Genomic DNA, 56,067 nt, shown 5'->3' with positions numbered 1-56,067 from the left:
CGTGCGGCAGCCCGCAGGTGCCGACGATCAGCGAGAACGTCGTTGCGACCCAGAGGTAGTAGCTCGAGGACGCGAACGGCTCGGAGAACTCGCTGCCGAGCTGACTGATCAGCCCGCCGTACTCGAGCTGCGGCAACACCGTGGAGTACCCGTTGGTGAAGCCGACGACGAACAGCCCGACGGTGAACGCGAGGATGAGGATGACGTACTGAACCGCCTGATTCTTCGTGGCGCCCAGCATGCCGGACAGCGTCAGGTAGCCGACGGTGACGACCATCATGGCGACGACCATCACCTGGTACCCGTCGAGGCCGGGGATGAGACCTCCGTAATCACCGAAGATGTACAGGCCGACGAGCGCCATCCCCTTCGCCTGTCCGATTGCGTAGACGAAGCCGATGAGGAACGTCGTCACCGCCGCGATCGCGCGCGCGGTGTCGGAGTTGAATCGGTCGCCGACGAAGTCCGGCGCCGTGTACTTCCCGAACCGGCGCAGCTGCGCGGCGAGGAAGATGAGCAGGATGAAGTAGCCCGTCGTCCAGCCGACGACGTACACGAGGCCGTAGAACCCCGCGAGTGCGATCGACGCCGCCATGCCGAGGTACGAGGCGGCCGACATCCAGTTGGCCCCGATCGCCATCCCATTTTCGACGTTCCCGATGGATCGACCGGCGACCCACATGTTCTCGGTGTCGGCGACGCGGAAGACGAAGCCGATCGTGAGGAACAGCCCCAACATCGCGATCACGAGGATCGACGGTACCAGCTTGAACGAGATGTCGAGCGCCTCCGGAAGGAGGTCGCTCTGCAGGAGGACCGAACCCCCCGTCATTCGTCGGACCCTCCGTCGGTCGCCGCGACGTCAGCGGTGCCGTGATCGATACCGTACTTTTCGTCGAGCGCGTCCCGCTTGCGCGAGTACCAGAACGAGAGGATCAGCGCGCTGGTCGGGGCCCCGAACGCGACGAGGAAGTAGTGGAGCGGGAACCCGAGGATCGGCATCGTTTCCGTCATCGGACCGGGCGCGAGCCGCGTCAGAGTCACCGGTCCCCACACCGCGAGGACCCAGATGGTGAACCCCGTCCAGACGATCCGGAGGTGATCGCGCATGTACGGCGTGCTCGGGTTCAGGATGTTCACCTCCGCCCCGAGGTAGTCGATGTCGTTGTGCTTCTGTGCCGCGGTCGCGGCGACGCCGCCGTCGGTGGCCGCGTCGCCGGCTGCGCGGCCCCCGTCGGTGACCGCGTCGTCAACTGCGCGGTCCCCGTCAGTGACCGCGTCGTTCGCTGCGCGGTCCCCGTCGGTCGCCGCGTCGTCCGGATTTTGTGAGCTATTGTCTGTCATGTATTGTGGTGTGTATTATCGTGGTGAGTTTATGCGGTTTTATCGTGATATTTATTCCCGGTGTCGCGCGCGTCGTCTCTCGTTTAGTGTCTCGAAAACGGTGGTGTGGCGGTCAGTCGTTCTCCGCCTTCCGCTGGATCTCCTCGACGATCTCCGGGTTCCGGAGCGTGCTGGTGTTCCCCAGCTCCTTCCCGTCGGCGATGTTCTCGAGCAGGCGACGCATGATCTTCCCCGACCGGGTCTTCGGCAGGTCGGGGGTGAACACGACCTGCTCCGGCCGGGCGATCGGGCCGATGGCATCCTCGACGCCCGCGACGATCGCGTCGCGGAGCTCGTCGGTGCCCTCGTACCCGTCCTCGGTCGTCACGTACGCGTAGACGGCCTCGCCCTTGATGTCGTGGTCGCCGCCGACGACGGCGGCTTCCGCGACCCCCTCGACGCCGACGATGGCGGACTCGATCTCCATCGTCCCGAGCCGGTGGCCCGAGACGTTGAGCACGTCGTCGACGCGCCCGAGGACGGTGATGTAGCCGTCCTCGTCGATCTTCGCCCCGTCCTCCGGGAAGTACACCCAGTCGTCGGGGTCGTCGCTGTCGGTGTCGGAGTACTCCGCCCAGTACTCCTCGATGTAGCGCTCGTCGTTGTTGTACAGCGTCCGGAGCATGCCGGGCCACGGCTTCTGTACCGTGAGGTAGCCGGCCTTTCCGGGCTCCACCTCGTCGCCGAGCGTGTCGAGGATCTGCACGTCGAGCCCCGGGAGCGGCGGTCCGGCCGCCCCGGGCTTCATGTCATTCGCCCCGGGCAGCGTCGTCACCATCATGCCGCCGGTCTCGGTCTGCCACCACGTGTCGACGATCGGGCACTCCTCGTTCCCGATGTGCTGGTAGTACCACTTCCACGCGCGCGGGTTGATCGGCTCGCCGACCGTGCCGAGCAGCCGCAGCGAGGAGAGGTCGTGGCGGTCGGGGAACTCCCCGCCCCATTTCATGAACGCGCGGATCGCGGTGGGTGCGGTGTACAGCTGGGTCGCGTCGTACTCCTCGACGATCTCCCAGAGGCGGTCGCGCTCCGGGTGATCGGGCGTCCCCTCGTACATCATCGTCGTCGTCCCGAGCGCGAGCGGCCCGTAGACGATGTAGGAGTGCCCCGTGATCCAGCCGATGTCGGCCGAACAGAAGTACGTGTCATCCGGCTTGATGTCGAGGACCGACTGCGAGGTCCACGACACCCACGAGAGGTAGCCGCCGGTGGTGTGTTTCACCCCCTTCGGCTTCCCGGTCGTCCCCGAGGTGTACATCAGGAACAGCATGTCCTCGGCGTCGCGGGTGACCGGCTCGATTTCGGCGCCCTCGTGATCCGCGACGAGGTCGCCGTAGTCGAGCTGGTCGTCGCTGAGGTCGTGGCCGAAGTCGTCGCCGTTCGGGCCGAGCCGGTCGACGACGACCGTGGTCGTGTCGTGGTCGACGCCCGCGAGCCCCTCGTTGGCCTTGTCGAGGTGGTCGAGGGGGTCGCCGCGGCGGTAGTAGCCGTCGCAGGTGACGAGGTACTCCGAGTCCGCGGAGTTCATCCGCGTCGCGAGCGCGTCCGCCGAGAACCCGGCGAAGACGACGCTGTGGGGCGCGCCGATACGGGCGCACGCCAGCATCGCGATCGGCAGCTCCGGAATCATCGGCATGTACATCGTCACCACGTCGTCCTCCTCGACGCCCTGCTCCCGAAGGGCGGCCGCGAACTCGTTCACCTCGCGGTGCAGCTCCGCGTAGGTGTACGACCGGTCGTCCTCGTCGACGGGCTCGCCGACCCACTCGATCGCGACCTCGTCGCCGCGCTCGTCGAGGTGTCGGTCGAGGCAGTTGGCCGACGCGTTCAGCTCGCCGCCCGTGAACCACTCGTAGAAGGGAGGGTTGCTGTCGTCCAGCACCTGATCGTAGTCCGTCTCCCAGTCGAGCAGATCGGCGGCCGCCTCCCAGCACTCCGGCCAGTTCTCGTCGAACTCGTCGTAGATACCGGGATCGGAGGCGTTCGCCTGTTCGACGAACGACTCCGGCGGCTCGAACACCTCCTGCTCTGCGAGTCTCGCTTCCAGTTGACCGTCTCCCTCTGTCATGGTACGGGCGTACCCAACCGATCTCACCATATAAACGCTGGCGCTAAATACGAAAAATCGTGAAGGATTCGGGGTGGGATTCACTCCCGGATTCGGGGCGTCCCGGCCGCGCGGGGTCGACTCACTCCTGACCGGGGCGCTCCTGACCGGGGCGCCGCGCCCGCCGCCCGTCCTCGAAGAGCTCGTCGAGCAGCCTGCGCTGGGCCTTCCGGAGGTGGTTGTGAAACGTCGGCGAGGAGACGTCCATGGCGTCGGCGACCTCCTCGGCGGTGCTCCCCCGCGGCCAGTCGAAGTAGCCGCCGTGGTACGCGGCCGACAGCGCGGCCCACTGTCGGTCGGTGAACCGGTCGGCGACGCCCTCGCGCAGCGAGTCCTCGCTCCGGGGCGACCGCGGCACCGACTCCTTGCTCGCGAGCCGCGCGTCGGCGAAGGCGGCGCGGAACCCGTCGGCGACCGGACGAACGTCGGCGCCCGCGGGGAGGTCGGCGACGACGCGGACCCGCCCGTCCTCCGCGACCGCGTCGCGGACGGTCGCGCCGTGCTCGGTGAGAGTTCGGACCGCGGACCCGCCCTCAACCCGCACAGACACGGAACAGCCCTCCTCGCGGGTCTCGATCGCTCGGAGGTCCGAGACGCCGGGCGCGCCGTCGATCGCGTCGGCGACGCCCTGCGGGCGAGCCCCGTCGACGGAGAGGTAAAATCGGGACGCGTCGTCGGTGACCGCCACCGTCGAGGAGAGCTCGATCCGGCAGCCGAGCGCCGCGCTCGTCCGGGCGAGGAACGCCTCGTCGTCGACCGTGTGGAACTCCACCTCCGTCACGGCGTCGGAGTGGAGCAGGTCGCGCCAGCGTCTCGCGGTCACGGCCCACCCGAGACAGCGACCGAGCGCGGCGACCTCGCGCCGCTCGGACGGGGAGACGGGGGCGTCGTCCGCGGCCACGGCGCACAGCGCGCCGTGCGTCGCGTCCCGGTATCGGACGGGGGCCGCGACCCCGGGACGATCCCCGGTCGCCGCCGACCCGTCGAACGCGACCGCCTCGCCGTCGGCGACCGCGTCGCGCCACGGCCCGTCGGCTGGGACCGCGTCGACGAGGGCCTCCCGATCGACTCCGGCCGCGCCCGCGACCTCGGCGCGGTCGCGGTCGTCGACCCCCCGAACGACCCACGCCTCGGCCCAGCGGTCGGCCTCGATCAGTCCGTCGGGGACCGCGGCGAGCGGCGCCGTTCGGCCGTCGGGCGCGGCGAGGGCCTCGAACCCGCCGAGGGCGGTCGGCGCCGTCCCCGCCGTCGACCGGTCGCCGCCGGTCCGGTCGCCCGCCACCGCCGCGGCGATCGCCCGCCCGTCGAGCGGACCGAGGTAGCCGTCGAGCGTCCCCATCGTCTCCCACCCCCCGGCCTCGCGGACGGCGTGGGGGTCGACGCCGCGGTCGACGAGGAGCCGCCGCGCGAAGGTCCGCCGGAGGTCCCCGGGCGTCACGTCCGGGGCGACGAGCCCGTCGGTCCGCGCCGCCGCGCGCTCCGCGGTCTCGCTCACGATCATCTGCACGCGGCGGGCCGACACGTCGACGAACGGCTCCGACTCGTCGAGGCCGGCGCTCTCGGCGTACCGCCGTAGCTCCGCGGCCAGCGACGCCGGGACCGGCGTCTCGCGGTCGATCCCGCTTCGGTCTCGCGGTGCGCCCTCCGGCTCGGCCCTCCCGGCCGCCCCGCTCTCCGTCCCCGTCCCGTCGGTCGGGACCGCGAGGAGGGCGAGGTCCGCGTCACCCTCCGCCTCGCGGAGGTGTCGCGGGGCGACGCGCGTTATCTCTCCGGTCCGGAGCCCGGCCTCGCCGGCGAGGCGGACGACCAGCGCGGCGCGGTACGTCTCCGCCGCGGTCACGAGCGCATCGTACGCCTCGGCGTCCAGTCCGTCGGCCATTCGTTTCGTATTCACTCGCAAAGCGAAGTAAATCTTCCCCCGCGTACGCGCCTTCGAGCCCGCGTTACGGGGAATATTCGCTCGTACCGCGGAGATCGGAGAGACAAACGCGCCGTCTCGTCGACGATCGGTTTCGGATTCACATGAGAAACCGAAATATTACACGAGAGCCGAAACGGCTCCGGACCGACTGTCCGGGCTCGCGGGCGTCGGCCGCGGGCCTCGGTCGCGCCCGCCGCGTCAGACCGCTTCGGCGACCCCCCAGGTGACGTGGTCCCACAGCCGTTCGTAAGCGTAGTAGGTTACCGTCTTCACCACGTTGGCGACGAGCCCGATGTTCACGGCGTCCCCCACGTCGCCGACGACCGCCCAAGCCACGAGAATGGTGATAGCGACCATTATCGCCCGGTAACAGAGGGTCTTCGCGACCGTCCGCTTCCGCGCGTGGAGCGCCGAGCGCGAGACGAGACTGCTCATGGAGCGACGAACGGTCCGCAGCGCCAAGAAACTTTTAGCAGTTTCTAAAATAGTGAAAAGTAATCGATATGGGTTATCCCTCTCGGACCGCCGACTCGATCTCGCCGACGACCTCGGGGTTGCGGAGGGCGCTCACGTCGCCGAACTCGTCGCCCCGGGCGATGTCCTCCAGCAGGCGGCGCATGATCTTCCCGGACCGGGTCTTCGGCAGGTCCGGGGTGAACACGACCCGGTCGGGGCGCGCCACGTCGCCGACCGACCGCGCCAGCCGCTCGCCGATCGCGTCGCGGAGGGCCTCGTCGGGGTCGACGTCGCCCCTGGTGGTGACGTACGCGACGATCCGCCCGTCGTCGTCGCCGACGACCGCGGCCTCGGTGACGCCGTCGGCCTCGACGATGGCCGACTCCAGCTCCGCGGTGTTAAAGCGGTGCGTCCGGACGTTGATCACGTCGTCGACGCGGCCGAGGATCGTCACGTAGCCGTCCTCGTCGACGGTGGCGCCGTCGCCGGTGCGGTACCGCCACCCGTCCTCGCCCTCCAGCCAGTACTCCCGCCGGTACCGCTCGTCGCCCTCGCGGAGCCCGCGGAGCATGCCGGGCCACGGGGCGGCGATCGTGAGGTACCCCGGCTCGCCGGGGTCGACGGGCTCGCCGTCCTCGTCGACGACGCGCGCGTCGATCCCCGGCAGCGGCGGGCCGACCTTGCCGGGCTTCATCGTGGTGATCCCCGGCAGCGTCGCGAGGGAGATCGCGCCCGTCTCGGTCTGCCACCACGTGTCGACGATCGGCGCCTCCCCGCCGCCGACGTGCTCGCGGTACCAGCGCCACGCCTTCGGGGTGATCGACTCGCCGACGGTCCCCAGCAGGCGGATCGACGAGAGGTCGTGGGCGTCGGGGTACTCCGCGCCCCACTTCATGAACGACCGGATCGCGGTCGGCGAGGTGTAGAAGACGCTGACGGCGTTGCGCTCGATCAGGTCCCACACGCGGTCGCGGTCGGGGTAGTCGGGCGAGCCCTCGTAGAGCACGCTCGTGGTCCCGACGGAGAGGGGACCGTACACGCCGTAGGAGTGGCCCGTGATCCACCCGATGTCGGCCGCGCACCAGTAGGTGTCGTCCGGGCGTACGTCGAGCACGTTCCGGGTCGTCCACGCGACGTGCGCGAGGTAGCCCCCGGTCGCGTGCTCGACGCCCTTCGGGCGCCCCGTGGTCCCGGAGGTGTACATCACGAAGAGGAGGTCGGTGGCGTCGCGCGCGATGGGTTCGACCGCCTCCCCGTCGTGCGCCTCCACGATCGCCTCGTACTCGTGTTCGTCGTCGCCTAAGGTCACGTGGAGCGCGTCGCCGAGGCGGTCGACGACGACCGTCGCCGACAGGTCGGCGTCCGCCCGGAGCCGGGCGTTGTCCGCCTTCGACTTCTGGTTGAACGCGTCCTCCCGGCGGTAGTAGCCGTCGCAGGTGACGAGGTACTCCGAGTCCGCGGCGTCGATCCGCGTCGCGAGCGCCTCCGCCGACAGCCCCGCGAAGACGACGTTGTGGGGCGCGCCGAGCCGGGCACACGCCAGCATCGCGATCGGTAGCTCCGGGACCATCGGGAGGTACAGCGTCACCACGTCGTCCTCCTCGACGCCCAGGTCGCGGAGCCCGGCCGCGAGCGCGTTCACCTCGCGGTGGAGGTCGAGGTAGGTGTACGACCGGCGCTCCCCGCGCTTGCCGAACCAGCGGATCGCGAGCTGGTTCCGGCGCTCGTCGAGGTGGCGGTCGACGCAGTTGGCCGCGGCGTTGAGCTGTCCGTCCGGAAACCACTCGTAGAAGGGCGGATCGCCGTCGTCCAGCACCGTCTCGTAGGGGCGCTCCCAGTCGAGCAGGTCGGCGGCGCGGCGCCAGGCGTCCGGCCCCTCCTCGGCGAAGTCACCGTACACGCCCGCGTCGCTCGCGACGGCCCGGTCGCGGAACTCGGTCGGCGGCTCGACGGCGTCGGTCCCGTCGGGAGCCCCCGCCGCCCGCCGGCCGTCGACTCCGGCGTCGTCCATGATACCACCTCACAATCGAAGCAATGTATACTTTGTCCGAGACCCCGGCGCGCGGGAGCGGCGGTCGGGGGCCGGCGAGCGCGTCGGAGCGAGCGCGATCCCGGTCGGGTCGGAGCTACGCGGACCCCGCGGGCGCGAGCCCGGTCGCCTTCGATCGGGCGCGCGCGACGATCGAGGGTTTCGCCTCGAAGTCGACCGTGACCTGATCGTCCGCGTACGTCTCGGCCTCGACGTGGCCGTGGTCGTGAATCCACGAGACGAGGCTCATCGCGTCGTCGGAGAGGGGGAGGACGAGGCGCTCGCGCTCCCAGTCCGGCAGTTCGTCCTCGACGCGGTCGCGGAGCTCCGCGACGCCCGCGCCCGTCTTCGCCGAGACGGCGACCGGGTCCGGCGCCACGCCCGAGAGCGCGGCGCGCTTGTCCGCCAGCCCGCCCGGCGCCAGCCGGTCGACCTTGTTGAACACGGTGACGATCGGGGCCTCGTTGCGCTCGTAGAGGGTGTCGTGGCTCGTGACGAGCTTCTCGCGCATCTCCTCGACCGGTTCGCTGGCGTCGACGACGAGCAGCACGAGGTCGGCGCGGTACACGGAGTCGAGCGTCGACTCGAACGACTCCACCAGCCAGTGGGGGAGGTCCGCGATGAACCCGACCGTGTCGGTGAGGAGTACGTCGCGCTTCTCCATCTCGGCCCGGCGGGTGGTGGTGCCGAGGGTGGTAAAGAGCATGTCCTGCGACTCGGCGGTCGTGTCGAGGTCGGGGTGGCGCTCGGCGTTCTCGTCGACGTCGATCTCGGCCGCGAGCCGCCGCATCAGCGTCGATTTGCCGGCGTTCGTGTAGCCCGCGAGCGCGACCAGATCGAAGCCGGAGTCGCGGCGCTGCTCGCGGCGCGCCTCCTCCTTTTCGGCGATCGACTCCAGCTCGTCGCGGATCTCGGAGATCTGGCGTTTGATGTCGCGCTCGACGCTCTCGTCGTACTCGCCGAGTCCCATGAACCCGGGACGCTCGTCGCGCTTCGCGAGGCTCGCCTTCGCCTCCGCGCGCGGGAGCTCGTACCGCAGCTCCGCCAGCTCGACCTGCAGCTGCGCCTTCCGGGTGTTGGCGCGCTGGCCGAAGATCTCGAGGATGAGCGCGAACCGGTCGATCACCTCGACGCCCTCGGGGAGCTCGCCCCCGATGTTGAACGTCTGGTACGGCCCCACGTCGTTGTCGACGATGACGGCGTTCGCGTCGGTCCGGCGGACCAGGTCGCGAAGCTCCGCGACCTTCCCCTTCCCGAACATGAACGCGGCGTCCTCGGTGCGGGTCTGGGTGAGCTCGCCGACCACGTCGTAGCCCGCGGCGGCCGCCAGCTGGCTGATCTCCGTCAGGTCCGCCGATCCGGACTCGACGCGCTTGGCGACGACCGCGCGCCGCTCCGCGGCGGTCGATCCGGTGTCGGCCGCCGTCCCCTCGCTCCCGGTCATGCCACACCCTCGGTGCTCCCGGTCATAACAGGAGGTCGCGGGCGGCGTACGCGGCGTGGTGTGCTGCCTGCACGGTTTCGCGTTCCCCTATGCTCTCGACGTATTTAAACTCGGGTTGAAAGCTCAGCCCCACTCGATCGGCGGACGCTTCGTAGAACTCGCCGCCCTCGGCGACGATCGGTCCGTCCGGCGGCTCCGGGAGCTTCCCGACCGCCTCGGCCGCGAGCCCGACGGTCGCCTCCAGCGTCGGCCCCTCGCGCGCGGCGGCGAACCCCATCCCCTCCACCGACCGGACCCGCGTCGAGCCGATCCGGGCGTGGACCGCGGCCGCGACCATCAGGTACTCGCCGCCCTCCTCGTGGCGGCCGCTGATGTCGACGCCGACGACCTCAGGGGCGGGCGCCCGCCACCTCGGCTCGATCGGAACGCGGCCTCGTTCCCGCGGCTATCAGGTCCATGCGCTCCGGTAGACTCCCCGCCGAATTGAACGTTTCCGTGGATCGCCGGGAGGCGATCGCCTCGATCGGGCGGGGCTCGGCGAAGCGGGGCGCGAACCGTCTCGGCGATCAGACGAGTATCTGAATGTCGGCGTCGGCCATGTCCCGGAGGGCGGTGGCCGCGCCGACGCCCGTGGTGACGCCGTCGTAGAAGTCCTCCTCGTCGTAGTCCAGCAGGTCGATCGTCATCTGGCAGGCCTGGAACTCCACGCCCATCTCGAGGCTCGTCTCGATGAGTTCCTCGACGGTTGCGGTGTCGTTGTCCGCGATCTTCTTCTCCATCATCCTCGTCGTCACGCGGTCCATGCCCGGGAGCGCCGCGATGGCGTTCGGCACGGGCATGTTGGGGTTGCCGACGGAGCTCAGCTTGAGCTTCTTCGAGCGCTCCTCGTGGAGGACGTCCAGCCCCCAGAACGTGTGGAAGACGGTCACCTCGTAGCCGAACGCGGCCGCGGTGCTCGCGAGGATGAGCGGCGGGTACGCCATGTCCAGCGTCCCCTTCGTCGCGATGATGCTCATCTTCCTGCCGTCGTCGTCACCGGTGGCCTCGGCGAGCGCGTCCTCCAGCTCCTCGACTCGCGCGGCGAGCTCCGCACGCGAGGGCGCGTCGTCCTCCGCCGGCGCGTCGGCCGACGCGTCGGGTGCGTCCGTGCTCATCGTCACTCCGTCCTGCGGACGTAGTGTTTGTACACGTCGTCGCCCTCCTCCTGATCGACGAGCTCGACGCCCTCGGTTCCGGCGGCCCACCCGTCGATGTCGCTCACGCTTCCGGGGTCGGTCGCCAGCACTTCGAGGACTTCGCCCTCGGAGAGGTCGTCGATGGCCGTCTTCGTCTTCACCACTGGCATGGGACACGATGCGCCTGTCACGTCGAGCGTCTCCGTACTGTCGAATTCAGCACTCATTGGTTGTCCGCTCCGTTAGTCTGTCTTGGAGCTATCGCACAATACCCCTCTCCGACTAAAAGATTGTCGATTATTGTGAGTATAGATAACTACTGGTGAAGGTGAAGAGACGCAGATGAGAGCATTAGCCATGTATTAGACGTTATATCGAGGTATAGTGTGTAGATATCGCTAATAGTATTGTTTAGAATAGGAACTTCTATGCGAATCCTTTTGTGCGTCTATCCGGTAGGAACGACCGCACAACATGAACGCCGACGACTTCCCGACGCCGGATGTCGACGTCGACTCCGTCGACCCGGAATCGCTCAAAGACCGCATCGACGCCGGCGAGGAGGTTACGCTCCTCGACGCGCGCATGCAATCGGACTACGAGGAGTGGCGCATCGACGGCGAGAACGTCACGTCGATCAACGTCCCGTACTTCGAGTTCCTCGAGGACGACATCGACGACGACGTCCTCGATCGGATTCCCGACGACCGCGAAGTGACCGTCCTCTGCGCGAAGGGCGGCGCCAGCGAGTTCGTCGCCGGCACGCTCGCGGAGCGCGGCTACGACGTCGACCACCTCGAAGACGGGATGAACGGCTGGGCGGGCATCTACGAGGCCGTCGAGGTCGGGGGCTACGACGGCGCCGGCACGCTCCTCCAGTACCAGCGTCCGTCCTCGGGCTGTCTCGGCTACCTGCTGTACGACGACGACGAAGCTGCGATCATCGATCCGCTTCGCGCGTTCACCGATCGCTACCTCGCCGACGCCGCGGAGCTGGGCGTCGACCTGCAGTACGCGCTGGACACCCACGTCCACGCCGACCACATCTCGGGCGTCCGAGAACTCGCGGAGTTCTCGGGCTCGTCGCGAGCGGAGCGAAGCGACGATGTGCGCGACCTCGACGACGAGGGCGTCGAGGGCGTCATCCCCGAGGCCGCCGTCGACCGCGGCGTCACCTACGCGGACGAACTGACGACCGCGGCGGACGGCGACACCTTCCAGGTCGGCGACGCGACCATCGAGGCCGTCTCCACGCCCGGCCACACCACCGGGATGACCTCGTACCTCGTCGACGGGAGCCTGCTCGCGACCGGCGACGGGCTGTTCGTCGAGAGCGTCGCCCGCCCCGACCTCGAGGAGGGCGACGAGGGCGCGCCGGACGCCGCGCGCACCCTCTACGAGTCCCTGCAGGAGCGCGTGCTGACGCTGCCCGACGACACGCTCGTCGGTGGCGCGCACTTCAGCGACGTTGCCGAGCCCGCCACCGACGGCACCTACACCGCACCCATCGGCGAGCTGGTCGCGGAGATGGACGCGCTCACGATGGACGAGGACGACTTCGTCGACCTGATCCTCTCGGACACGCCGCCGCGGCCGGCCAACTACGAGGACATCATCGCGACGAACCTCGGGCGGAACGCCGTCGACGACGACGAAGCGTTCACCCTGGAGCTCGGCCCGAACAACTGCGCAGCCAGTCAGGACTCGCTCGCGGGTGACTGACGACGCCGATGGTGATTGACGCACTCCCGCTCCTGGCGGCCGCCGACCTGTTCCCCAACGGGATCGGCCGGTACGCCGTCGGCGGCCTGCTGGTCGGCCTCGGGACCGTCCTGATCTACGTCGGAACGGGAATCCCGGCCGGGGCGAGTACGTTCCTGGAGTCCACGCTGTCGTACGTCTCCGGGCAGTCGCGCTTCCAGCAGTACGTCTCGTCGCGGGACTGGCGAGTCGTGTTCACGCTCGGCATCGTCCTCGGCGGCTTCGCGTTCGCCGCGACGTTTCAGTCCGGTCTGGTCACGAGCCCGCTGTACGAGCCCGGAACGACCGGCCGGCTGTACGAGGTCGCCGGCGTGACGCTCTGGACGACCGACGTCCAGCCCTGGCGGCTGTTCCTGGGCGGCATCCTGGTCGGGGTGGGCACCCGGGTCGGGAAGGGCTGTACGTCCGGCCACGGCGTCTGCGGCGTCGGCTCCGCGTCGAAGACGTCGCTCGTCGGCGTCGCGACGTTCCTCACCGTCGCCGTCGGGACCGCACAGGTCGTCTCCGCCCTCGGGGTGAGCCCGTGATGCGCGAGACGCGAGCGGAGCGAGGCGCGAGCGGAGCGAGGGCCTCGGAGAGCGAACGGCGAACGGACGCGAGCCGTGAGCAGCGAGCGTCTCGAACTGCGCGAACGGGAGCGACCGGAGGGAGCGACACGTGAGCGACGACAGACATCCGCTGTTCGAGCCGCTGGTATTCGTCGGCGGCCTGATCTTCGGGTTCGGGCTCGGGTTCAGTCAGATGGCACGTCCGGAGGTCGTCCTGAATTTCCTCCAGTTCGAGGACTTCGGGCTGCTGTTCGTGATGTTCGGCGCGGCAGTCGTCTCCGGCATCACCTTCGCGCTGCTGCCCCGGATTCGGGACGCGGCGCCCCTTACGGGCGACCGCTACGAGCGACGCCTGAAGCCGTTCGACCGGAACGTCCTCGTCGGCGGCGCCGTCTTCGGCGTCGGCTGGGGGCTGTCCGGCATCTGTCCGGGCGCGGCGTACGCGAGCCTCGGCGTCGGAAACGTCGCCATCCTCTGGGCGCTCGCCGGGATGTTCCTCGGTGCGTACGCGCAGGGCCACTGGCGGAGCCGCAGCCAAGCGCGTGACACCGCCGCGACGGGCACAGACTAACTCACACATGGACCCCGCTCTCGTCGTCCTCTTCGTCGGCACAGCGCTCGCCAGCCTGTTCATGGCGTGGGTCATCGGCGCCGGGTCGAGTGGTGCGACGCCGTACGCCCCCGCCGTCGGCGCGAACGCGATCGGGACGATGCGGGCCGCCTTTCTCGTCGGCATTTTCGGCTTCGCCGGCGCCGTCGCGCAGGGCGGCAACGTCTCGGAAGCCGTCGGCGGCGGCCTCGTCGGCGGCATCAGTCTGCCGGTCGCCGGCGTCATCCTCGTGCTCGTGCTGGGCGCGGGGTTGATGGCGGTCGGTATCACGACCGGCTATCCGATCGCGACCGCGTTCACCGTGACCGGCGCCGTCATCGGCGTCGGGCTCGCCCTCGGCGGGACGCCGGTCTGGTCGAAGTACCGGCAGATCGCCGTCGTCTGGGCGCTGACGCCGTTCGTCGGCGGGGGCATCGCGTTCGCCATCGCCAGCGTCCTCCCGCGTCCCGGCGTCCCCGAACGGTACAGTATACCAGTCCTCGCCGGCCTCGTCGGGACCGTCCTCGTGAACGTCCAGTTCAGCTTCCTGAGAGAGGGGAGCGCGGCGGGAACCCTCCGCGGTCTCGGCCAGCGGGCGCTGGCGGTCGACGGGCTCGCGTCGGCGGTCGGTGTTACGGGCCTCGCGGCGCTGGCCGTCGCCGGCGTCGTCTGGTGGGACGTGGGTCGCGACGAACGCGGCGGCCTGCGACGCGTCCTGCTCGCGCTTGGGTCACTGGTGGCGTTCTCCGCGGGCGGGAGTCAGGTCGGACTCGCCGTCGGGCCGCTGCTGCCGTTGCTCGACGATGTGGGGATGGTCTCGACGTTCGCCGTGCTCGTCGGCGGCGGCCTCGGAATGCTCGTCGGCTCGTGGACCGGCGCGCCGCGGATGATCAAGTCGCTCGCTCAGGACTACTCGTCGCTCGGACCGCGGCGCTCAATCTCGGCGCTCGTGCCGTCGTTTTTGATCGCACAGCTGGCGGTCCTGCTGGGCGTCCCGGTGTCGTTCAACGAGATCGTCGTCAGCGCCATCATCGGGAGCGGCGCGGCTGTCGGCGGTCGGGAGGCGGTGGACGCGCGAAAAATCCTCGTGACGGTGGGAGCGTGGGCGGGGTCGTTCCTCCTCTCATTCGCGCTCGCGTACGCCGTCGCGTTCCTCCTGCCGTGAATTGCGGTCTGCGCCGCCGGCGTCCGAGCCCCGCCGAGCGCCGACAACACAGGTTTGTTCGGTTGGTACAGAGGCCGACAATCGAGCGTACACCGGCCGGTCTCTGAGGCTGCCGGTGGCGATGCGTTCTTCGTAAGTTATCGGTACTCCGGGGGAGGGTATCCGAATATAGTATTGTACAGTATTCCCAAAATAATCATAGACTCGAAGCGGATGGGTGATATCGAGCGGAAATGTTCCAACAGCGAATTACCGCGTTCGGACGTCGGAGGGTGGGTCGATGGCAGGACTAGAGATCCCCGCGTGGGACCCGGAGACGGCCTTGCTTATCGGCACGATCTACTGGAAGCATTCGTGTTGTACGTGGGCTACGGCGGCCTCGAACGGCTCTTCGGGCTCCATCTCATGAGTTAGACTACCCCGCCCCGTCGCGGTCGGAAGCGGGATGGCGTTCGTCTTCGGGACGGTCGTCATCGCGACGCCGAAACAGCACGACCTCGGGCAGGTCGACGACAAGCCCGGCGCGATCATGATCACCGGGACGACGATCGGTATCGAGGCCGGGCGTGCCAGCGTCTACTACCTCGAGTCGCTGGGACTCGCCGGCGGTATCATCAGCGTCGCCTACGTCGTCCTCCTCGGCGGCGTCGGGGCGATGGTTACCCGTAACGCCTTGAACAGTGGCGGTGGCGGTGGGATCGACCACGGGGCGGCCGATCAGGACCTCAGCGAGTACGAGATTCCCGACATCGCCAAGACGATTCAGCAGACCGTTCTGATTCCGCCGATGGTGACGCTCCGCGGCGACGTCCGCGTCTCCGCGTGGGTCATCACGGCCGTCGCGTCGCGACCGGTCTCCTGTCGGGCTTTCTCGGCGTCGGCGGCGGCTTCATCCGGATGCCGGCGATGATCTACGCGATCGGCGTCCCGGTTCCCGTCGCCGTCGGGACGGACCTGTTCGAGATCGTCTTCTCCGGTGGCCTCGGGAGTTACCTCTACGGACAGGGCGGCGGCGGCGTCGACCTCGGTATCGTCGTCCCGCTGCTGTTCGGGAGCGCACTCGGGGCGCGTATCGGCTCCGCCGCGACCGCCGTCGTCGACGCCGACGGCATCAAGATCTACTTCGGCGGGATGCTACTAATCGGCGCCACCGCGGTGGGTATCGGCGAGATCGGTTCCTCCCTCGGCAACCCGACTCTCGAACTGCTCGGGCTGGTGCTCGTCGTCGGCGCGGCGGTCGTCGTCGCGCTCGCGCTCCTCTACACGGCGATCTCGTCGCTCCGTGAGACGCGTCGCCAGGGGATCGCGGCTGCGGACTGACCCGCTTTGAGCGCCGAGCCCGTCCCACCCGCCTCGGCTCATCACGAAATTGTGCGATCTGTGCAAAGTCTTTTACTACCTCAGTGCCTACGCAGCACCGATAACAATGCCAGATTCGATGTCTGAGCAGCTCCGTCGGGACATGGAGTGCGAGGGGTTACTGGAGTGTTTCCACGGTCTCAAGGAGCTCGACAAGCAGTGTTTCCGGGCGCTCGTCGAGGCCGAGGAGCCGCTGACCGTCGACGATATCGCCGACGCGGTCGACCGCGAACGCTCGACCGCCTACCGCGCCGTCCAGCGGCTGCTCCAGACGGGCTTCATCGAGAAGGACCAGATCAACTACGATCAGGGCGGCTACTACCACGTCTACTCGCCGACCGACCCCTCGCAGATCGCCGACGACATGCAGCGGATGCTCAACGACTGGTACGCGAAGATGGGCCAGCTCATCCAGGAGTTCGAGACCAAGTACGACCGGTCCGAAGCGGCTTCCACCGCCGCCGAGAGCTGATCGGGGGCCAGCGCGTACACCGTCATCTCTCTGCCTTTCTCGGAGTACCGCGTCCCGGCCTGCGTGACCAGTTCCGCCTCACAGAGGCGGTCGAGGTGGTACGAGACGTTCTGTACCGACTGGCCGACCGAGTCCGGGATCTCCGACGCCGCCCTCGGGTCCGGATCGAGCGCGCTCAGGATCTCCTGTGCCGTCTCGGAGGAGAGAACCTGCAGCACGTCCGTCGGTCCATTCGCTCGGTGCCACCGTCGAGTATGTCGACGCGACAGACACGGATGCCGTCGAAGTCGCGGTACCTAACACCTCACCCTCCGGGGACTCCGGACATTCCCGCTCCGGATGGATCGGCATGGGACTAATGCGGCTAAGATTGCGACGTATCTTGACGATCATCCGGCGGTGGTACAGGTCAACTACCCCGGACTACCGGACCACCCACAACACGAGCTGGCACAGAACCAGATGGACGGGTTCGGTGGTATCGTCTCGTTCGAAGTTGACGCGACGGAAGCCGAGACGCGGGCAGTCCTCGAAGAACTCGAGGTGTTCACGCTGGCCGTTAGTCTGGGCGGGACGGAGTCGCTCATCGATCACCCGACAACGATGTCCGCGTCGTATCTCTCCGACGAAGAGCGCGAAGCCGCTGGAATCCCGGACTCCCTGATTCGGATCCCCGTCGGTATCGAGCGCGTCGACGATCTGATCGCGGATCTCGATCGGGCCCTCGCGAACCGTTAGAGACCGGCCGGATGCGGGGAGGGAGTCGCGCTGGCTCGGGGGTCGTAGCCGGCCGGTGGGTGGACTCAGGCGTCGTCTGTGTCGGGATCGAACTCGATCGGATTCCGGGGGAGATCATCGACGAACTCTCGAATTATCGTCCGTTCAACACGGTGGAGAACCTCGCTGCAAGTGGATTTCGCGATCCCGACCTCGTCAGCGAGTTCGGTTAGCGTACAGGTGCGTGGCACGTCGTAGTAGCCGCGGTCGACCGCCTCGAACAACACTTCTCGCTGCCGCTCAGTGAGCGACTCACCGGGATTCAACCGCTGTTGAACGTACTCGACGTCGAACTCCGCGCCGACACCACGGAGCATTTTCCCAAAGTCGGCGACGCGCTCGTGGGTACCCGTGATGTCGATCCGAGCCACACCGTTCTCTATCTCCACAGGCATCTCGATCGGGATACCGGCCTGCCGTGCGGCCGCCATCAACAGCGGTGCGTGCGCCTCGACGTGAACGGTGGCGACTCCGTCGCTCAACGCCATTACCGAGACTTCTTCGATCGTGTCGTGGGCCTCTATCGCGTCCAGAATTTCATCGATATCCTCAGCGGTGATCTTCACGAGCGCGAACCCCGCACCGTCTCCGGGGGTCGCACTAAGTACCTGTATCCGCGCCTCTGGGAACTCCCGAGAGACCTCACCGACCCACGGTCCGTCTGGGAGATCAACGTTGAGCCGAGCCTGTGCCATATCGACCATTCGCTGTCACCGGGGAAATGGATTCGTCTTCATGTCCCGACCACATTATGAACAGATTCGTCAAATTGGAGGCGAGCAGAGATCCTCACGTCGGTTTGGATATGGGTGCCGCTTCGTATCTCACGGCGAGAGAGTCGCCCTATCCCTTTTCAGCCTTCTGCGAAAATATTAGAATACATACAGGAATTCCGATTAGCATGACAAACACAAAACCGGAGATAGCGTTGGGACGAACATGTTCATGTCAGATCGGCTCTGTCGATCAACTAATCACTTCCACCTTCGTCGTCGGGCGACAGAACCCTGAACGGTCGCATCATGTCGTGGTCCTCGTGTTCGATCATGTGACAGTGCCACATGTAGTCCCCCGTCTGATCGGAGAATAGCCCCTCGAACTCCCCGAAGTGCACGATTACGTGCACCACGTCGCCCGGGTCGACGGTGACCACGTCGTTCCACCCGAGTTCGTACGACTCGGGGCCGTCAAGCGCGTCCAGATCGATGTCGTCTTCGGCCGGATCGTAATCAGCGGCCGACTGTCGTCCCAACACCTGGAAGTGAACGAGATGGAGATGCATCGGGTGGGACATCCCCGTGAAGTTGGCGAGACTCCAGATCTCGGTGTCGCCGAGCGTCGGCGTCTCGGTGACCGGATCCGTGAGTTCGAACCCGGTCTTCTCGTTGCGCGTGCCGAGTGCGTAGAGCGGTCGATCGTACTCGTCCGTTTGCCGCGCGAGCGTGAGGTACCGTTCGGTGTCGACGGACTCCATCGAGATCTCGGGGACTTGCGTCAATTTGTCCGGGAGTTGCATGGGCTCCGGTTCGCTTTCCGCGGCTGCTACGTCGATCAGCATGACCTCCGGGAGGGGTTCAGCGCCGTCCGCCTCGATCCCACTCGTGCCGCGATACTTCGCCGGGGCATCGTTATGCAGGAGCAGGGTCTCGCCCGCGTACTCGCTGAAGTCGACGACGACGTCCGCACGCTGGCTCGATCCGAGTTCGAGGCGGTCGGCGGTCTCGACCGGCTCCGAGAGGAGCCCGCCGTCGTTCCCGATCTGGACGAACGGCGGCCCCGAATCGCCCATGTCACCTGATTCCTCGTCGTATTCGAGCAGCTTGAGGTCGTAGTATCGGCTGTTAGCCCCGTTGAGCAGACGGAACCGATACTGTTCGGGATCGACGGACAACCGGGGCCACGCCTTCCCGTTGACCGTCGACGTGTCGCCGTAGAACTGCGGGACGATGCTCGGATCGGGTCGCGAGCCGTCTTCATCTTCCTGTGTCCCCGGGACGTCCGTGGGGTAGTACAACGAGCCGTCCTCGTTGAAACTCCGATCCTGTAACACGAGCGGGATTTCGTTGTCACCCGTCGGAAGGTCGAGCTCTCGCTCGTGATCGCTCCGGAGCAGATAGAACCCTGCGAGGCCAGCATAGACGTTCAGCCGCGTGATGCCGAGCGAGTGGTCGTGGTACCAGAGGGTCGCCGGCGGCTGGTCGTTCGCGTAGTAGTAGTCCTTCTTCTCGAAGTCAGGACCCGTCTGCTCGAAGTCGCGGGTGAACCACGCCTGCGGTTTCCCGTCGCTCTCGTGTTCGACGTTACCACCGTGGAGGTGAGGGACGACGCGGGCGCCCGGCTCGTCGTACGGGATGATGTCGCCGTGGATCGTCGGATCTTCCGGGAGCAGGTGTTCGTCCGGGAGGTGATTCTGCCACCGAACGTAGATCGGTTCGCCCTGCTCGGCTTCGATCGTCGGCCCGGGAAACTGGCCGCCGTAGCCCCACAGGGTCGTCGGCGGGAGGTCACGGTGGAGATTTTGTTCAATCTCGGCCATCTCCACCTCGTAGTGGGGCTGACCATCTTTCGTTCCACCCGGTTCGATGACGCCCGGGCGGGGTACCTCATCGACCCACCGATCGAGATCCGGTGACGTATGGGTCGCGTTGGATACTCCGTCGGGTTCTTCCGCCTCTTCTGCAGCTACCGGGGCGCCGATACTCTTCCCGGCACAGCCCGCGAGTGCCGCGGTACCGGTGATACCCACGGCTGCGAGAAATCGCCGCCGTGCAACATCACTTCGGGATCTTTCAGCCTTGTCGTCCATCACGTACACGCTAGCCAGTTCATGCAAATAGGGGATCGGGAAAACCCCATTTAATGAGGATTAGTCCGAACATGTTCGCCGACAAAAACGGGGTCTCAGGATCGAAAGTCCTCCCTCGACAACTGAGCCGACGAATATCCTCTCCGTTCAACCCTCCCAGACCAAGACGCCGGACAAGCTACCTGAATCGAAAGCGGGACAGCGTTCTAGCGTATTCGGTCTATCGATGTTTGTTTCACCCATGTTGTGACCAGATAAAACAAAACGGGAGGTAAAGAGTGCACGGGACCGGATTTGAACCGTGGCGAGAAATGCTCGCTCACTCCGTTCGCTGCGCCTTTCTCGCGGGGCTCAAATCCGCTCCTGCTCCCTCGCTCAGTCACTACGCTCCTTCGCTCAGTGCGCGGGACCGGATTTGAACCGGCGGACCCCTACGGGATAGCGTCCTAAGCGCTACGCCTTTGGCCTGGCTCGGCAACCCGCGCGCGACCGAGCGTAGGCGGAACCGACTCAAGAACCTGACGGACGCCGCGGGAGGGCGACCGATCGCGTCTCACATTCCCATGTCGGCGGCGGCCTCGGGGACCGGGAGGTCTGGGACGGCGACGCCGAGCAGCTCGGCGGCGTGATCGAGCGCCATGTCGAGCCCGTAGTACCGTTCCAGCTCGTCGCCGGTCGGTCCCGGTCGGACCTTCAGCATCGCGTAGCCGTCGACGTTCTGGGCGACGGTCGCCTCCCGCCCGTCGATCGAGAAGGTGAGGAGCCGCTCGCCGCCGGTCTCCTCGTAGCGCGCCGCGATTCCGTCCCCTTCGCCTCCCGTCGTGTCGCTCATGCGCACGGTACGCTCCGGTCCCTGTCGTATCTGTCGGTCGGCGGGGTCGCTGTCGATCGATCGGCTCTCCGCCCCCGACCTACCGTGGGTCCCACCCGTGGAACGCCGTCCCCGGCTCCAGTTCGAGGTCGAACGCGTCGATGAGCCCGCCGAGGGCCTCGTACCCGCTCGCGGCCGCGGCGATACCGACGACCGCCTCGTCGTCGTACCGGGCGGCAACCTCGTCGTGGACGACCGCGTCGACCTCGCCGCGGACGACCGCGAGCGCGTACTCGACGAGCGCCGTCTCGTCGCCGTCGAGGGGACCGCGGTCGCCCGCTCCGACCGCGGCGATGACCTCGTCGTCGATCCCGACCCCGCGGGCGATGTTGACGTGCTGGTGCCACTCGTAGCGGTTCGTCGTCTCGCGGGCGACCGCGAGGATCACCAGCTCTCGCTCGCGGTCCGAGAGCCCGCTGTCGGTCCACAGCGAGCCGAGAAACGACCGCAGCCCCGCGAGCACCGCAGGGTTGTTGCCGATCGACTGGTAGACGTGCAGGGGCTTCCCCTGTAGCGACGACTCCAGCAACTCCTCGTACTCGTCCGGCACGTCCGACGCGTCGACGTAGGGTACGCGGGCCATGGCTGCGTCTCGCCGCCCGCGGTGATAGGCTTGTGCGACTCGGTAGCGTTCGCCGCGATCGGCGCGGCCGGCACGGTCAGCGGAACGCGGTGCCGCCGCTCGCCCGGATGGTAAGCTTAAGGGACGGCACGGCCCTACCGGTGACAATGAGTACCGAAGTGTCGTGGCGGCGAGCGTGGGTGATCGCCGCGCGGCCGCAGACGCTCCCCGCGGCGGCGGCGCCGGTGATCGTCGGCGTCGGGCTCGCGGTTCACGACGGGGCGTTCGCCCCGCTGCCCGCGGTCGCGGCGCTCGTCGGCGCGGCGCTGATTCAGGTCGGGACCAACTTCGCGAACGACTACTACGACGCGATTCAGGGCGCGGACACCGACGCCCGCGAGGGGTTCACCCGCGTCGTCGCCAGCGGCCTCATCGAGCCCGCGGAGGTGAAGCGGGCGATGTGGCTCACGTTCGCGGCCGCGATCCTCGTGGGGACTTCCCTCGTGTACGTCGGGGGCGTCCCGATCCTCGCGATCGGGCTCGCCTCGGTCGCCGCCGGGATCGCGTACACCGGTGGACCCTACCCGCTCGGCTACCACGGGCTCGGGGACCTGTTCGTGTTCGTCTTCTTCGGCGTGATCGCCGTCACGGGCACCTACTACGTGCAAGCCGCGGCGCTCGCGGGCGAGGCGTTCCCCCTGTTGCCCCCGGAGGGAACGGTCACCCTCGCGGCCGTCGTCGCGAGTCTCCCGGTCGCCGCGCTCTCGACGAACATCCTCGTCGTCAACAACGTCCGCGACTTGGAGGAGGACGCGGAGACGGGCAAGCGCACCCTCGCGGTTCGGTTCGGCTACCGGTTCTCGCGGGGGCAGTTCCTCGCGCTGCTCGCGCTCGCGTACCTCACCCCCCTCTGGTTCCTCGCCGAGGGGTACGGGCTCGCCGCGCTCCTCCCGCTGGCGACGCTCCCGCTCGCGGCCGGCGTCGCCCGCACCGTGCTGACCGAGACCGCCGGCGACGCACTCAATCCGGCCCTCGAATCGACCGGGAAGCTCCTCGCGGCGTACGCGGTCGCGTTCGCCGTCGGGCTCGCGGTCTGACTCCATGCGGCTCCGCCCCTTCTCGCTCGGACTGACGAGCCCCCTCGAAACGGCACGCGGACCCATCGAGCGGCGCGAGGGATTCCTCGTCGCCGTCGATCCCGAATCCAACCCCGAATCCGACCGCGTATCGGTTCCCGCGCCCGGAATCGGCGAGGCGACGCCGCTCCCCGGCTGGACCGAGTCGCGGTCGGCGTGCGAGGCGGCGCTTCGCGAGGTGCGAGTCGGAACCGACGACAGCGACGCCGCGGCGCTCGCGCCCGACGCGCTCGATCGACTCGACCCCACCGAGACGCCGGCCGCGCGCCACGGTCTCTCCCTCGCGCTCGCAGATGCAACCGCCCGCGACGCCGGGCGCTCACTCGCCGAGCATCTCGCGGAGACCGAGGACCGTCCCGAGCCCGCCGAGACGGTCCCGGTCAACGCGACGATCGGCGACGGCGACACGGACGCCACCGTCGACGCGGCCGAGAACGCGGTCGAGCGGGGGTTCGACTGCCTGAAGGTGAAAGCGGGCGCCCGGAGCCTCGACGCCGACATCGACCGCCTCCGGGCCGTTCGGCGGGCGGTCGGCGACGACATTTCCCTCCGAGCCGACGCCAACGGCGCGTGGGACCGGGAGACCGCCGAAAAAGCGGTCGAGCGGCTCGCCCCGCTCGACCTCGCGTACCTCGAACAGCCGCTGCCGGCCGACGACCTCGACGGGGCGGCCGCGCTCCGAGAACGTCAGATCGAAGTGCCGATCGCCCTCGACGAGTCGCTCGCGAGCCGCGGGCTCGACGCGGTCATCGACGCCGGCGCGGCCGACGCCGTCGTCCTGAAACCGATGGCGCTCGGCGGGCCGGACCGAGCGCTGGCGGCGGCGAAGCGCGCACGCGAGGCCGGCGCCAAGCCGGTCGTCACCACCACGGTCGACGCGGTCGTCGCGCGCACCGCGGCGGTCCACGTCGCCGCCGCGATTCCGGAGGTGGCCCCCTGCGGGCTCGCCACCGGCTCGCTGCTCGACGCGGACCTCGCACCTGACCCCTGTCCGGTCTCGGACGGCGCGGTGACGGTGCCGAGCGCGCCCGGGCTCGCCGGCGACGCCTTCGACGACCTGCCGTAGCTCGGCGTCGACGACGAGAGTCGCAGGCGCGAAGGCGAACTCGGCGGAGTCCGCTCGCGGCGGAGGGAAGGGGCTTTTACCGCCACCGCCGAAGAGACGGGTATGAGCGAGTGGACAGACGCGATCGTCGGTGAGCGCATGACCGTCGACAACCAGTTTACCGACCGAGTGTCGGGCTCGCGGTTCTCCAGTCAGGAGTGGGGGCTGATCATGACCGCGACCGAGTTCGAGATCGAGGACGCCGACGACCCCGAGGACGCCCGGATCGTCGCCGACACCTCCAGCCTCCCGGCGATCATGCCGGAGCTGGAGAACGTCCGGTCGCAGGTCGCGGCGATGGGCGGCGCCCCCGGCGGCTCCGGCGGCGGGGGGTCCGGCGGCTCCGGCGGCGGCCTCGTCGACTCGATCAAGGGCGCGCTCGGACTCGGCGGCGGAGGCGGAACCAACGGCCCCTCCGACGAGGAGCTCGACGCGGCCGAGCGGCTCGTCCAGGAGTACGCCGACCAGCTACAGGCGCACCTCGAAGAGGTCGGGAGGTGGGAACAGGTGCGGGTCGCGTATCAGGAGTAAGAGCGGGTAGGGCCGGGTGAGGCCGGCGACGCGGGCGGCGGAGCTTTGCGGTCACGCTCCCGAGACCGCTATTCGAGGTCGCTCCCGCGGAACAGCGTCAGCTCCTCGGCCTCGTAGATGTTGATGAGCTCGCTGACGATCTCGTCGTACTCCTCGTCGTCCATCCGGAGCGCGTCCAGCCGCTCGACCGTCGCCTCGTCGAGGTGGATCTGAGGCATGCGTGGGGGTTCGTCGGCAGCGAAAATAAAAGTTCTCGGTCGTGGCGAACCGCCCCCCACGATTCTGGCTACCTCGCTCGGAGCGTCGTTCTCACGCGCGATCCGTCGGTTCGCTGTCTCCAGAGAGGTGTCGTCGAGCCAACTCCTCGATGTCGGCCTCGGTCCCGACATCTTCCGGCAACAGGAGACGCCCGTTGAGACGGACGATCGAGTCGTCCTGATCGAGGAGCGTGAGCAGCTCGGAGGAGTCGAGTGTCGGTCCGTCGATCCACCCTCTTCCCGACAACTCGCTCGTCGAGTCAAATCTGTCGAAGATCTGTCGCTGTTCGACGCCGAGCCGCGCAAAGAGTGAGAGTACGGACATCCGCTCGATCCGGTGTGCGTTAGAGGAGTCAGACAAGATACGGTTCACCTGCAGCGTCAAAGTGGCGTTGGAAGCGATCACGGCGCCGGGATCACCGACGATCCGTGTCGGGGCCGTGTCTCCGATGGCAGCCAGAGAAACGCTCGTGCCAGTGGGTGCTCCTCCTGCCAGTAACGCAACGAGCGAACGAAACGAGCCGATATCGATCGATTCATCGACGATGATAGACGACAGGCCGCCGTTCTCGACCGTCGAAATCCCGATCGCAGGGTTTCTGGTTTCCTCGAACACGGTTAGTGCCGGGGCTTCGTCGAGGTCGTTGAGGTTGACATCCCCGGCTGCGGTAATGACCCGATGCTGTTTGGTTGGGAGTCCGCACTGTACGATATCGACATCGACGTCGGAGAAGACAGAAGAGACTGCTTCTGCGTCCGGCGATTCGAGGACTTCCCACGATCCAACGTCCTCCGGAATACCCCGATCGGCGATCACGTGGCGGACCGCGCTTCCCCGCTCCGGCGAGCCGACCAGCACGACGACGCTGATCTCTCCTGGTGCGGTTATGGATCTGTCGAGATGGTTCTCGTAGCTTTCACGCGTCAACACCGCGGTTTCGGTGGGAATTGGATCGGTGTCCGGATTTGGAACGAATTCGGCATTGGGGGTGGAATATCCGATGTCGGACCACGGCGATGTCGCGAGCGCGACCGGGTCGTCCGCCGTCGGCTCCGACGATCCCCGAACACGGACCGGAGCGAGAACATGTGCGAGATGGGGAAGCAGCTCCGCGGCTTCGGGAACCGGCCGGAGCACCGCCTCGGTGGGCCACGCCGGCGTGTACGGAATGACGGTCTCCGGGTCGATCTCGAGATACTCCATCAGCCGCTCGCTCATCGACAGCTCAGCGAGATTCGGCGGGTAAAACGGGAGTTCCGCGCCTACCAGGTCGTACTCGTGGCGGTCGGACTCGAAGTACCCATCCGTCCGCGCGAGCGTGTCGAGGAAGAGCCACGTCCGGAGCAGCTCCTCGACGCGCTCTTCGAGCGCGACGCCCTCGGTCGGCAGCGACTCGACGTAGCCGGTGTCGAGCCGGATCGCCGGCGCGTCGCCGACGACGACCCGAGCGCCGAGGTAGTACGCCAGCGTGGAGAGTCGGAAGACGTCGGCGTACGTGGGCCGAACGACGACCTCGACGCCGGTGTCGGGGGTGACGAGCGGGCTCGGGATGTCGAGCTCGTCGCCGACGCGGAGCCGCGGCGGGTACCCGCGGAGCGTCGGCCACGAGCGCTCGGGGGTGAACTCCTTGATCGACGAGCCGAGCACCGACACCGCCTCGGCGAGCGCGGTCGGGTCCTCGGGAACGGTGATCGTCGCCTCCGGCCGAGTGTGCAGCGATCGCGCGCCGACGGTGACGGTGGTCGGGCGGTCGAACGTCAGCTCGACGGCCTCCGAGTCGACCATTCCCGTCGCGGAGACCTCCATATCCGGAATCCGAACGAACGCCTTCGTCACCCCGCTGACGTCGAGGAAGTACGTCGCTCGCGGGAAGTCCATCGACTCGTCGAGCCGCGCGACGAGCTCCCCGTGGGCGTTGCGGAGCATGACGGACGCGTAGGAGGGGATCGAGACCGATTCGGCCTCGAAGCTGACGGCCCGATCGACGGGAACCGGGAACAGGTCGGGCAGCGCCGGCCGCGGTTGCGGCTCCCGATCGAAGCGGAGCGGGAACTCCTCGCCCTCTAAGGCGTCCCGGATACGCAGCGTCCGCCCGTCCGTCTCGAATCCGATCCGACCGTCGATCGAATCGTCGGTCACGACCTTCCGATACTCCGACAACAAATATGAGACTGTCGGTCATCCCCGATATCCGCCGACTTCGGCGCGCTGTAACCAGATTTCACTGCCGCGTGGTAACAAGCGTGACAGCAGCCTTAACATCCGGTGCGCGTGACACGCGAGTATGGACGAGAGGGTCGCGACCGCTCTCCGCGAGGCGTTTCCGGACCGAACCGTCGACCGGACGTTCGGGGTCGGGCCGTCGTGGAACGGCGCCAACGAGACGGTCGGCGTCGCCTTCGCCGACGGGGATCGCGCGTTCTGTAAGGTCGCGGTCGACGACGACGGAACCCGGATCGCCCGCGAGCTGGCCGTGCTCCGGTACCTCGACGCGGAGCGGTCGGTTGCGGGTCCCGGAGTGCTGGCCGGCGACCCGAACGCGTCGGTGCCGTACCTCGCCACCGCGCCGGCGGGCTCCCGCCGGGGTTCGCCGAGCGGCGCCCGGTGTACGAGGTCGTCCGGATGCTCGGGCGCTCGGGCTTCATCGACCAGTGGGCGACGTATCTCGACGAGCCGCTGGAGTCGCTCGTCGACCGGGCGGACGCGGAGCTTCGGGCGCGGCTGGACGCGGTCTGAGCGGTCTCCTTTCGCTCACCGGTTCCACGCCGCGTCGTCGGGGTCTATCCGGCGCTCGCCGCGCTCCAGCGCGTCGATCGCGTCGAGGGCGCTCTCGGGGACCGCGGCGTCGGCCGCGCGCAGGTTCTCGGTCACGTGGTTGCCGGTCGCCTTCGGGATCGGGGTCACGCCGCGAGCGACCGCCCAGCCGAGGGCGAGGATCGACGGGGAGAGGCCGTGGCGGTCGGCGATCGCGAGGAGCTCGTCGTCGTCGAACAGGTCTCCGCGGGCCAGCGGGGAGTAGCCGACGAGCCGGTGGTCGCGCTCGGCCGCGAGCTCGCGGAGCGCCGGCTGTTGGAACTGCGGGTGACACTCCACCTGATGGGCGGCGATCGGCGCGTCGAGGATCTGATCGGCCTCCCGAAACAGCTCCGGCGTGAAGTTCGAGACGCCGACGTGGTCGGTGAGCCCCTCCTCGCAGAGTGCGTCGAACGCCGGGAGCGTCGCCGCCGGGTCGTACGCCCCGGTCGGCCAGTGGGCGTACAGGAGGTCGACGCGGTCGAGCCCCAGCCGGTCGAGGCTCTCGCGGGCGGTCTCGCGGACGTCCTCGGGGGCGAGGTTGTCGGGGTGGACCTTCGTGGCAACGATCACATCGTCGCGGTCGACGTCGGCCGCGGTGATTCCCTCGCCGACGGCCGCCTCGTTGCCGTACATCTGGGCGGTGTCGACGTGGCGGTACCCCGCCTCCAGGGCGGCGGTCACGGTGGCGGCACACTCCGCGGGGTCGTCAAGGCCGGACGTGCCGAGGCCGAGCGGGAGTTCGAGGGGCGGCATGGCTCTCGGTACCGCCCGAGACGGGAAAAGGGCGCGCTCACCGGAACGGATCGCGGGGAGCCGGCCTCGAGGGCGGTGTCGGCCCCCTCGAAGCGTTTTCATCGGGCTGGAAACCTCTCGTCGTTATATGGCCCATAGCGCCCCTACGTACAGACATGACCAACGGGATTCACGTCGAACTCGCGGTCTCGGCCTGCGAGGGCTGTCCCGTGGCCGCGCTCTCGTCGATCACTGCGGTCGAGGAGTTCCGAGTCGACGCCGACGACGCCCGCGTCGAGTTCGTCGCCCCCGACCCGCCCGAGGACCCGCCGAGCGGCCTCGATCTCGTCGAGTTCGCCGGTGAAGCGCACGGCCGCTACGAGATCACCTGTGAGCGTCCCGCGACCGACGGCGGGGTCGCGATCGACGCGCCGGAGGCCGAGACGGGAGCCGACGCCGCCGCCGGTCCGTCCGCGCCGCCGGCCGCGGAACCGTCCTCGGGGGCAGTCGCCGAGGGGTCCTCGGGGGCGACGCCCGAGTCGTCTTCGCCCCCCGCGGGGGAGATCGCCTGCGAGGGCTGCTCGTGCGGCGGGCTCCCGTCGGCGTTCGCGAACTTCCCGGTGTCGCCGCGCCGGAGCGAGATGGAGGACGGCGAGCTGCTCGTCTCGTTCGTGCTGACGGGCCACGAGGAGCTACAGGCGATCGTCGACGAGTGCGAGGCCGCCGGGCTCGGGGTGGAGCTCCGCCGCCTGTGCGTCGATCGCGGAGACCGGAGCGCCGAGGGCGACGCGTGCAGAGATGTCGTCCCGGTCGATCTCGCGGGCGTGACGGATCGACAGGCGGAGGTCGCCGCCGTCGCGGCCGAGAAGGGGTACTTCAACGGCGACGGCGCCTCCGCGGAGGAGATCGCCGCCGATCTCGACCTCGCGAAGTCCACGGTCTCGGAGCACCTCCGGACCGTGACGGACACGCTCTTCTCGCAGGCGTTCGGAGACGGTACTTAAACCTCCGAACAGTTCGCCGCCAGCTATCCGGGGGGTTCGACCGTAGTGATCAGTTGCGGGGTCGAACCCATCGGTTCGGCTCCGGTCACCAATGACTCAGTGGACACAGCTCGGACCGCGGGAACGCGAGCTCCTCGCCGTCCTGCGGCGCGCCGACGACCCCCTCACGGCACGCGACCTGCTCGACGCGGTCGAGGGCCGCGGCGACGACGTCGCGTACACGACGGTCAAGCGGACCGTCGACCGACTCGTCGAGAAGGGGTTCGTCGACCGAGAGTCGGAGCGGTACCGCGGCGGAACGCGGCACCGCTACCGGTTCGACGTCGAGGCCGCCCGCGAGCGACTGGTCCCGGAGTTCGCCGACGAGATCCGGACGGTGCTCGGCGAGCCGGCGATCGAGCGGCTCGCTCGAACGGTCCGAACGGAACGCGACGGCGACGAAGCCGACGCCACCACCCAACAATGACTATAGATCCGAACGCGAGCGACGAGCGGACGGCACGAACCGACGAACACGCCGACGAGCAGTCGGTGGACGCGACCGCGAACGACGCGGAGACGGCGAACGCGACCGCGAACGACGCGGAGACGGCGAACGCGACCGAGACGGGCTCGGAATCGGCGACCGACGAGCCGGAGATCGTCGACGGACGGACGATCGAGCACCTGCTGACCGACCACGAGCGCGACATCGCCTCGACCGCGAAGGGGACCGACGCGACCGCGGCGAAGCGCCCGACCCTCGATCTCCCGCGCCTCGAACTCGGGCGGCGCGACTTCATGAAGGCCGGCGCCGCGGTCGGGGCCATGAGCGGCCTCGCCGGCTGTACGAGCATCCTCGCGGACGAGGAGGGAGGCGACTCGGGCGGCGCGGCCGCCAGCGGCGAGCATAAGGTCGCACCGGGCGAGCACGACGAGTACTACGGGTTCCTCTCCGGCGGTCACACCGGCGAGATCCGTGTCGTCGGACTCCCGTCGATGCGGGAGCTGATGCGGATTCCGGTGTTCCAGGCGGAGAGCGCCCGTGGCTACGGCCACGACGCGAAGTCGAGCCAGATGCTGGAAGAGGAGGGCGACGGCCACGTGTGGGGCGACACCCACCACCCGCGCGTCTCCCAGACCGACAACGACTACGACGGGCGCTGGCTGTTCGTCAACGACAAGGCGAACGGGCGGATGGCCCGCGTCGACCTGGAGTACTTCGAGACGGACGCGATCACGAACGTCCCGAACTGTCAGGGCGTTCACGGCGCGTGTATGCAGCTGCCCGACACGCAGCTCGTCTTCGGCGTCGGCGAGTTCCGCGTGCCGATGCCGAACGACGGACGCGACGTGCAGAGCCCCGACGAGTACGGCTCCGTCCTCACCGCCATCAACCCCGAGACGATGGACGTCGAGTGGCAGGTCGAGGTCGACGGGAACATGGACAACGGGGACGGCGGCAAGGAGGGCCGCTGGTTCTTCGCGACCGGCTACAACAGCGAGGAGGGCGTCACGGAGTCCGAGATGGCCCGATCGGACCGCGACTACGTGAAGGCGTTCGACATCCCCGCGATCTGGGATGCCGTCGAGAACGGCGAGTACGAGGAGATAAGCGGCGTGCCCGTCGTCGACGGGACGATGGACAGCTCGCTGAACGGGGGCGACCGGCCGATCGTCCGGTACGTGGCGACGCCGAAGAGCCCGCACGGCGTCAGCGTGACGCCCGACGGGAACTACGCCATCGCCTCCGGCAAACTCGACCCGACCTGTACGGTCATCGACATCGAAGCGATCGCCGAGGTCGACGATCCGCAGGAGTCCATCGTCGGCCGGCCCCGCGTCGGGATGGGGCCGCTCCACACGGCGTACGACGACCGGGGACACGCGTACACGACCCTGTTCATCGACTCGCAGGTCGTCAAGTGGGACTACGAGGCCGCCGTCGAGGCCGAGGCCGGCTCCGAGGAGCCGATCGTCGAGAAGCACGACGTGCACTACAACCCCGGCCACCTCATCGCCGCGGAGTCGTACACGGCGTCGCCGCAGGGCGACTACCTCGTCTCGCTGAACAAGCTCTCGAAGGACCGGTTCCTTCCGGTCGGGCCGATCCACCCGGAGAACGACCAGCTGTTCCACATCGGCGACGACGAGGCCGGGATGCAGCTGATCAAGGACAAGCCCTCGTACCCCGAACCGCACGACGCCAGCATCGTCCACAAGGACAAGATCGAGCCGGCGAAGACGTGGGACACCGACGACTACGAGATCGACTACGTCGCCGAGGGCGAGGAGTCCTTCGAGCGGGTCGACGACGGTACCGTGGAGATCGAGATGTGGGCGCGCCGCAACGAGTACGCCTTCCCCGAGGTCACGCTGCAGGAGGGCGACGAGGTCCACCTCAAGATATCGAACGTCGAGACCACGAGCGACGTGATCCACTCGATCGCGATTCCGGAGTACGACATCAACCTCGCGCTGGCGCCGCAGGACACCCGTGAGGTGACGTTCACGGCCGACCAGCCCGGCGTGTTCTGGGCGTACTGCGCGTACTTCTGTAGCGCGCTCCACCTGGAGATGCGCTCGCGAATCCTCGTCGAACCGAACGAGTAACGACGCACCGCCGCGCGACCGCAACCCCCCAACCCACCCCCACGCCATGACAGCCTCACTCGACCGACTGACGGAACTCAGACGGGCGCTCCCGGTGACGGCGGCGGCGATGTTCGTCGTCGCCCTGCTGGTGCCCGTCTGGAAGATCGCCTTCGAAGCGCCCCAGTACCCCGACGGGCTGCTCGTCGAGCTGTACGCGTACCCGCGGCTCGGCGGCGACTACGCCGAGGTGCAGGCGCTGAACCACTACGTCGGGTTCTACTACCCGGACCCGGTGTTCGTCGATCCGAACTACGCGGTCCACGCGGACGCGATCGCCGCGCCGGAGTGGATTCTCGGCCCGGTCGTGTTCCTCGCGGTGGCGGCCGCGGGCGTGTTCGTCGCGGTCGCACCGACCGACCGGAAGCTCCGTCTGGGGCTGCTCGGCCAGTTGGCCGGGGCGACGGTGGCGTTCGTGGGGACGTTCGCGATCGTGCAGTACCGGCTGTACCAGGCGGGCCACGCGCTCGGCGAGGACGCCCCGGTCGTCGGAGTCAGGGAGTTCACTCCCCCGCTTCTGGGCGGCTACGAGATCGCCAACATCAGCGGGGTGGCGTGGTTCGGCCCCGGCGGCTACCTCGCCGGGCTCGGCTTCCTGCTCCTGATCGCCGCGTACCTGCTCCGCGACTCGCGGGTCACGATCGGCGAGGCCCCCGGAGCGGTCCATGACCGACTCTCTGACGACCGGGGCGGCGGGAGCGACGGAGACGGCGACCCCGAGACGGTCGGCCCGGCCGCCGAACCGGCCGGCGCGGAGGCCGACGAACCCCTCACAGACGGACAGACGCGGACCGCCGACGGGACGCGGACGGGGGTGAACTGATGTCCCGGCTCCCGTCGATCGGCGGGCTCGTCTCGGCGCGCGCGGCCTTCGTCGCCGCCGCGGTCGTACTCGCGGTCGTCCTCGGCGGCGTCGTCGCGGCGGCCGGCGGGGGGGTCGCCGGGAGCGACGCGGCCGACGCCGGAAACGACAGCGAGCCGGTCGTCGACCCGCCGACGTACGACCCGGACCGCCCGACCGACGCGGGGACCGCGACCCTCGTGCGCGACGGGAGCGACGGCGAAGCCGCCGACACCGAGGCCTACGACGACCTGTCCGCCGCGGTCGACGCCGCGGGTCCGGGCGACACGATCGAACTCGCGGGGGTCTTCGAGCCCGCGGAGACGGTCGTCGTCGACGAGCCGGGGGTGACGATCCGCGCGGAGTCGACCCACGGCGCCCTGATCGACGGGGGCGGCGAGGACACGACGATCGAGGTGCGCGCGGCGAACGCCACGGTCGCGGGCGTCTGGATCGACGACACCGGCGAGGACCTCGAATCGCAGGACGCCGCGGTGTACGTCGCGGAGAACGCCTCGCGGACGACCCTCACGGAGCTGTACCTCACCGACGCCGCGTTCGGCGTCTGGGTCAACGGCGCCGATCGGGTGACGATCGAAGACTCGCGGATCGAGGGGACGCAGGCCCCGCGGTTCGCGAACCGCGGCAACGGGATCAACCTCTGGGAGACGAACGGCACCGAGGTCCGTGACACCGAGATCACCGACGTGCGCGACGGGATCTACTACTCGTGGGCCTCGAACGTCGAGGCGACGGGGAACACGATGTGGGACCTGCGGTACGGCGTCCACTACATGTACTCCGATAACAACCGCCTCGCGGACAACGTCGCCTTCGAGAACGACGTGGGGTACGCGCTGATGGTCAGCGAGGACATCGAGCTGGTCAACAACACCGCGGTCGCGAACCGCGGCAAGAGCGGTCACGGGATTCTGCTCAAGGAAATCGACCGCTCCGTGATCCGCGACAACGACCTCGTCGCCAACGACAAGGGGGTGTTCCTCTACAACGCGCAGGACAACGAGGTGCGCGGGAACCTCCTGTACGCGAACGGCGTGGGGGTCCACCACTCCGCGGGCACGGAGGGAACGGCGGTCGCCGGCAACGGCTTCGTGAACAACGACGAGCAGGTGTTGACGACGACCCGCGAGCTGGTGGCATGGAACGGCACCGACCGCGGGAACTACTGGTCGGACGCGCGCGTCGCCGACACCGACGGCGACGGACTGAGTGACGCGCGACACCGCCCGGCCGGCGCGGCCGAGCGACTGGTGCAGGAGCACCCGGCCGCCGCCGTGTTCGCCGACAGCCCGGCGTTCGACGCGATCCGGCTGGTCGAGAGCCGGTTCCCGGCGGTCGAGAGCGCGGGGGTCATCGACCACCGCCCGCTCGCGAGCCCCACCCACGACATCGAGCCGTATCGCCCGTACGCCGCGGCCGTCGACGCGGCCGCCGAGTACGACGACGAGCCCGGAGACGAACACCACCAGTAACCATGCGCATCGACATCACCGACGTTCACAGACGGTACGGCGACGTGCCGGCGCTCGACGGGGTCGACTTCACGGTCGAGTCCGGCGAGGCGTACGGCCTCGTGGGAACCAACGGCGCCGGCAAGTCCACCCTGTTCGGGCTGATCGCCGGCCACGACCGCCCCGACGAGGGGGGGATCACGGTCGGCGACCGCGACGTGCGGGAGCTGGGGTGGCGCATCCGCGAGGCGATCGGCGTCCTCCCCGAGGACCCCGGCTTCCCGCCGGGCGAGACGGGCCGCGAGACGCTGGCGTTCCACGCAGACGTTCGCGGGATCGGCGCGAGCCCCGAGGACGCGGCCGAGCGGATCGCGGGCGCCGCGGCGACGGTCGGGCTCGCCGACGCGATCGACCGCCCCATCGACGGCTACTCGAAGGGGATGCGCCGCCGGCTCGGGCTCGCGGCCGCGCTGCTCGCGAACCCGTCCGTGCTCCTGCTCGACGAGCCGACCGCCGGGCTCGACCCGAACGGGGTCGCCGCGCTCCGGGACGTGCTGACCCGCGTCCGCGAAGAGACCGGCGTGACGATCCTGCTGGCGACCCACGCGCTCCGGGAGGCCGAGCGCGTCTGCGACCGCGTCGGCGTCCTCGACGACGGCCGGCTGGTCGCCGAGGGGACGCCCGACGAACTGGCCGCGGACCACGGGGACGGGCTCGAAGGCGCGTTCGTCTCGCTCACCGGGGGTGGTCGCGATGCCTGAAGAGAGCCCTGCCGAGCGCGGCGAACGCGCCGCCGACGCGACGCCTCCCGAGCCGACCACGGACGGCGGGGTCGCCCTCGACGGGGCGGCCGCGGCGAGCGGAGCGAGTGGGGCGGCGACAGACGAGCCCGCGGCGGCCGATCCGGCCGACGAGTCCGAGACCGCGCACGAGACCGACGCCGACACGATCTCGATCCCGCTCCCGCGCCCCCGGATCGTCGCGCGGATCGCGCGGCGGGAGACGCGGTTGACGACTCGCCGCGGCTGGACGGTCGGCCTGACCGTCGTCTTCGCGGCGTTCGCGCTCCTGCTGGCGACGTTCAGCGGCTCCGGGGTCGCGCCGACCGGCTACGAGCCGGTGGTCGCGAGCTACGTCGAGCTGGCGACGTTCCTCGTCCCGCTGGCGGCGCTGGCGTTCGGCCACGGCGCGGTGATCGGCGCGGCCGAGCGCGGGCGACTCGGCGTCGTCCTGACCCTGCCGGTCTCGCGCGCCGAGACCGCGATCGGGGTGTTCGCCGGTCGCGCGGCCGTCCTCGGCTCCACGGTCGTGCTCGGCTTCGGCGTCCCCGGACTACTGTTGCTCCGCGAGTACGGGCTCGCCGGCTGGCCGACGTTCGCGTGGTTCCTGTTCGCGACCGCCGCCGTCGCCGTCGCCCTGCTCGGGATCGGGGTCGCGATCTCCGCGCTCGCGCCGGCCTCGACGATTGCGCTCGCGGGCGCGCTCCTCGTGTGGGCGTGGGTCGCCTTGGTCCACGACCTGCTCGCGATGGGCGTGCTCGCCGCGCTCGACGGCGCGGGCGGGTTCGTCGCCGCCGCGGTCGCGGCCAACCCGGTCTCGACCTATCGGCTGCTCGCGCTCGCCCCGACCGACGCGGGCGGCGCCGGGCTCGCGGCCGCGCTCGACAGCGGGCTCTCCGTCGGCGTGCTGGTCGGCGTCCTGCTCGGGTGGGTCGCGCTCGGCGTCGTCGTCGCCGCCGTCGCGATGCGCGCGAAGCGGATTTGAAGGGGTGTGGCGTGGGAGATCGGTGGTGTGGCGTGGGGTACCGTTCCGATTCAGGTGTCATCGCGCGACTCAGGGGGTGACCTCCGGGAACGGCCTCCGAGTTCCGTCCCCTCGGTCACAATCCGAGCTCGCGGCCCAACACGACGTGTTGGATCTCGCTCGTCCCCTCGCCGATCTCCATCAGCTTCGCGTCGCGGTAGAAGCGCTGCGGCGCGAAGTCGGTGGTGTAGCCGTAGCCGCCGAGCGTCTGAACCGCCTCCTCGGCCACCTCGCGGGCGGCCTCGCTGGCGTCGAGCTTCGCCAGCGCCGACTCGCGAGTGACCGACTCGCCGGCGTCGTACGTCGTGGCCGCCTTGTGCGTGAGCAGGCGGGCGCGCTCGGTCTGGCGGTGCATGTGGACCACCTTGTCGCGGATCGCGTCGAACTTCGCGATCGGCTTGCCGAACTGCTCGCGCTCGCCGGCGTACTCCTTGGCGGCCTCGTAGGCGCCCTGCGCGAGCCCCACCGAGAGCGCGGCGATGGAGATCCGCCCGCCGTCGAGCGTCTTCATCGTCTGCGTCCACCCCTCGCCCTCCTCGCCGAGCAGCCGGTCCTCCGGAATCCGCACGTCGTCCAGCGAGATCTCACAGGTGGGCGAGCAGTTGAGTCCCATCTTGTCCCAGACGGTCGTGATCTCGAACCCGTCGTCCGCGTCCGGGTCGACGATGAACGTGGAGATGCCGTCGTAGCCCGCGTCGGGGTCGGTGACGGCCTTCACCAGCACGCTGTTGGCGACGTTGGCGTTCGTGATGAACTGCTTCGTCCCGTTCAACACGTACTCGCCGGCGTCGGCGTCGTGCTCGGCGGTCGTGTCCATGTCCGAGGCGTCGGAGCCGCTTCCCGGCTCCGTGAGCGCCCACGCGCCGAGCTCGCCGCCCTCGGCGAGCGGCCGGAGCCACTCCTCTTTCTGCTCCGGCGTCCCGAACAGCTCGATCGGCTTCGCTCCGAGGGAGGTGTGGGCGGCGTACGAGAGCCCGATCCCGCCGGAGACGCGGCCGAGCTCCTCCGTGACGAGCGCGTACATGAGCTGGTCGCCGCCGAGCCCGCCGTACTCCTCGGCGACCGGCACGCCCATCATATCGAGGTCGTTCAGATCGGCGAACACCTCCGCGGGGAACCGGTGGTCGTCCTCGATCTCCTGGGCGATCGGCCGGATCTCCTCCTCGCAAAACTCCCGGACGGTGTCGCGGATCATCCGGTGTTCCGCGGGCAGCTCGAAGTCCATGGGCAAGAATTGCGACGCGGTGGCATAAAAGATACGAACGACCGTGATCGTTTTTCGCGGACGACGTGCCGCTCCCTTCGTCCCGATTTCTTCGTCCCCGACGTGACCATTTATCAGTCACCGCCGCCTCGGACCGTCCATGGAGCTTCGCCGGCTCGTGCGCGGTCGCGTGGACTGGCCCGACATCGAGCGGGTCGTCCGCGAGCTGGCGGACCGGTACGACCGCGACGAGATGCGGGTGCGCTTCCTCGACGCCGACAACTGGCTGTCGACCCCGATGGTGGTCGACGACGACCTGTTCGTCAAGGTGATCACCCGTCAGAACACGCTCGTCCACGCGCTGTTCACCACCGGGCGGAACCTCGGCGCCTTCTCCGCGGGCACCGAGGGCTTTTTCGAGCGCTACGAGACCCCCTACGAGATGGCGCGCCACGAGCTGGAGGCGACCCGGAAGGTCCGCGATATCGGCGTCAACGCCCCGGAGCCGATCGAGGCGCTGGAGGTCGGCGACCTCGGCGTCGTCGTGCTGGAGTACCTCCCCGAGTTCCGCACGCTCGACGAGCTCGACGCCGAGGACGTGGCCGCGCTCGCCCCGGCGCTGTTCGCCACGCTCCGGACGATCCACGACGCCGGCCTCGCTCACGGCGACCTCCGCGCCGAGAACGTTCTCGTGCGTGACGGCGACCTCTACGTCATCGACGCGACGAGCGTGAGCGAGGAGGGTCGCGCGTCCGCGCGCTCGTACGACCTCGCGAGCGCCCTCGCCGCGCTGGAACCGCTGATCGGCGCCGCCGACGCGGTCGACGCCGCACTCGACAGCTACTCGACCGACGAGATACTGGCCGCCCGGCGGTTCCTCGACTTCGTCGCGATCCGGCCGGACCACGAGTTCGACGCCGCCGAACTCAACGGCGAGCTGGAGAAGCGAGCGACGTAGCAGTAGTTGTTGACCCAAACCGTTATAGTTATTCCCACTCTATGTGGGAACATGACCACGGTGGATTCAAAGGGGCGAATCGTTCTCCCACAGGAGGTACGAGAACGTCTTCATATTACACCGGGTACAGAAGTTGAGGTCCGCGAAGAAGACGGAAAAGCGGTTGTTATGCCCGAGGATAGCCCCGACGAAATTCTCGAACGGATGGAACAGCTCGTCGAGGAAGCATCGTCGAACCGAGAGGAGACGACGCCGCTTCCTGAAGGGGCCGATCCGATCGCTCAAAAGCATAGAGATGCCGTTCGACGGGGATCAGAGAACCACAGTGATGAGTGACTCCGGTGGCCCGTATCTGTTCGATGTCGGAGTAATTGCCCTCGCACACTCGACGGCTCCGGTTCGCGATGCTGCACTCTCTCACGTTCGGGAGGGTATCGCCGGAGACATCGATGCCGTCGTCCCGTATCCCGCGCTGTTCGGAGCCCACACTGTCCTCACGACGTACTACGGGTATTCGAACGCAGACGCTTCGCGCCTGCTCCAGAATTTCATGGATGCCACTCGGATCCATTGGTACGACCAGATGCCCCCAGATGTAGTTCGGGGTGGATTTTCACGGGCAAGCGAGGCAAACGTCGATGGATGGGACGGGTATTACGCTCAGGTTGCGATTGACGAAGGAGTGAATACGGTGTTGACGATCGACGATGACTTTGAACGGTTTGATGCGTTCGAGACCGAGGTTATTCTTTCACCCGACGAGTTCGTCGAACTGAACGGGTTCCTTGAGAACTGATTTCAGCCCTGTTTTTAAATAAAGAAACCGTATTCTCAACTACTGGTGGGGGAAAGCGGGATCCGACGAGGCGGTCTCAGTCCGCGGCCGCGTCCGGCGTCTCGTCGGTCGCTCCCGTGCGCTCCCGGCTGACGGTCCAGATCCCGGCGGTCATCAGCGCGCCGCCGACGAGGTACCCCGGCCCGAGCGCCTCGCCGAGCAGCGCCGCGCCGAGCGCCGCCCCGACCGCGGGCTGTGCGAAGAAGAAGACGGCGACCGTCCCCGCGGGTACGAACTCCAGGCCCTTGTACCAGAGGTACCACGCGGCCGCCGTCGACCCCAGTCCGAGGTACAACACGGCGGCGACCGACTCGATCGTCACCGGAATGTCGGCCGGCGAGACGCCGAGGTACCACAGTTCGCCGGCGGCGAGGGCGCCGAGCATCGGCACGCTCGCCAGCGAGGAGTACGTCGCCGCGCGCAGCGCGCCGTGGCGCCTGACCGCGGGCAGCCCCCAGACGGTGTAGCCGGCCCACGCCGCGCTGCCGATCAGCAGCAGCGCCACGCCGACGGCGTTGCCGGCGGCCATCGATCCGAGCTCGTACTGGCCGGCGATGACGACGGCGGTCCCGACGCCGGCGACGGTCATCCCGCCCGCCTTCGCGGCCGTGACGCGCTCGCCGAGCACCGCCGCGCCGAGCAGAACCGTGAACACGGGCGTGAGCACCGTCAGCAGCGACCCTTGGCTGGCGTTGGTCAGCTCCGTGCCGACGAACTGCGTCGCGATCGTCAGCGTCACCCAGCCGCCCAGCGCGACGAACGCCGGCCACTCGTCGCGGGACGGCGTGGAACCGCCGCGACCGGCGACGACCAACCAGAGCGCGCCGCCGCCGACCGCGACCCGGAGAAAGCCGAGCGTCACCGGCGGGATCAGCGCGAACCCCCACTTGCTGACGACGTACATCCCGCCCCACAGCGCCGCGGCTACGAGGGGAGCGAGGGCGAACGCGTATCGGCCGGGACTCGGTGACATGCGAATTCGATCGGTGTTCGGAGGGCGTGAGAGACGACCGAGACTCAGCCGCCGAGGTACAGCTGCGAGACCTCCTCGTCGTTGAGCAGTTCCTCGGGCGTGCCCTCGAACCGGACCGTCCCCTGATCGAGGACGTATCCCCGGTCGGAGATGCCGAGCCCCTTCGTCACGTTCTGTTCGACCATCAGGATCGCGGTGTCCATGTCGTTGACCTCCCGTACGTCCTCGAACACGTCGTCGGCCGTGTTGGGCGCGAGCCCCGCGGACGGCTCGTCGATGAGCAGCACGTCGGGCTCCATCACCAAGGCTCGGGCGAACGCCAGCACCTGCCGCTGGCCGCCCGAGAGCGTCTTCGCCTTGGCGGTCCGCTTCCGGTCGATGATCGGGAACCGGTCGTACAGCGTCTCGATCACGTCTTCGAGGCCGTCGTCGCGGGCGACGCCGCCCATTCGGAGGTTCTCGTCGATCGTCAGCGAGCCGAACACGTTGTCGGTCTGGGGGACGTAGCCGATCCCCTCGCGGACGATCTCCTCGGGCGCCATCCCGCCGATTTCGCGGCCGTGGTACTCCACCGTCCCCGTCCACGGCGTCAACATCCCGAACGCCGTCTTGAGGACGGTCGATTTTCCGGCCCCGTTCGGGCCGACGAGACAGACGATCTCGCCCGGGTCGAGCCGGATCGAGCAGTCGTCGAGCACCTGCACCTCGCCGTACCCGCCGTCGACGTTCGACAGCGAGAGCACGGGATCGGCTCCGTCGGTGGCCCCTGCGGGCCGGGTGGTGTCGTCGCTCATGTGCCGCCTCCGAGGTACGCGTCGATGACGCGATCGTCGCCGCGGACCTGTTCCGGGGAGCCCTCCGTCAGGACGCTCCCCTGGTCCAAGACGACGATCGGGTCGGCCAGGTCCATCACGAACTCCATGTCGTGTTCGATCAGCAGGAACGTCGTCCCCTGCTCGTTGAGTCGCCGGATCTGGTCTTTGAGCTTCTTCGCCAGCGTCGGGTTCACTCCCGCCACCGGCTCGTCGAGCAGCAGCACCTCCGGCTCGGCGAGCATCGCCCGCGCGAGTTCGACGAGCTTCATCTGCCCGCCGGAGATGTCGGTCGCGGGCTGGGCCGCGAGGTGGTCGATCTCGAACTCCTCCAAGATCCGCTCCGCCTCGGCGAGGTTCGTCGACTCGCTCTCGCCGACCGCCCCCGGCGCGGCGAACAGTTTGAGGAAGGACTCGCCGGGCTGGTTCCGCGGCCCGACCAGCATCGCCTCGCGGACGGTCATCCCCTCCAGCTTGCGGGGCGTCTGGAACGTCCGGATGAGCCCGTGGTCCGCGACCTGATACGGCTCCAACCCGGTCACGTCGGTCCCGTTCACCTCGACGGTCCCGTCGTCCGGCTCGTAGAAGCCGGAGATGAGGTTGAACAGCGTCGATTTCCCGGCGCCGTTCGGGCCGATGAGCCCGGTGATCGTGCCGCGCTCGACCGCGAACGAGGCGTGGTCGGTCGCCGCGAGCCCGCCGAACGACTTCTGGAGGTCGTCGACGCGGAGGACGGCGTCCTCCTTCGGGAGCGCGCCCTCACTCATCGCCACCACCTCCCTTCTGTTCTCTGACGCCGCTGTCCGGCGTCTCGGGCGTTCCGCCCCCGTCGACCGCGCTCGGCCAGATCAGCTCCCGCTGCGGCGGGAGAATCCCCTGCGGCCGGTAGCGCATCACCGCGACGATCACGACCCCGATCAACAGCAGCCGCAGGGGCGCGGGGTCGATCGGCAGCGCCACGTCGTTGAGAAAGCGCGTCCCCTCGCGGATGGTGACGATGACGATGCCGCCGAACAGCGCCCCGCGGTTGGAGCCGCTGCCGCCGAGAATCACGGCGACCCACGCGTAGAACGTCGTGATCGGGTCGAGATCGCCCGGCCCGACGTAGAGGTTCAGGTGGGTGTAGAACACGCCCGCCAGCGCCATGATCAGGCTGCCGAGCACGAACGACTGCATCTTGAAGGAGTAGGTGTTCTTGCCGAGCGCCCGCGCGAGGTCCTCGTCCGAGCGGATCGTCCGTAACACCCGCCCCCACGGCGACCGGTGCGCGCGGCGCAAGACGAGGAACGCCGCGCCCGCGAACGCGAGCACGAGCAGGACGTTCAGCGACGCCCGCCAGAACGACGTTTCGAGGAGTATCGGCGTTCCGGGGATCACCACGAGCCGGAGCCCCGGCATCGCCTCCGGGAACGTCGAGAGCACCGGCCACCCCTGGAAGAAGCTCGGAATGCCGCGCAGTCCCGCGCTCCCGTTGGTCAGCCAGCGCTCGTTGAGGACGATCAGCCGAACGACCTCCGCCAGTCCGAGCGAGGCGATCGCGAGGTAGTCGGCCCGGAGCCGGAGCGTCGGGATGCCGATGAGCAGCGCCAGCACGAACGCCGCGACGAGCGCGACGACGAGCCCGACGAGCGGGTTGAACCCGCCCGCGATCGGCGAGCTGTCGGCGGTCATCAGCGCGGAGCCGTACGCGCCGATCCCGAAGAACGCGGCGACGCTGAAGTTGATCAGCCCGGTGAATCCCCACTGGGCATTCAGCCCGAAGGACAGCAGCGCGTACATCCCTGCGAGTCCGACGAGGAACAGGAAGTACGTCGGGCCGAGCGCGCCGGTGAGCAGCGCGGCGAGCAGAAACAGCGCGAACGCGGCGCTGACGCCGAGCACCCACGATTCGGGGCGGCTCAGGCCCGAAAGCGCTCTCCTCGGGTCGTCGAGGAGGCTCACGTCGCACCCTCCCCGGCGATCCCGTTCGGCCGGACTAACAGCACCGCGACCATGATCACGAACGCGATCGCGTTCGCGTATTCGATGCTAATCAGGTTCTCGAGCAGGGTCGCGAGCCACCCCGGCCAGATCGGTAGCGCCTCGACCACGCCGGAGAAGAACGGCGTTAGCTGGTTTATCATGCCGATGAGGAAGCCGCCCGCCATCGCGCCGTAGACGGAGCCGATCCCGCCGAGGATCACCGCTGCGAAGATCACGAGCAGGAGGTTAAATCCCATCCGCGGCGAGAGCTGGTTGAACAGCCCGAGGAACACGCCACCCGCGCCGGCGAGGCCGGCGCCGATGACCCACGTCCACAGCTTGACTCGCTTCGTTCGGATACCGCTGACCCGGGCCAGATCCGGGTTGTCGGCCATCGCCCGCATCTTCCGGCCGAGGTCGGTGTACTGGAGCAGAACGTGAAGCCCGGCGACGAGGACGACCGCCGAGCCGACGATCGCCACGTCGTGTAGCGTCACCCGGACGCCGTACGGCACGAGCGACTCGATCGGGCGAAGCGGCTGGATTCCGAACCGAGTGAAGTCGGAGCCGAACCGGATCTGGATCACCGCGCGGTAGATGAAGGCGATCCCGATCGACGTGATCAACAGGCCGATCGAGTCGACGTCGAGCGGCTCGTAGACGAGCTTCTCGGTGCCGACCGCGACGACCGCCGCGACCGCGATGCCGACGACCAGCGCGAGGAAGAAGCCGTACGGCAGCCCCAACACCGCGCCGCCGAGCCCGCCGACGGCGCCGAAGGTTACGAGCGCCGCGTACGCGCCGACGGTCATCGTGTCGCCGTGCGCGAAGTTCGCGAAGTCGGCGATGCTGTACACCAGCGACAGCCCGATGCTGCCGAGGACGATGATGCTGCTGAAGACCAGCCCGTTAGCTAGGTATCCGAGGACGGTCATCGGTCGGGATCAGCCTTCGACGAAGTCGATCCCTTCGTACGCGTGGTCCTGGACCTCGAGGACCTGAAGGAACCCGACGGGGTCGCCGTTCTCGTCGAAGTCGATCGGACCGCTGACGCCTTGGTAGTCGACATCGTCCGGGCCGCCGCCGTCGGCGAGGATCTGACTGGCGGCCTCGAAGGAGGTCGCCTCCTCGCCCTCGGGGCCGGAGACGCGCCTGACGGTGTCCTGTAGCGCCGAGCCGGTGAACTCGTCGGCGGCCTGGATCGCGAGCGCGGCGTTCATCACGCAGTCGTAGGCGTACGCCGCCCACGACGTCGGCTGTTGGTCGTACTCCGACTCGAACTCCTCCGTGAACGTCTGGTAGTTCTCCTCCTCGACCGGCGCGGAGGGAACGACGATCTTCATCCCGTCCATGCTCCCCTCCGGCGTGTTCTCGATCACGTTGTCGCCGGAGACGGAGTCGGCGCCGTAGAACTGCGCCTCGTACCCGGACGAGTACACCTCGTTGACCATCGTCGCGAACTCCGCTTGGTAGGTGATGAACAGCCACGCGTCCGCGCCGGAGTCGTTCATCTCGGAGATGACCCCCGAGTAGGACTGCTGTTCCTGGTCGTGCGGGTTGTTGTACGCGATGTCGCCCTCCCACGCGTTCACGAACGCGTCGGTGAGGCTCTGTCCGTAGTCGTTGTTGACGTAGGTGATCGCCACCTCGTCGTAGCCGTCGTCGGCGATGATGTCCGCGAGCGCGATCGACTGGGTGCGCCCGGACGGCGACATCCGGAGCAGCCCGGGGAAGTCCGTGAGGTTGAGCCCCGTGGAGTTCTGGCTCAACTGGACCACGTCGGTGTCCTGCACGACGCTCTCGTAGATCGCGAGCGAGACCCCGGAACCGACCGCGCCGATGAGGAACGGGACCCCGTCCTGATTGACGAGCTTCTGGGCGGCCGCGATGCCGCCCTGGTTCTCGCTCTCGGAGTCCTCGACGATCAGGTCGAGCTCGCGCCCGTCGATCCCGACCTCGTTGACCCGCTGTAAGGCGAGTTCGACGCCGCGCTGGTTCCGCTCGCCGAACGCCGACAGCGACCCGGTCAGCGAGTCGACCATTCCGATCTCGTACGGGTCGGCGTCGCCGCCGTCGCTTCCGTCCCCACCGTCGCTCCCGTCCTCGCCGTCGCTTCCGTCCCCGCCATCGCCGCCGTCGCTCCCGTCGTCGCCGTCGCTTCCGTCTGACCCGTCCTCACCGTCGTCGGTCGTGCTGAGACAGCCCGCGAGCGCGGCGACCCCCGCCCCGCCAGTCAGTTTCAGCAGCGTTCTCCGGTCGGTCAGGTCCATGCTATTGCGTGACATATGTTGTCTGTAGTTCCCGTGGACGTACGGGCATCTGAAACCCTACCCGTCCATGGTCGGTTGAGACGTATATCCCCCTCACGCGCCGCAATATTTGCTTCGAGGGATTTCGTTCTGACATACGATGTGAAATAATTGGTCGGGTGGCGTTATATCCCCGTCGGCCGCCCTCGTGATCGTATGATTCCGCCCATCGCGAGCAACTTCGTCGCCGGCGAGACGCCGGCGGCGGCGCTCGCGCACGTCGAATCCCTCAACGACCGGGGCGTGGCCGGCATCCTCAACCTCCTCGGCGAACACTACGAGGAGCGACCCCCCGCCGACGCCGACGCCGACGCGTACGTCGACCTCGTCGAGGCGATCGCCGACCGAAACCTCGACGCCTGCGTCTCCGTCAAGCCGAGCCAGATCGGGCTCGACGTCGGCGACGACGCCTTTCGGGAGAACCTCGCGCGGATCGTGGAGGCGGCCAGCGACTCCGCGTCGGGTGATTCCGAGGGCACGGGAACCTTCGTCTGGATCGACATGGAGGACCACGAGACCACGGACGTGACGCTCGACGCGTTCGAGCGCCACGCGGTCGAGACCGACGGCAACGTCGGCGTCTGCGTGCAGGCGAATCTGAAGCGCACGCGCGAGGACCTCGAACGGCTCGCCGACCTTCCCGGCAAGGTCCGGCTCGTGAAGGGAGCGTACGACGAGCCGGCGGCGATATCGTACAAGGAGAAGTCCCGCGTCGACGAGTCGTACCGCGACTGCCTCGCGTACATGTTCGAGGCGTTCGACGACGGGGTCGCGGTCGGGAGCCACGACCCCGCGATGATCGAGCACGCGACCGAGCTCCACGCGGAACACGGGACGCCCTACGAGGTGCAGATGCTGATGGGCGTCCGCGAGGCGGAGCAGTTCGACCTCGCGGCCGACCCCGACGTCGACGCCGCGGTGTACCAGTACATCCCGTACGGCACCAAGTGGTTCTCCTACTTCTACCGGCGGGTGCGCGAGCGCAAGTCGAACGCGCTGTTCGCGCTGCGGGCGGTCGTCGGGCGCTGAGCGCCCTCGATCAGGGATCGGCAATCGGGTCCCGTCGAAAATCCGATTGGTCAGATGCATTTACCGTGTATCCCGAACACGTTCGCCTGAGAGACCATCCCTCTTCGCGGCCGTGATCGATCCGAGAGATGGTTACTGAGATCGACCTGCGAGATTCCCCGCCCCGTGAGTTTCAAGACCGGATCTACGACACCCTCGACGAGACCGAGACGGATGCCGACGTGCTCGTCATCGCCGATCGAGACATCGACACGCATCTGATCCGGTACCAGATCGGACGAGACTTGACTCTCGATTGGGACCACGAGGACCCTGACGCGGAACCACGCGAGGTTCGGGTGTCCAAACAGGAACCGCTCGGTGACGGGGTGCTGGGGACGTTCGACGTGCGTGACCTGATCCCGCAGCGGCGACACGAGGTGTTGCTCGATACGTTCGATCGCTTGGGTCCCGGCGAGGGGTTCGTGCTGGTCAACGACCACGACCCGAAGCCGCTCTACTACGAGCTCCGATCGATGCACGGCGACGTCGTCGAGTGGGAGTACGCGAGCCGCGGGTCGGGTGAGTGGCGCGTCGAGATCGTGAAGACCGGCGCCTCAACGGCCGACGACGAGGACGTGATCACGCGATACGACGTCCGGGAGATCCCCAAACCGGACCGTCACGAGACGATCCACCACCGATACGGCATGATACCCGACGGGGAGACGATGGAGCTCATCGCCCCACACGAGCCCCGGCCGCTCCGTCGCGAGTTCCGGGAGCAGTACGGTGACGCGTTCGACTGGGAGATAGTCGAAAAAGAGCCCGGTCGCTGTCGGGTACAGATCACAAAGGCTGAACGAGGCGAATCCACATCCGACGGTGAGGATTCCACGTCCGCGACGTCTGACAATGATGGGGTATCCGCGGGAGCGTCCGACGAGGTTCCAGAGAGTACGGCGGAGCTCGACGTCCGCGACCTCCCACCCGCTCAGCGCCACGAGAGGATATTCGAGGCGTACGCGGACCTCGACGACGGAGAGGGATTCGTTCTGGTGAACGACCACGACCCGAAGCCGCTGTACCACCAGTTCGACGCCGAGGCTGGACCGGAGTTCCACTGGGAGTACCGCAAGCGTGACCCCGGCGAGTTCAGGGTGCTGATCGGGAAAGCCGAGTCGCACGGCGGCGACCCGACTGCCTCGGAGGACCCGAACGCACCGTTCTGACCAGGCGGTTTCGAAGACAGCCGTATTCGGAGGGAGACCGCGGATCGCAGTCCCGACGACGCGTGGCCGTCGCCTCAGGGGACCAGCCCCTTTCAGAACGGAGCGTCGGTCGATCCGCGACTCGGCCCCTCGTTCTCCATCGATCGTTCCATCGGATTCGACCCGATCTCGGTACCGCCCTCTGGGTCGGCGGTCACGTCCCCCGTCTCGAGATACGTCTCCTCGAGTTCGGCGAGCTGCCCGTTGATCGCCTCGCTCTGGTGATGCATGGGCGCCGCACGGACGCGAACGAGGTCGTACTCGTGCCGGTCCGAGAGCCCGTTCCACGCCCGGAACGATCCGATCGTCAGCGTGTGGGTCTGCGGACAGAACGGGGTCGTCGGCGTGAACTCCGCGCGGAGCACGCGGCCGATGTCTTCCGACTCGACGGCGTCGTCGGCGTCGTCGCGTTCGACGGCGTAGCGGTAGCCGGCGCTCGTGTGACGCGTGTCGAGGTTCAGCCGGGCGAGGTTGTAGTTGAACGTCATATCGTACACCTTCCGGTCCTCGAAGCAGTCGCGAGTGAGGCGGTGAAACGCGACGTGATCCGCTCCGGTGAGCAGGTCGTGAGGCTCGAGGAACTCGCCCGGTCTCGGGACGTGGTCCGAAACGAACTCGTCGTACCCGTCGAACAGGGCGTCGTCATCGGACCCGAACGGAGACGGAAAGCTGGGCATACGCGTCTATTCGAGATCGGGAGGGGTACTCCTACTCCCGTACATGTTCGGTGTGAACGGCTCGTCGCTCCGGAGGCGTCCGTCCCGTCGGCCGTTCTGTCCGCGAGTCGGGGTACAATCGACCTCACTCCTCGGCCCCCTCGTCGGGGCCGCGTGCCCGGCGCGGCGAGAACGAGCCCAACACGATCCGGTCGATCGAGTGAGGGCTGTGACGGACCAACACGAGGACCATGTTGAACACGAACGCGACGACGCCGACGCCCACCAGCACCCCGCCGAGGAGCGCCGGTGTTCCCGCGACCTCCAGCAGGTTCGCGCCGACGATCAGTGCGCTTCCGCCTCCGATGAGTACCCCGTCGATCGCGGCGAGCCGGTCGTCGTAGAGGTCGTCGATCATCGGTACGTCCTCTAACCCTAGCAGATCGCTGTACCGGTTGACCCAGATAACGAAGGGAATGACGTGGTAGAGCGTTCCCACGACGACGAACCCGATCGCTCCCAACAGCAGCAGGTGGCCGGCGTTCGCCGCGCCGAGCAGATGCTCGCGCGTCAACGGGTCAGATATCCACGCGGGCGCCGAGACGGCGATCCACAGCGCGAGTGCGCCCACCGCCACGATGTACCGCGTGTGCATCGGGGTCCGTTCGACCCGCATCTCGTACAGCTTGCGCGCTAGGATGAGACAGAAGGCCGACGCGGCGAACAGGATCAACAGACCGCCGACCCGGGCAGCGGGGGCGTTGGCCACCAGTCGGCCAGCGGCGAGCACGACCACGCCGGCGGGGTGCGCGACCTCCTCGACGGATCGGAGGCGGTGGTCGATCCCGTGTAGCTCCGTCTGCGTGAACATCGTACCGAGCTGGTACAGCGCTCCGTACACCGTCGTGAGAACGGCGCCGAAGACCGCGAGGGTCGCGTGGGCGCCCACCACTCCGGACCGGCTGACGCCGACCCGCGAGAACGTCGGAACCGTGAAATCGACCGCGAGGAGGACGCCGAGAACGGTCAACACGAGGAAGAAGCCGAGCGCACCGAGGAAGTGCCGTTCGGTGACGTCGTACTCGTCGACGGTGCCGAGCGTTCGGACGATGTTGTACGCGAAGGCCCAGAAGCCGACGAGCATGAGCGCCGCGAACGGGATCAGCCACGGCGTCTCGACCAGGAGAAACGCGACGACGAACCCGGAGAGACCGACGACGACGAGCCCCAACTGCAGGTTCGCGAGACGGCGCGAGTGGAGGGTCGCTCCCGACCAGACGGGGACGAACTGCGTCATCGCCCCCATGATCGTGATACAGATCCACCCGGCTAACAGGAGATGGACGTGAGCGAGCCGCCCCAGCCCCGGGACGGCGTTCAGGTGTAAGCCGATCCCCGCCCCGATTCCCGCGACGAGGAAAACGAGCCCGACGACGAAGTGTCGCAACGGGACCGTCATCGGGGGCTGTTGGTCCGTCTCGATGTTACCCGGGATGGCGCCCATGAGATCGGGTACGGTCTCCGCACACCTGACAGTACCACCGAAGATGTTCCCCCTCCGCCGGCTGTGGGCCACCGCTCACCGAGACGGAAGTCGACGGGTCTACAGATCGGCGAGACGGTTCACTAGCTGATCGGTACGCGCATCCCCCCGTACTGACCGCCTCGGACTCGAAACCTCTCTTCTGGTGGATTGCAGAGCCGCCGATCAGGAACCGGCGATCAGCGATCGGCGATCACGGGTCCAGCAGCTTCGACTCCGCCTTCCGGAGGTGTTCGAGCAGCGTCGTCTTCGACACGTCGAGGTCGTCGGCCAACTCGCGCGTGGACGCCTCTCGCGGCCACTCGTAGTACCCTGCCTCGCGGGCGTGCTCGTACACCTCGCGCTGGGTCGTGGTGAGCGTGTCGAGCCGCCGTTCGCGAGGGGACCGCCCCGGCTGTCCCGACGACGACATCGACTGCACGGTCACCTCGGCGCCCGCGCTCTCCTGGACCGCGTCGAGCGACTCCCGGATCTCCGTGCGCTCGCCGACGAAGCACACCTGCCACTCCTCGCGGCCGTCCTCGATCCGGACCGGGGCGCTGTGGACGAAGCCGTGTTCGAGCAGAGTCGGACACATCATGTCGGCGGGGTCGTACTCTAAGAAGAACTCGCGCACGACGTTGCCGGGGGCGTCCCGAGCGCGGCCGAACCGCTCCTGCAGTTCGAGCAGATCCCCCGCGCGGTCGGACGCGCGGATCGCGTCGAGCAGCTCCTCGACCTCCTCGTTCGTGTCCGCGAAGGCGGTGAACAGCCCGTTCACCGAGTTGGGCGCGTCGCCGTCCGCCTTCGGCGAGTTGTAGATCGCGTGGGCGAGGACGCCGCCGTCGGTCCGGTCCGTCGCCTCGATCGCCCAGCAGTTCGGGTGCCACAGGTCGAGCGTGAGCCGGGTGCCGGACCACTCCTCGCCCCCACTCGGGTCGGTGATTGCCATTGCTACCTCTTTCATGGGACCACATCACAAAGACTCTGACGACCATGGTCGGGTGGGATATTTGGGCGTGGCGGCGGAAACGACCGTCCATGTCGGACCCGTATCAACACTACATCGACGGCGAGTGGGTCTCGGGCACGGGCTCGGAGACCTTCGAGAGCGAGAACCCGGCGACCGGCGAGACGCTCGGGACGTTCGAGCGCGGGACGCCGGGGGACGTCGAGGCGGCGGTCGACGCCGCCGACGCGGCGTTCGAGGAGTGGCGCGAGCTCTCCCGGATTCAGCGCGCGGAGTACCTCTGGGACGTGTACCACGAGCTGCGCGAGCGGACAGACGAGCTCGGGCGAGTGGTCACGAAGGAGTGCGGGAAAGAGATCTCGGAGGGGAAGGCCGACGTGGTCGAGGCCGCGCACATGGTCGAGTGGGCCGCGGGCGACGCGCGCCACCCGAAGGGCGACATCGTCCCCTCGGAGATCCCCGCGAAGGACGCGTACATGCGCCGGAAGCCCCGCGGCGTCACCGGCTGTATCACACCCTGGAACTTCCCGGTCGCGATCCCCTACTGGCACATGGCCATCGCGCTGGTCGAGGGCAACACCGTCGTGTTCAAGCCCGCCGAACAGACCCCGTGGTGCGCGCAGATCATCGCGGAGATGTTCGACGACGCCGGGATCCCCGACGGCGTGTTCAACATGGTGCAAGGGTTCGGCGACGCCGGCAACGCGATCGTCGAGCACGACGACGTGGAGACGGTCCTCTTCACCGGCTCCGCCGAGGTCGGTCACCACATCCAGGACACGCTCGGCGGGGTCGCCGGCAAGCGCGCCGCCTGCGAGATGGGCGGGAAAAACGCCATCGTCGTCACCGAGGAGGCGGACCTCGACACCGCGGTCCACTCCGCCGTGATGTCCTCGTTCAAGACGACCGGCCAGCGCTGCGTCTCCTCCGAGCGCCTGATCGTCCACACCGACGTGTACGACGAGTTCAAAGAGCGGTTCGTCGAGGTGGCCGAGGACGTCGCCGTCGGCGACCCCCTCCAGGAGGACACGTTCATGGGGCCGCTCATCGAGAGCGAGCACTTCGAGAAGGTGTCCGAGTACAACCGGCTCGCGCGCGAGGAGGACGTGAACGTGCTCGTCGACCGGACCGAACTCGACACCGACGAGATCCCCGACGGCCACGAGGAGGGGCACTGGATCGGCCCGTTCGTCTACGAGGCAGACCCCGACGCCGACCTCCGGTGTACCCACGAGGAGGTGTTCGGGCCGCACGTCGCGCTCCTCGAATACGACGGCGACATCGAGCGCGCGGTCGAGATCCAGAACGACACCGACTACGGGCTCGCCGGCGCAATCGTCTCCGAGGACTACCGGCAGATCAACTACTACCGCGACCACGCCGAGCTCGGGTTGGCGTACGGCAACCTCCCCTGTATCGGCGCGGAGGTCCAGCTTCCCTTCGGCGGCGTCAAGAAGTCCGGGAACGGCTACCCCTCGGCCCGCGAGGCGATCGAGGCGGTCACCGACCGCACCGCGTGGACCCTGAACAACTCGAAGGAGATCGAGATGGCGCAGGGGCTCTCCGCGGACATCAAGACGAAGGACGACTAGGCGCTCCCGTCGACTCCGAGTCCCGTTTCCCGAAGCGCTTCGAGGGCCGCGGTCGGCGACGACGCGTCCGCCAGCGACCCGCGCGCGACGAGCCGCTTTCGAGGGCGCCCCACCGGCTGCGAGACCGACTCCGTCCCGAGGAGTCCCGCCTCGACGAGTTCCTTTTTTATCCGCGTGAACGTCGCCGAACTCCCGAGCCCGGCGTCCTCGCAGGCGCGTCGCAGATCGCGGTCGAGCGCGCTGCGGCGCGCGCCGGCGGCGTACGTTCGGACCCGAGCCCCGCCGCGGTCGAGGGGATCGGCGCCGGTCGCGTCCTCGTCGAGCAGTCGCAGGGCATCGTCCGCGACCCCGTCCCCGCACCGCTCTCGGAGCGCCCCGTACAGCCGGTGACGGCTCGGCGTCCGAAGTCGCACCGCCTCCGCGTCCGCGAGGAGGGCGTCGTAGCGGTCGCGGAGCGTCGCGTCGACGCCGATGCGACACCACGGCCCGCGATCGGCTGCGGCCGCGGAGTCGTCGCCGCGCTCACCCGCCGCCGCGACGAGCACGCAGCCGTCAGACTGCCCCGCGAGGACGGCGTTCGGCTGTGGCTCCGCGAGCGTTTGCAGGTCCCAGACCCCCGCCTCCGCGAGCGCCGCGAGCCGGCTGGCCGGGTGAAACCGGTCGGCGAGCGCGTCGACCGCCCGATCCCTCGCCAGCACCGTGAGCGTCGGGAGGTCGGCGGCCGGCGAGAGCGGATCGTCGTCGGCCTGCGCGGCCTTCGCGGTCGCACGCAACGCGTCGAGGTCCGGATCGACCGCCGCGGGCGCGGCGTCTCGGTAGGCCGCGACGAGGGCCGCGAGAAGCGGCGGATCGGGGTCGACGGCGACCGGGTCCGCGAACGACCCGATCGACACCGGCCCCTCCGCGAGCGGGAGGGTCGGAGACGAGGCGGAGGTCACTGCTCCGACTCTCCGTCGCGGTCGAAATAAGCGTGGTGGCGAAGCGGTCGACTCCCGGTCAGATCTCCTGCGGTCGGCCGGTCAGGCCACCTGTACGCGGGTGACGTGGCCGCCGCAGCCGCACTGCTCGACGTACTCGGGGTCGAGGCCGTACTCCCGTTCGATCGCGTCGTAGAGGAACCCCTCGGGGTGACCCAGATCTCCGTGGGTGACTAGGTTGACGTGGTTGCCCGCCGTCGTGTGGTCGATGGCGGCCAACGCGTCGCGGACCGCCAGCTCGGCGTCGTCCGCGTACTTCGGCTTCTCGAGGTTCGCCGACCAGGAGTTGTCGTGGACCTCGTCGGTGATCGGTTCGGCGGTCTCGTCGTGGTCGTGGCTGTCAGTTTTGCTCATCTTTCACCAAGCAGGAAACCCCGCCGCTTGCGGCGGGGAGGAATGCGACACTTGGCCGTCTGTCCAACTACTACGTTTCGTCGGTGTCGAGGCACTTCGCACCTTCCAACAGCAATCCTTTCCACGTGTATCCTCTCTTGTCTTTCAGTTCGGTTAGCCATTCGTGCTGTTCTTCGCTTACTTGCAACCGCACATCTTTGGTCATGCATCTTTGTTATTAATCGTGCGCTTTATGTGCTTCGATGTTGTAGGAGTATGTGTGACCGCCACCGCCACGAAAACGCTCGAAGCCACGCTCGCGCCACCCACGGCGCACAAAGAGCAACGGCTTCAGCGTACCGTGGCGACGTACCGGCGTGCGCTCTCGGAGTCCTTCGAGAGTGGCGCGGACACGCAGACCGCGGTCAACGATGTCGTCACCGGCTACAGTCTCACGTCCTACGCCAAAGACGCGCTCAAGAACTACGTCCCGCAACTCCGTCGGACGTACGACGCCGAGGAAGTGGACGACGACCACCCCGTCCGGTTCACGAACCGAGGCTGGAACATCGACCACTCCGAGGACAGAACGCACGAGTTCTGTTGGCGGGTCCCGCAGGCCGGGCGTGGCAACGCGTTCTGGATTCCGCTCCGCATCAACCCCGCACAACGTGAGTTGTGGGACGACTTGCTCGACGGCGACGTATCGGTCGGCGAGTTCCGACTGCAAGAACATCGCACCAACTGGGTGCTTCACGTCACCGTCGAATACGACGTAGCGGAACCAGACGAACCGGACGACCCGACGCCGGTCGGGTTCGACATCGGCGAATCCAAGCTCCTGACGGGCTGTGCCCTGACGGAAAACGATACTCCGACCCAACCGTACATCTACGACGGCGGACGTGCCCGGTACCTCCGCAAAGAGATGCACACTACGCTCCAACGGCTCCAAGAGCGTGACGCCGCCGAGTGGCGCGTGGACGAGCGATTCGACCACTACCAGAATGCCCTGACGGATATTGTCGAGAAGGCGTCTCGGCAAGCCGTCGAGTACGCCCGACAGTTCGAGAATCCGGTTATGGTTCTGGAAGACCTGTCGTACATCCGCGAACATCTCGACTACGGGAAGTGGATGAACCGCCGGCTCCACAACTGGGCGTTCGCACGTCTCACCGGACGTATCGAGGACAAGGCCCTCGAAGCAGGCATCCCGGTACGGGCGGTGAATCCGGCGTACACCTCGCAGACGTGTCACGCCTGCGGCCACCTCGGTTCTCGCAGTTCGCAGGCGGCGTTTCGATGCACGAACGCCGAGTGTTGGGTGACGGAGTATCAGGCTGACATCAACGCGGCGGCCAACATCGCTGGTCGCCTTAACCCGTGGAGAGAGAGCCTGCCTTGGAAATCGGCAGGCGATGACTCGCCTCGGGATGGGAGTGGCTGTGACACCACCACGGGACACCGGGAGGCGAGTCGGGAATCCCGACAGACGACCCTCTCGGCGTACAGTTCCGAAACCCCCTCGCGTAGCGAGCCTTCCCTTGGAGGAAGCCCCGCCGTTCACGGCGGGTGAGGATGTCACGAGTGGTAGGTGGGACGGCTCGGGGCCGGCTCCGCGTCGGTCTCGGCGTCGGCACCGCCGTCGGTGTTCGCGTCGGTCTCGGCGTCGGCGCCGCCGTCGGTGTTCGCGTCGGTCTCGGCGTTCGCGTCGACCTCATCGGTCGCCTCGGGGACGGCGTCGGCGGCGCCGACCGCCTCATCATCGTCGAGCGGTCGGTTCGGGAGGTCGTCGACGAACTCGCGCACCACGGTCCGCTCGACCCGCTGGAGCGTCTCGCTGCACGTCGACTTCGCGATCCCGACGTGGTCTGCGACCTCGGTCAGCGTGGACTGACGCGGCACGTCGTAGTACCCCAGCTCGACGGCCGCGAGCAGGAGCTCCTGCTGCCGGTCCGTCAGCAGCCGCACCGGGTCGACGCGCTGGCGGACGCGCTCGACCTCGTAGTCGAGCCCCATCTCGTCGAACCGCTTGCCGAGCGCCGCGACGCGCTCGTGTTCGCCGGTGACGTCGACCTCCGCCACGCCGTCCTCGATGTCGAGCGGCATCTCGATCGGGAGCCCCGAGCGCTTCGCGGCGACCAGAAGCAGCGGGGCGGTCGTCTCGATCCGGACGGTCGCGACCCCGTCGCCCCGAGCCATCACCGACACCTTCGAGAGCGCCCCGTGGTCCCGCATCTCCGCGATCACGGCGTCGACGTCGCGGGCCGTCAGTCGGATGAGCGCGAAGCCGGCGCTCTCGTCCGGCACCGCGGTGAGCACGCGGACCCCGGCGTCCGGGAAGTCGCGCGATACGTCGGCTATCCACGGTCCGTCGGGCAGATCGACCAGTAAGCGCGCCTGTGGCATGGGTGATCAGTGGGTGGGGTCGGGGGTCGTCATCTTCCGGTCTGTGCGCGTTGGCGTGCGGTCGCCTCTCGCGTGCGGCCCGTCACTCCACGTAGACGGCGCCCTTCATGCCGACCGCCTCGTGGGGCGTACAGACGTAGGTGTACGTTCCGGACTCCTCGAAGGTGTACTCGAAGGTGTGACCCTCCTCGCCGACGGTGTCGCTCTCGAACGAGCCGTCGGAGCCCGACACGTTGTGATCGCCGCCCTGTCCGACCCACTCCCAGACGACGGTCGTGCCGGAGGAGACCGCCACCGCGGCCGGCCCGAAGGTGAGCCCGTCGTTGGCGCCGACGTCGACGGTGACCTCGTCGGCGTCCCGCATGTCGACGGTGCCGTCGTAGTTGCTCACGTCGTCGAGGAACCCGTCGTAGTTCGGCTCCTCGGAGAGGTACTCCTGTCCGCCGCTACCCCCGTCGGACCCGTCGCTCCCGTCGCTTCCGCCATCGCCCCCGTCGCTGCCGTCGGAGCCGTCGCTGCCGCCGCCGCCGCCGCTGCCGCCG

General features: G+C 68.3%; 53 protein-coding genes, 1 tRNA gene and 5 pseudogenes (1 of these 59 only partly in view). 26 read left to right on the top strand and 33 right to left on the bottom strand.

Going from position 1 to position 56,067, the window contains the following annotated elements; all coding sequences use genetic code 11:
* From ESO89_RS11300 to ESO89_RS11255, 10 genes are all read right to left on the bottom strand, one after another.
* Positions 1-832 carry the 5' end (the start) of a VC_2705 family sodium/solute symporter gene (locus ESO89_RS11300; protein ID WP_128905611.1) on the bottom strand. Its footprint begins 965 nt before the window's first position, so only the first 832 of its 1,797 coding nucleotides appear in the window; it begins with the start codon at positions 830-832; the stop codon falls past the left edge of the window.
* Positions 829-1,344, bottom strand: a complete 516-nt coding sequence (locus ESO89_RS11295; RefSeq protein WP_128905610.1) for a DUF4212 domain-containing protein — start codon at positions 1,342-1,344, stop codon at positions 829-831. Before ESO89_RS11295 ends, ESO89_RS11300 begins: the two co-directional genes overlap by 4 nt.
* Positions 1,345-1,456: 112 nt before the next feature.
* On the bottom strand, positions 1,457-3,451 hold the full coding sequence (gene acs / locus ESO89_RS11290) for an acetate--CoA ligase (RefSeq protein ID WP_128905609.1): 1,995 nt from the start codon (positions 3,449-3,451) through the stop codon (positions 1,457-1,459).
* Positions 3,452-3,572: 121 nt separating this feature from the next.
* Complete coding sequence (locus ESO89_RS11285; protein ID WP_128905608.1) at positions 3,573-5,369, bottom strand: bacterio-opsin activator domain-containing protein; 1,797 nt, start codon at positions 5,367-5,369, stop codon at positions 3,573-3,575.
* Between the two features lie 240 nt (positions 5,370-5,609).
* A complete protein-coding gene (locus ESO89_RS11280) occupies positions 5,610-5,846 on the bottom strand; it encodes a DUF2061 domain-containing protein (protein WP_128905607.1) in 237 nt (78 codons plus the stop codon).
* Positions 5,847-5,919: 73 nt separating this feature from the next.
* Complete coding sequence (gene acs, locus ESO89_RS11275; protein ID WP_128905606.1) at positions 5,920-7,878, bottom strand: acetate--CoA ligase; 1,959 nt, start codon at positions 7,876-7,878, stop codon at positions 5,920-5,922.
* A 115-nt stretch (positions 7,879-7,993) separates the two neighbouring features.
* The gene (gene hflX / locus ESO89_RS11270; RefSeq protein ID WP_128905605.1) at positions 7,994-9,340 is read right to left on the bottom strand and encodes a GTPase HflX; all 1,347 of its coding nucleotides are present in this window, start codon (positions 9,338-9,340) and stop codon (positions 7,994-7,996) included.
* Between the two features lie 22 nt (positions 9,341-9,362).
* Positions 9,363-9,713 carry a DUF2209 family protein gene (locus tag ESO89_RS11265; protein WP_277750266.1) on the bottom strand — a complete coding sequence of 117 codons (351 nt, stop codon included), beginning with the start codon at positions 9,711-9,713 and terminating at the stop codon, positions 9,363-9,365.
* A gap of 193 nt (positions 9,714-9,906) precedes the next feature.
* On the bottom strand, positions 9,907-10,494 hold the full coding sequence (locus ESO89_RS11260; RefSeq protein WP_128905603.1) for a DsrE/DsrF/DrsH-like family protein: 588 nt from the start codon (positions 10,492-10,494) through the stop codon (positions 9,907-9,909).
* 2 nt (positions 10,495-10,496) lie between these two features.
* Positions 10,497-10,742, bottom strand: coding sequence for a sulfurtransferase TusA family protein (locus ESO89_RS11255; RefSeq protein WP_128905602.1), 246 nt, complete (start codon positions 10,740-10,742; stop codon positions 10,497-10,499).
* A 247-nt stretch (positions 10,743-10,989) separates the two neighbouring features.
* Between ESO89_RS11255 and ESO89_RS11250 the strand changes: the two genes are divergently transcribed.
* The 7 genes and pseudogenes from ESO89_RS11250 (at position 10,990) to ESO89_RS11225 (ending at position 16,409) form a co-directional block, all read left to right on the top strand.
* Positions 10,990-12,237 (top strand): MBL fold metallo-hydrolase, encoded by a 1,248-nt coding sequence (locus tag ESO89_RS11250; protein ID WP_128905601.1) that lies wholly within the window; start codon positions 10,990-10,992, stop codon positions 12,235-12,237.
* An 8-nt stretch (positions 12,238-12,245) separates the two neighbouring features.
* A complete protein-coding gene (locus tag ESO89_RS11245; RefSeq protein ID WP_128905600.1) occupies positions 12,246-12,803 on the top strand; it encodes a YeeE/YedE family protein in 558 nt (185 codons plus the stop codon).
* A 130-nt stretch (positions 12,804-12,933) separates the two neighbouring features.
* Positions 12,934-13,395 carry a YeeE/YedE family protein gene (locus ESO89_RS11240; protein WP_128905599.1) on the top strand — a complete coding sequence of 154 codons (462 nt, stop codon included), beginning with the start codon at positions 12,934-12,936 and terminating at the stop codon, positions 13,393-13,395.
* A 7-nt stretch (positions 13,396-13,402) separates the two neighbouring features.
* Positions 13,403-14,578 (top strand): inorganic phosphate transporter, encoded by a 1,176-nt coding sequence (locus ESO89_RS11235; protein WP_128905598.1) that lies wholly within the window; start codon positions 13,403-13,405, stop codon positions 14,576-14,578.
* 280 nt (positions 14,579-14,858) lie between these two features.
* Positions 14,859-14,992, top strand: a pseudogene (locus ESO89_RS19500) (DUF7512 family protein).
* Positions 14,993-14,996: 4 nt separating this feature from the next.
* Positions 14,997-15,898: pseudogene (locus ESO89_RS11230) on the top strand (sulfite exporter TauE/SafE family protein); the annotation flags it as partial.
* Positions 15,899-16,004: 106 nt separating this feature from the next.
* Positions 16,005-16,409, top strand: a complete 405-nt coding sequence (locus ESO89_RS11225) for a helix-turn-helix domain-containing protein (protein WP_128905597.1) — start codon at positions 16,005-16,007, stop codon at positions 16,407-16,409.
* A 71-nt stretch (positions 16,410-16,480) separates the two neighbouring features.
* Here ESO89_RS11225 and ESO89_RS19010 read toward each other — a convergent pair.
* Positions 16,481-16,627, bottom strand: a pseudogene (locus ESO89_RS19010) (helix-turn-helix domain-containing protein); the annotation flags it as partial.
* A 97-nt stretch (positions 16,628-16,724) separates the two neighbouring features.
* Here ESO89_RS19010 and ESO89_RS11215 point away from each other — a divergent pair.
* A pseudogene (locus ESO89_RS11215) lies at positions 16,725-17,147 on the top strand (PLP-dependent transferase); the annotation flags it as partial.
* Between the two features lie 65 nt (positions 17,148-17,212).
* Here ESO89_RS11215 and ESO89_RS11210 read toward each other — a convergent pair.
* The 5 genes from ESO89_RS11210 to ESO89_RS11190 form a co-directional block, all read right to left on the bottom strand.
* A complete protein-coding gene (locus ESO89_RS11210) occupies positions 17,213-17,881 on the bottom strand; it encodes a helix-turn-helix domain-containing protein (protein ID WP_128905595.1) in 669 nt (222 codons plus the stop codon).
* 275 nt (positions 17,882-18,156) lie between these two features.
* Positions 18,157-19,992: a multicopper oxidase family protein gene (locus ESO89_RS11205; RefSeq protein WP_128905594.1), complete on the bottom strand. Its 1,836-nt coding sequence runs from the start codon at positions 19,990-19,992 to the stop codon at positions 18,157-18,159.
* A 400-nt stretch (positions 19,993-20,392) separates the two neighbouring features.
* Positions 20,393-20,477, bottom strand: a tRNA-Leu gene (locus ESO89_RS11200).
* Between the two features lie 68 nt (positions 20,478-20,545).
* Positions 20,546-20,824 carry a DUF7111 family protein gene (locus ESO89_RS11195; protein ID WP_128905593.1) on the bottom strand — a complete coding sequence of 93 codons (279 nt, stop codon included), beginning with the start codon at positions 20,822-20,824 and terminating at the stop codon, positions 20,546-20,548.
* A 79-nt stretch (positions 20,825-20,903) separates the two neighbouring features.
* Positions 20,904-21,446 carry a carboxymuconolactone decarboxylase family protein gene (locus ESO89_RS11190; protein WP_128905592.1) on the bottom strand — a complete coding sequence of 181 codons (543 nt, stop codon included), beginning with the start codon at positions 21,444-21,446 and terminating at the stop codon, positions 20,904-20,906.
* 146 nt (positions 21,447-21,592) lie between these two features.
* On the opposite strand from ESO89_RS11190, the gene ESO89_RS11185 reads away from it, so the two are divergent.
* From ESO89_RS11185 to ESO89_RS11175, 3 genes are all read left to right on the top strand, one after another.
* Entirely contained in the window at positions 21,593-22,522 is a 930-nt protein-coding gene (locus tag ESO89_RS11185; protein ID WP_128905591.1) for a 1,4-dihydroxy-2-naphthoate polyprenyltransferase, read from the top strand.
* A gap of 4 nt (positions 22,523-22,526) precedes the next feature.
* On the top strand, positions 22,527-23,627 hold the full coding sequence (locus tag ESO89_RS11180) for a mandelate racemase/muconate lactonizing enzyme family protein (protein ID WP_128905590.1): 1,101 nt from the start codon (positions 22,527-22,529) through the stop codon (positions 23,625-23,627).
* 102 nt (positions 23,628-23,729) lie between these two features.
* A complete protein-coding gene (locus ESO89_RS11175) occupies positions 23,730-24,197 on the top strand; it encodes a DUF5799 family protein (RefSeq protein ID WP_128905589.1) in 468 nt (155 codons plus the stop codon).
* Positions 24,198-24,265: 68 nt separating this feature from the next.
* On the opposite strand, the gene ESO89_RS18555 is transcribed toward ESO89_RS11175, so the two are convergent.
* Positions 24,266-24,415 carry a DUF7557 family protein gene (locus ESO89_RS18555; RefSeq protein ID WP_164932781.1) on the bottom strand — a complete coding sequence of 50 codons (150 nt, stop codon included), beginning with the start codon at positions 24,413-24,415 and terminating at the stop codon, positions 24,266-24,268.
* Between the two features lie 91 nt (positions 24,416-24,506).
* Positions 24,507-26,594: a hypothetical protein gene (locus ESO89_RS11170; RefSeq protein WP_128905588.1), complete on the bottom strand. Its 2,088-nt coding sequence runs from the start codon at positions 26,592-26,594 to the stop codon at positions 24,507-24,509.
* A 145-nt stretch (positions 26,595-26,739) separates the two neighbouring features.
* On the opposite strand from ESO89_RS11170, the pseudogene ESO89_RS11165 reads away from it, so the two are divergent.
* Positions 26,740-27,191: pseudogene (locus tag ESO89_RS11165) on the top strand (hypothetical protein).
* A gap of 15 nt (positions 27,192-27,206) precedes the next feature.
* On the opposite strand, the gene ESO89_RS11160 reads toward ESO89_RS11165, so the two are convergent.
* A complete protein-coding gene (locus tag ESO89_RS11160; RefSeq protein ID WP_128905587.1) occupies positions 27,207-28,004 on the bottom strand; it encodes an aldo/keto reductase in 798 nt (265 codons plus the stop codon).
* A 155-nt stretch (positions 28,005-28,159) separates the two neighbouring features.
* On the opposite strand from ESO89_RS11160, the gene ESO89_RS11155 reads away from it, so the two are divergent.
* The 7 genes from ESO89_RS11155 (at position 28,160) to ESO89_RS11125 (ending at position 35,695) form a co-directional block, all read left to right on the top strand.
* Positions 28,160-28,987, top strand: coding sequence for a helix-turn-helix domain-containing protein (locus tag ESO89_RS11155; RefSeq protein WP_128905586.1), 828 nt, complete (start codon positions 28,160-28,162; stop codon positions 28,985-28,987).
* Positions 28,988-29,078: 91 nt separating this feature from the next.
* Positions 29,079-29,453: a BlaI/MecI/CopY family transcriptional regulator gene (locus ESO89_RS11150; protein ID WP_128905585.1), complete on the top strand. Its 375-nt coding sequence runs from the start codon at positions 29,079-29,081 to the stop codon at positions 29,451-29,453.
* Entirely contained in the window at positions 29,450-31,579 is a 2,130-nt protein-coding gene (nosZ, locus tag ESO89_RS11145) for a TAT-dependent nitrous-oxide reductase (RefSeq protein WP_128905584.1), read from the top strand. Before ESO89_RS11150 ends, nosZ begins: the two co-directional genes overlap by 4 nt.
* Before the next feature lie 46 nt (positions 31,580-31,625).
* Positions 31,626-32,441: a hypothetical protein gene (locus ESO89_RS11140; protein ID WP_128905583.1), complete on the top strand. Its 816-nt coding sequence runs from the start codon at positions 31,626-31,628 to the stop codon at positions 32,439-32,441.
* On the top strand, positions 32,441-33,952 hold the full coding sequence (nosD, locus tag ESO89_RS11135; protein WP_128905582.1) for a nitrous oxide reductase family maturation protein NosD: 1,512 nt from the start codon (positions 32,441-32,443) through the stop codon (positions 33,950-33,952). Before ESO89_RS11140 ends, nosD begins: the two co-directional genes overlap by 1 nt.
* Positions 33,953-33,954: 2 nt before the next feature.
* The gene (locus ESO89_RS11130) at positions 33,955-34,692 is read left to right on the top strand and encodes an ABC transporter ATP-binding protein (protein WP_128905581.1); all 738 of its coding nucleotides are present in this window, start codon (positions 33,955-33,957) and stop codon (positions 34,690-34,692) included.
* Complete coding sequence (locus tag ESO89_RS11125) at positions 34,685-35,695, top strand: ABC transporter permease (RefSeq protein WP_128905580.1); 1,011 nt, start codon at positions 34,685-34,687, stop codon at positions 35,693-35,695. Before ESO89_RS11130 ends, ESO89_RS11125 begins: the two co-directional genes overlap by 8 nt.
* A gap of 115 nt (positions 35,696-35,810) precedes the next feature.
* Here ESO89_RS11125 and ESO89_RS11120 read toward each other — a convergent pair whose 3' ends face one another.
* Entirely contained in the window at positions 35,811-36,959 is a 1,149-nt protein-coding gene (locus ESO89_RS11120) for an acyl-CoA dehydrogenase family protein (protein WP_128905579.1), read from the bottom strand.
* A 139-nt stretch (positions 36,960-37,098) separates the two neighbouring features.
* Between ESO89_RS11120 and ESO89_RS11115 the strand changes: the two genes are divergently transcribed.
* Genes ESO89_RS11115 through ESO89_RS11105 form a run of 3 tightly spaced genes read left to right on the top strand, consistent with a single transcriptional unit; the run spans position 37,099 to position 38,692 of the window.
* Positions 37,099-37,896: an RIO1 family regulatory kinase/ATPase domain-containing protein gene (locus tag ESO89_RS11115; RefSeq protein ID WP_128905578.1), complete on the top strand. Its 798-nt coding sequence runs from the start codon at positions 37,099-37,101 to the stop codon at positions 37,894-37,896.
* A gap of 51 nt (positions 37,897-37,947) precedes the next feature.
* Entirely contained in the window at positions 37,948-38,232 is a 285-nt protein-coding gene (locus ESO89_RS11110) for an AbrB/MazE/SpoVT family DNA-binding domain-containing protein (protein WP_128905577.1), read from the top strand.
* A complete protein-coding gene (locus ESO89_RS11105) occupies positions 38,225-38,692 on the top strand; it encodes a type II toxin-antitoxin system VapC family toxin (RefSeq protein ID WP_128905576.1) in 468 nt (155 codons plus the stop codon). The genes ESO89_RS11110 and ESO89_RS11105 overlap by 8 nt, the downstream gene beginning before the upstream one ends.
* A gap of 76 nt (positions 38,693-38,768) precedes the next feature.
* On the opposite strand, the gene ESO89_RS11100 is transcribed toward ESO89_RS11105, so the two are convergent.
* Genes ESO89_RS11100 through ESO89_RS11075 form a run of 6 tightly spaced genes read right to left on the bottom strand, consistent with a single transcriptional unit; the run spans position 38,769 to position 44,763 of the window.
* Positions 38,769-39,704 (bottom strand): DMT family transporter, encoded by a 936-nt coding sequence (locus ESO89_RS11100; protein WP_128905575.1) that lies wholly within the window; start codon positions 39,702-39,704, stop codon positions 38,769-38,771.
* Positions 39,705-39,748: 44 nt separating this feature from the next.
* On the bottom strand, positions 39,749-40,498 hold the full coding sequence (locus ESO89_RS11095) for an ABC transporter ATP-binding protein (protein WP_128905574.1): 750 nt from the start codon (positions 40,496-40,498) through the stop codon (positions 39,749-39,751).
* Positions 40,495-41,283 (bottom strand): ABC transporter ATP-binding protein, encoded by a 789-nt coding sequence (locus ESO89_RS11090; RefSeq protein WP_128905573.1) that lies wholly within the window; start codon positions 41,281-41,283, stop codon positions 40,495-40,497. The genes ESO89_RS11095 and ESO89_RS11090 overlap by 4 nt, the downstream gene beginning before the upstream one ends.
* Entirely contained in the window at positions 41,276-42,457 is a 1,182-nt protein-coding gene (locus ESO89_RS11085) for a branched-chain amino acid ABC transporter permease (RefSeq protein WP_128905572.1), read from the bottom strand. The genes ESO89_RS11090 and ESO89_RS11085 overlap by 8 nt, the downstream gene beginning before the upstream one ends.
* Positions 42,454-43,413 (bottom strand): branched-chain amino acid ABC transporter permease, encoded by a 960-nt coding sequence (locus tag ESO89_RS11080; protein ID WP_128905571.1) that lies wholly within the window; start codon positions 43,411-43,413, stop codon positions 42,454-42,456. Before ESO89_RS11080 ends, ESO89_RS11085 begins: the two co-directional genes overlap by 4 nt.
* Before the next feature lie 9 nt (positions 43,414-43,422).
* Entirely contained in the window at positions 43,423-44,763 is a 1,341-nt protein-coding gene (locus ESO89_RS11075) for an ABC transporter substrate-binding protein (RefSeq protein ID WP_128905570.1), read from the bottom strand.
* A gap of 180 nt (positions 44,764-44,943) precedes the next feature.
* Between ESO89_RS11075 and ESO89_RS11070 the strand changes: the two genes are divergently transcribed.
* Positions 44,944-45,816 (top strand): proline dehydrogenase family protein, encoded by an 873-nt coding sequence (locus tag ESO89_RS11070; protein ID WP_128905569.1) that lies wholly within the window; start codon positions 44,944-44,946, stop codon positions 45,814-45,816.
* Between the two features lie 128 nt (positions 45,817-45,944).
* Complete coding sequence (locus ESO89_RS11065; protein WP_128905568.1) at positions 45,945-47,027, top strand: DUF2249 domain-containing protein; 1,083 nt, start codon at positions 45,945-45,947, stop codon at positions 47,025-47,027.
* A gap of 92 nt (positions 47,028-47,119) precedes the next feature.
* On the opposite strand, the gene ESO89_RS11060 is transcribed toward ESO89_RS11065, so the two are convergent.
* From ESO89_RS11060 to ESO89_RS11050, 3 genes are all read right to left on the bottom strand, one after another.
* Positions 47,120-47,743 carry a hypothetical protein gene (locus ESO89_RS11060; RefSeq protein WP_128905567.1) on the bottom strand — a complete coding sequence of 208 codons (624 nt, stop codon included), beginning with the start codon at positions 47,741-47,743 and terminating at the stop codon, positions 47,120-47,122.
* Positions 47,744-47,867: 124 nt separating this feature from the next.
* Positions 47,868-49,226, bottom strand: a complete 1,359-nt coding sequence (locus ESO89_RS11055) for a heme-copper oxidase family protein (RefSeq protein WP_128905566.1) — start codon at positions 49,224-49,226, stop codon at positions 47,868-47,870.
* A gap of 232 nt (positions 49,227-49,458) precedes the next feature.
* On the bottom strand, positions 49,459-50,196 hold the full coding sequence (locus ESO89_RS11050) for a helix-turn-helix domain-containing protein (RefSeq protein ID WP_128905565.1): 738 nt from the start codon (positions 50,194-50,196) through the stop codon (positions 49,459-49,461).
* Positions 50,197-50,285: 89 nt separating this feature from the next.
* On the opposite strand from ESO89_RS11050, the gene ESO89_RS11045 reads away from it, so the two are divergent.
* The gene (locus ESO89_RS11045) at positions 50,286-51,806 is read left to right on the top strand and encodes an aldehyde dehydrogenase family protein (RefSeq protein WP_128905564.1); all 1,521 of its coding nucleotides are present in this window, start codon (positions 50,286-50,288) and stop codon (positions 51,804-51,806) included.
* Here the strand turns inward: ESO89_RS11045 and ESO89_RS11040 are convergent.
* Both ESO89_RS11040 and ESO89_RS11035 read right to left on the bottom strand, forming a co-directional pair.
* Positions 51,803-52,744 (bottom strand): transcriptional regulator TbsP domain-containing protein, encoded by a 942-nt coding sequence (locus ESO89_RS11040; RefSeq protein WP_128905563.1) that lies wholly within the window; start codon positions 52,742-52,744, stop codon positions 51,803-51,805. The genes ESO89_RS11045 and ESO89_RS11040 overlap by 4 nt on opposite strands.
* An 81-nt stretch (positions 52,745-52,825) precedes the next feature.
* Positions 52,826-53,137 (bottom strand): CGCGG family putative rSAM-modified RiPP protein, encoded by a 312-nt coding sequence (locus tag ESO89_RS11035; RefSeq protein WP_128905562.1) that lies wholly within the window; start codon positions 53,135-53,137, stop codon positions 52,826-52,828.
* A 259-nt stretch (positions 53,138-53,396) separates the two neighbouring features.
* On the opposite strand from ESO89_RS11035, the gene ESO89_RS11030 reads away from it, so the two are divergent.
* A complete protein-coding gene (locus tag ESO89_RS11030; RefSeq protein WP_128905561.1) occupies positions 53,397-54,692 on the top strand; it encodes an RNA-guided endonuclease TnpB family protein in 1,296 nt (431 codons plus the stop codon).
* A gap of 5 nt (positions 54,693-54,697) precedes the next feature.
* Here ESO89_RS11030 and ESO89_RS11025 read toward each other — a convergent pair whose 3' ends face one another.
* Together ESO89_RS11025 and ESO89_RS11020 are read right to left on the bottom strand one after the other, a co-directional pair.
* Positions 54,698-55,525 (bottom strand): helix-turn-helix domain-containing protein, encoded by an 828-nt coding sequence (locus tag ESO89_RS11025; RefSeq protein ID WP_128905560.1) that lies wholly within the window; start codon positions 55,523-55,525, stop codon positions 54,698-54,700.
* 82 nt (positions 55,526-55,607) lie between these two features.
* A partial coding sequence (locus tag ESO89_RS11020; RefSeq protein ID WP_128905559.1) for a halocyanin domain-containing protein occupies positions 55,608-56,067 on the bottom strand: 460 nt, incomplete at its 5' end.

This window comes from Halorubrum amylolyticum (assembly GCF_004114995.1).
GTDB classification, from domain to species: domain Archaea; phylum Halobacteriota; class Halobacteria; order Halobacteriales; family Haloferacaceae; genus Halorubrum; species Halorubrum amylolyticum.
This window is presented reverse-complemented; position numbering and strand designations above follow the sequence as displayed.

Bases quoted from the DNA above. Each gene is read 5' to 3' on its own strand.
- ESO89_RS11295 (WP_128905610.1), bottom strand. From the start codon at position 1,344: ATGACAGACAATAGCTCACAAAATCCGGACGACGCGGCGACCGACGGG.
- acs (WP_128905609.1), bottom strand. From the start codon at position 3,451: ATGACAGAGGGAGACGGTCAACTGGAAGCGAGACTCGCAGAGCAGGAG.
- ESO89_RS11285 (WP_128905608.1), bottom strand. From the start codon at position 5,369: ATGGCCGACGGACTGGACGCCGAGGCGTACGATGCGCTCGTGACCGCG.
- ESO89_RS11280 (WP_128905607.1), bottom strand. From the start codon at position 5,846: ATGAGCAGTCTCGTCTCGCGCTCGGCGCTCCACGCGCGGAAGCGGACG.
- acs (WP_128905606.1), bottom strand. From the start codon at position 7,878: ATGGACGACGCCGGAGTCGACGGCCGGCGGGCGGCGGGGGCTCCCGAC.
- hflX (WP_128905605.1), bottom strand. From the start codon at position 9,340: ATGACCGGGAGCGAGGGGACGGCGGCCGACACCGGATCGACCGCCGCG.
- ESO89_RS11260 (WP_128905603.1), bottom strand. From the start codon at position 10,494: ATGAGCACGGACGCACCCGACGCGTCGGCCGACGCGCCGGCGGAGGAC.
- ESO89_RS11255 (WP_128905602.1), bottom strand. From the start codon at position 10,742: ATGAGTGCTGAATTCGACAGTACGGAGACGCTCGACGTGACAGGCGCA.
- ESO89_RS11250 (WP_128905601.1), top strand. From the start codon at position 10,990: ATGAACGCCGACGACTTCCCGACGCCGGATGTCGACGTCGACTCCGTC.
- ESO89_RS11245 (WP_128905600.1), top strand. From the start codon at position 12,246: ATGGTGATTGACGCACTCCCGCTCCTGGCGGCCGCCGACCTGTTCCCC.
- ESO89_RS11235 (WP_128905598.1), top strand. From the start codon at position 13,403: ATGGACCCCGCTCTCGTCGTCCTCTTCGTCGGCACAGCGCTCGCCAGC.
- ESO89_RS11225 (WP_128905597.1), top strand. From the start codon at position 16,005: ATGCCAGATTCGATGTCTGAGCAGCTCCGTCGGGACATGGAGTGCGAG.
- ESO89_RS11210 (WP_128905595.1), bottom strand. From the start codon at position 17,881: ATGGCACAGGCTCGGCTCAACGTTGATCTCCCAGACGGACCGTGGGTC.
- ESO89_RS11205 (WP_128905594.1), bottom strand. From the start codon at position 19,992: ATGGACGACAAGGCTGAAAGATCCCGAAGTGATGTTGCACGGCGGCGA.
- ESO89_RS11195 (WP_128905593.1), bottom strand. From the start codon at position 20,824: ATGAGCGACACGACGGGAGGCGAAGGGGACGGAATCGCGGCGCGCTAC.
- ESO89_RS11190 (WP_128905592.1), bottom strand. From the start codon at position 21,446: ATGGCCCGCGTACCCTACGTCGACGCGTCGGACGTGCCGGACGAGTAC.
- ESO89_RS11185 (WP_128905591.1), top strand. From the start codon at position 21,593: ATGAGTACCGAAGTGTCGTGGCGGCGAGCGTGGGTGATCGCCGCGCGG.
- ESO89_RS11180 (WP_128905590.1), top strand. From the start codon at position 22,527: ATGCGGCTCCGCCCCTTCTCGCTCGGACTGACGAGCCCCCTCGAAACG.
- ESO89_RS11175 (WP_128905589.1), top strand. From the start codon at position 23,730: ATGAGCGAGTGGACAGACGCGATCGTCGGTGAGCGCATGACCGTCGAC.
- ESO89_RS18555 (WP_164932781.1), bottom strand. From the start codon at position 24,415: ATGCCTCAGATCCACCTCGACGAGGCGACGGTCGAGCGGCTGGACGCG.
- ESO89_RS11160 (WP_128905587.1), bottom strand. From the start codon at position 28,004: ATGCCGCCCCTCGAACTCCCGCTCGGCCTCGGCACGTCCGGCCTTGAC.
- ESO89_RS11155 (WP_128905586.1), top strand. From the start codon at position 28,160: ATGACCAACGGGATTCACGTCGAACTCGCGGTCTCGGCCTGCGAGGGC.
- ESO89_RS11150 (WP_128905585.1), top strand. From the start codon at position 29,079: ATGACTCAGTGGACACAGCTCGGACCGCGGGAACGCGAGCTCCTCGCC.
- nosZ (WP_128905584.1), top strand. From the start codon at position 29,450: ATGACTATAGATCCGAACGCGAGCGACGAGCGGACGGCACGAACCGAC.
- ESO89_RS11140 (WP_128905583.1), top strand. From the start codon at position 31,626: ATGACAGCCTCACTCGACCGACTGACGGAACTCAGACGGGCGCTCCCG.
- nosD (WP_128905582.1), top strand. From the start codon at position 32,441: ATGTCCCGGCTCCCGTCGATCGGCGGGCTCGTCTCGGCGCGCGCGGCC.
- ESO89_RS11130 (WP_128905581.1), top strand. From the start codon at position 33,955: ATGCGCATCGACATCACCGACGTTCACAGACGGTACGGCGACGTGCCG.
- ESO89_RS11125 (WP_128905580.1), top strand. From the start codon at position 34,685: ATGCCTGAAGAGAGCCCTGCCGAGCGCGGCGAACGCGCCGCCGACGCG.
- ESO89_RS11120 (WP_128905579.1), bottom strand. From the start codon at position 36,959: ATGGACTTCGAGCTGCCCGCGGAACACCGGATGATCCGCGACACCGTC.
- ESO89_RS11115 (WP_128905578.1), top strand. From the start codon at position 37,099: ATGGAGCTTCGCCGGCTCGTGCGCGGTCGCGTGGACTGGCCCGACATC.
- ESO89_RS11110 (WP_128905577.1), top strand. From the start codon at position 37,948: ATGACCACGGTGGATTCAAAGGGGCGAATCGTTCTCCCACAGGAGGTA.
- ESO89_RS11105 (WP_128905576.1), top strand. From the start codon at position 38,225: ATGAGTGACTCCGGTGGCCCGTATCTGTTCGATGTCGGAGTAATTGCC.
- ESO89_RS11100 (WP_128905575.1), bottom strand. From the start codon at position 39,704: ATGTCACCGAGTCCCGGCCGATACGCGTTCGCCCTCGCTCCCCTCGTA.
- ESO89_RS11095 (WP_128905574.1), bottom strand. From the start codon at position 40,498: ATGAGCGACGACACCACCCGGCCCGCAGGGGCCACCGACGGAGCCGAT.
- ESO89_RS11090 (WP_128905573.1), bottom strand. From the start codon at position 41,283: ATGAGTGAGGGCGCGCTCCCGAAGGAGGACGCCGTCCTCCGCGTCGAC.
- ESO89_RS11080 (WP_128905571.1), bottom strand. From the start codon at position 43,413: ATGACCGTCCTCGGATACCTAGCTAACGGGCTGGTCTTCAGCAGCATC.
- ESO89_RS11075 (WP_128905570.1), bottom strand. From the start codon at position 44,763: ATGTCACGCAATAGCATGGACCTGACCGACCGGAGAACGCTGCTGAAA.
- ESO89_RS11070 (WP_128905569.1), top strand. From the start codon at position 44,944: ATGATTCCGCCCATCGCGAGCAACTTCGTCGCCGGCGAGACGCCGGCG.
- ESO89_RS11065 (WP_128905568.1), top strand. From the start codon at position 45,945: ATGGTTACTGAGATCGACCTGCGAGATTCCCCGCCCCGTGAGTTTCAA.
- ESO89_RS11060 (WP_128905567.1), bottom strand. From the start codon at position 47,743: ATGCCCAGCTTTCCGTCTCCGTTCGGGTCCGATGACGACGCCCTGTTC.
- ESO89_RS11055 (WP_128905566.1), bottom strand. From the start codon at position 49,226: ATGGGCGCCATCCCGGGTAACATCGAGACGGACCAACAGCCCCCGATG.
- ESO89_RS11050 (WP_128905565.1), bottom strand. From the start codon at position 50,196: ATGGCAATCACCGACCCGAGTGGGGGCGAGGAGTGGTCCGGCACCCGG.
- ESO89_RS11045 (WP_128905564.1), top strand. From the start codon at position 50,286: ATGTCGGACCCGTATCAACACTACATCGACGGCGAGTGGGTCTCGGGC.
- ESO89_RS11035 (WP_128905562.1), bottom strand. From the start codon at position 53,137: ATGAGCAAAACTGACAGCCACGACCACGACGAGACCGCCGAACCGATC.
- ESO89_RS11025 (WP_128905560.1), bottom strand. From the start codon at position 55,525: ATGCCACAGGCGCGCTTACTGGTCGATCTGCCCGACGGACCGTGGATA.